At 47.1% G+C, this 57,671-nt stretch carries 56 protein-coding genes; 39 read left to right on the top strand and 17 right to left on the bottom strand.

The window, feature by feature from the left end; genetic code table 11:
- Positions 1-15 precede the first annotated feature (15 nt).
- The 4 genes from pilB to coaE all read left to right on the top strand — a co-directional run bounded on the left by pilB (position 16) and on the right by coaE (position 5,122).
- The gene (gene pilB / locus JFC05_RS05815; RefSeq protein WP_198336159.1) at positions 16-1,731 is read left to right on the top strand and encodes a type IV-A pilus assembly ATPase PilB; all 1,716 of its coding nucleotides are present in this window, start codon (positions 16-18) and stop codon (positions 1,729-1,731) included.
- Between the two features lie 368 nt (positions 1,732-2,099).
- Entirely contained in the window at positions 2,100-3,323 is a 1,224-nt protein-coding gene (locus tag JFC05_RS05810; RefSeq protein WP_198336158.1) for a type II secretion system F family protein, read from the top strand.
- A 25-nt stretch (positions 3,324-3,348) separates the two neighbouring features.
- Positions 3,349-4,251 (top strand): prepilin peptidase, encoded by a 903-nt coding sequence (locus JFC05_RS05805; protein ID WP_198336157.1) that lies wholly within the window; start codon positions 3,349-3,351, stop codon positions 4,249-4,251.
- A gap of 184 nt (positions 4,252-4,435) precedes the next feature.
- The gene (gene coaE / locus JFC05_RS05800; protein ID WP_198336156.1) at positions 4,436-5,122 is read left to right on the top strand and encodes a dephospho-CoA kinase; all 687 of its coding nucleotides are present in this window, start codon (positions 4,436-4,438) and stop codon (positions 5,120-5,122) included.
- Here the strand turns inward: coaE and rlmB are convergent.
- Together rlmB and ppnP are read right to left on the bottom strand one after the other, a co-directional pair.
- The gene (gene rlmB, locus JFC05_RS05795) at positions 5,085-5,855 is read right to left on the bottom strand and encodes a 23S rRNA (guanosine(2251)-2'-O)-methyltransferase RlmB (protein WP_198336155.1); all 771 of its coding nucleotides are present in this window, start codon (positions 5,853-5,855) and stop codon (positions 5,085-5,087) included. The two genes, coaE and rlmB, sit on opposite strands and share 38 nt — an antisense overlap.
- Positions 5,856-6,123: 268 nt before the next feature.
- A complete protein-coding gene (gene ppnP, locus JFC05_RS05790) occupies positions 6,124-6,459 on the bottom strand; it encodes a pyrimidine/purine nucleoside phosphorylase (RefSeq protein ID WP_075101358.1) in 336 nt (111 codons plus the stop codon).
- A gap of 619 nt (positions 6,460-7,078) precedes the next feature.
- Between ppnP and recN the strand changes: the two genes are divergently transcribed.
- The 8 genes from recN to JFC05_RS05750 all read left to right on the top strand — a co-directional run bounded on the left by recN (position 7,079) and on the right by JFC05_RS05750 (position 13,405).
- Positions 7,079-8,758 (top strand): DNA repair protein RecN, encoded by a 1,680-nt coding sequence (gene recN, locus JFC05_RS05785; RefSeq protein WP_198336154.1) that lies wholly within the window; start codon positions 7,079-7,081, stop codon positions 8,756-8,758.
- A 261-nt stretch (positions 8,759-9,019) separates the two neighbouring features.
- On the top strand, positions 9,020-9,583 hold the full coding sequence (locus JFC05_RS05780) for a YqgE/AlgH family protein (RefSeq protein ID WP_198336153.1): 564 nt from the start codon (positions 9,020-9,022) through the stop codon (positions 9,581-9,583).
- 50 nt (positions 9,584-9,633) lie between these two features.
- Entirely contained in the window at positions 9,634-10,215 is a 582-nt protein-coding gene (ruvX, locus tag JFC05_RS05775) for a Holliday junction resolvase RuvX (RefSeq protein WP_198336152.1), read from the top strand.
- 113 nt (positions 10,216-10,328) lie between these two features.
- Positions 10,329-10,832 (top strand): hypothetical protein, encoded by a 504-nt coding sequence (locus JFC05_RS05770; protein ID WP_198336151.1) that lies wholly within the window; start codon positions 10,329-10,331, stop codon positions 10,830-10,832.
- Positions 10,833-10,889: 57 nt separating this feature from the next.
- Positions 10,890-11,216, top strand: coding sequence for a sulfurtransferase TusA (gene tusA, locus JFC05_RS05765; protein ID WP_198336150.1), 327 nt, complete (start codon positions 10,890-10,892; stop codon positions 11,214-11,216).
- Between the two features lie 29 nt (positions 11,217-11,245).
- Positions 11,246-12,184 carry a site-specific tyrosine recombinase XerD gene (xerD, locus tag JFC05_RS05760; RefSeq protein ID WP_198336149.1) on the top strand — a complete coding sequence of 313 codons (939 nt, stop codon included), beginning with the start codon at positions 11,246-11,248 and terminating at the stop codon, positions 12,182-12,184.
- A 58-nt stretch (positions 12,185-12,242) separates the two neighbouring features.
- Positions 12,243-12,581 (top strand): DUF3817 domain-containing protein, encoded by a 339-nt coding sequence (locus tag JFC05_RS05755; protein WP_198336148.1) that lies wholly within the window; start codon positions 12,243-12,245, stop codon positions 12,579-12,581.
- A gap of 203 nt (positions 12,582-12,784) precedes the next feature.
- On the top strand, positions 12,785-13,405 hold the full coding sequence (locus tag JFC05_RS05750) for a class I SAM-dependent methyltransferase (RefSeq protein WP_198336147.1): 621 nt from the start codon (positions 12,785-12,787) through the stop codon (positions 13,403-13,405).
- Between the two features lie 124 nt (positions 13,406-13,529).
- Here the strand turns inward: JFC05_RS05750 and lptG are convergent, their stop codons facing one another.
- Both lptG and JFC05_RS05740 read right to left on the bottom strand, forming a co-directional pair.
- The gene (lptG, locus tag JFC05_RS05745) at positions 13,530-14,738 is read right to left on the bottom strand and encodes an LPS export ABC transporter permease LptG (protein WP_198336146.1); all 1,209 of its coding nucleotides are present in this window, start codon (positions 14,736-14,738) and stop codon (positions 13,530-13,532) included.
- Complete coding sequence (locus JFC05_RS05740; protein WP_198336145.1) at positions 14,738-16,060, bottom strand: LPS export ABC transporter permease LptF; 1,323 nt, start codon at positions 16,058-16,060, stop codon at positions 14,738-14,740. Before JFC05_RS05740 ends, lptG begins: the two co-directional genes overlap by 1 nt.
- Before the next feature lie 766 nt (positions 16,061-16,826).
- Here JFC05_RS05740 and JFC05_RS05735 point away from each other — a divergent pair.
- The 3 genes from JFC05_RS05735 to sstT all read left to right on the top strand — a co-directional run bounded on the left by JFC05_RS05735 (position 16,827) and on the right by sstT (position 20,580).
- Entirely contained in the window at positions 16,827-18,482 is a 1,656-nt protein-coding gene (locus JFC05_RS05735) for a leucyl aminopeptidase (protein ID WP_198336144.1), read from the top strand.
- Positions 18,483-18,503: 21 nt separating this feature from the next.
- Positions 18,504-19,013 (top strand): DNA polymerase III subunit chi, encoded by a 510-nt coding sequence (locus tag JFC05_RS05730; RefSeq protein ID WP_198336143.1) that lies wholly within the window; start codon positions 18,504-18,506, stop codon positions 19,011-19,013.
- Positions 19,014-19,377: 364 nt separating this feature from the next.
- On the top strand, positions 19,378-20,580 hold the full coding sequence (gene sstT / locus JFC05_RS05725; protein ID WP_198336142.1) for a serine/threonine transporter SstT: 1,203 nt from the start codon (positions 19,378-19,380) through the stop codon (positions 20,578-20,580).
- 101 nt (positions 20,581-20,681) lie between these two features.
- Here the strand turns inward: sstT and JFC05_RS05720 are convergent, their stop codons facing one another.
- The 4 genes from JFC05_RS05720 to JFC05_RS05705 all read right to left on the bottom strand — a co-directional run bounded on the left by JFC05_RS05720 (position 20,682) and on the right by JFC05_RS05705 (position 24,964).
- A complete protein-coding gene (locus JFC05_RS05720) occupies positions 20,682-21,005 on the bottom strand; it encodes a chaperone modulator CbpM (protein ID WP_198336141.1) in 324 nt (107 codons plus the stop codon).
- Between the two features lie 116 nt (positions 21,006-21,121).
- The gene (locus JFC05_RS05715; protein WP_198336140.1) at positions 21,122-22,159 is read right to left on the bottom strand and encodes a DnaJ C-terminal domain-containing protein; all 1,038 of its coding nucleotides are present in this window, start codon (positions 22,157-22,159) and stop codon (positions 21,122-21,124) included.
- Positions 22,160-22,273: 114 nt separating this feature from the next.
- Positions 22,274-24,262 (bottom strand): lipoprotein N-acyltransferase Lnb domain-containing protein, encoded by a 1,989-nt coding sequence (locus JFC05_RS05710; protein ID WP_198336139.1) that lies wholly within the window; start codon positions 24,260-24,262, stop codon positions 22,274-22,276.
- Between the two features lie 210 nt (positions 24,263-24,472).
- On the bottom strand, positions 24,473-24,964 hold the full coding sequence (locus JFC05_RS05705) for a DUF3015 family protein (RefSeq protein WP_075101339.1): 492 nt from the start codon (positions 24,962-24,964) through the stop codon (positions 24,473-24,475).
- 593 nt (positions 24,965-25,557) lie between these two features.
- Here JFC05_RS05705 and JFC05_RS05700 point away from each other — a divergent pair.
- Positions 25,558-25,920: a septal ring lytic transglycosylase RlpA family protein gene (locus JFC05_RS05700; protein WP_192994510.1), complete on the top strand. Its 363-nt coding sequence runs from the start codon at positions 25,558-25,560 to the stop codon at positions 25,918-25,920.
- Between the two features lie 215 nt (positions 25,921-26,135).
- Here the strand turns inward: JFC05_RS05700 and JFC05_RS05695 are convergent, their stop codons facing one another.
- Positions 26,136-28,157 (bottom strand): ATP-binding cassette domain-containing protein, encoded by a 2,022-nt coding sequence (locus tag JFC05_RS05695; protein WP_198336138.1) that lies wholly within the window; start codon positions 28,155-28,157, stop codon positions 26,136-26,138.
- Between the two features lie 507 nt (positions 28,158-28,664).
- On the opposite strand from JFC05_RS05695, the gene erpA reads away from it, so the two are divergent.
- From erpA to JFC05_RS05655, 8 genes are all read left to right on the top strand, one after another.
- Entirely contained in the window at positions 28,665-29,045 is a 381-nt protein-coding gene (gene erpA / locus JFC05_RS05690) for an iron-sulfur cluster insertion protein ErpA (protein WP_105244487.1), read from the top strand.
- Positions 29,046-29,377: 332 nt separating this feature from the next.
- Positions 29,378-30,952, top strand: coding sequence for a glutamate--cysteine ligase (gshA, locus tag JFC05_RS05685; protein ID WP_198336137.1), 1,575 nt, complete (start codon positions 29,378-29,380; stop codon positions 30,950-30,952).
- A 60-nt stretch (positions 30,953-31,012) separates the two neighbouring features.
- The gene (locus JFC05_RS05680) at positions 31,013-31,531 is read left to right on the top strand and encodes a disulfide bond formation protein B (RefSeq protein ID WP_198336136.1); all 519 of its coding nucleotides are present in this window, start codon (positions 31,013-31,015) and stop codon (positions 31,529-31,531) included.
- A 375-nt stretch (positions 31,532-31,906) separates the two neighbouring features.
- Positions 31,907-32,545 (top strand): copper resistance protein NlpE N-terminal domain-containing protein, encoded by a 639-nt coding sequence (locus JFC05_RS05675; RefSeq protein WP_198336135.1) that lies wholly within the window; start codon positions 31,907-31,909, stop codon positions 32,543-32,545.
- Positions 32,546-32,811: 266 nt separating this feature from the next.
- The gene (gene mpl / locus JFC05_RS05670) at positions 32,812-34,296 is read left to right on the top strand and encodes a UDP-N-acetylmuramate:L-alanyl-gamma-D-glutamyl-meso-diaminopimelate ligase (RefSeq protein WP_198336134.1); all 1,485 of its coding nucleotides are present in this window, start codon (positions 32,812-32,814) and stop codon (positions 34,294-34,296) included.
- Positions 34,297-34,693: 397 nt separating this feature from the next.
- Complete coding sequence (locus JFC05_RS05665) at positions 34,694-34,948, top strand: GlsB/YeaQ/YmgE family stress response membrane protein (RefSeq protein ID WP_198336133.1); 255 nt, start codon at positions 34,694-34,696, stop codon at positions 34,946-34,948.
- Between the two features lie 269 nt (positions 34,949-35,217).
- Entirely contained in the window at positions 35,218-35,772 is a 555-nt protein-coding gene (gene def / locus JFC05_RS05660) for a peptide deformylase (protein WP_198336132.1), read from the top strand.
- A 48-nt stretch (positions 35,773-35,820) separates the two neighbouring features.
- Positions 35,821-36,996: a type III PLP-dependent enzyme gene (locus JFC05_RS05655; protein WP_198336187.1), complete on the top strand. Its 1,176-nt coding sequence runs from the start codon at positions 35,821-35,823 to the stop codon at positions 36,994-36,996.
- A gap of 145 nt (positions 36,997-37,141) precedes the next feature.
- On the opposite strand, the gene JFC05_RS05650 is transcribed toward JFC05_RS05655, so the two are convergent.
- The 3 genes from JFC05_RS05650 to dnaJ all read right to left on the bottom strand — a co-directional run bounded on the left by JFC05_RS05650 (position 37,142) and on the right by dnaJ (position 40,245).
- Positions 37,142-38,089, bottom strand: a complete 948-nt coding sequence (locus JFC05_RS05650) for a hypothetical protein (protein WP_198336131.1) — start codon at positions 38,087-38,089, stop codon at positions 37,142-37,144.
- On the bottom strand, positions 38,082-38,924 hold the full coding sequence (gene dapB / locus JFC05_RS05645) for a 4-hydroxy-tetrahydrodipicolinate reductase (protein WP_198336130.1): 843 nt from the start codon (positions 38,922-38,924) through the stop codon (positions 38,082-38,084). The genes JFC05_RS05650 and dapB overlap by 8 nt, the downstream gene beginning before the upstream one ends.
- 193 nt (positions 38,925-39,117) lie before the next feature.
- Positions 39,118-40,245, bottom strand: a complete 1,128-nt coding sequence (gene dnaJ, locus JFC05_RS05640) for a molecular chaperone DnaJ (protein ID WP_198336129.1) — start codon at positions 40,243-40,245, stop codon at positions 39,118-39,120.
- 410 nt (positions 40,246-40,655) lie between these two features.
- Here dnaJ and JFC05_RS05635 point away from each other — a divergent pair, with 410 nt between their 5' ends.
- Positions 40,656-41,306, top strand: a complete 651-nt coding sequence (locus tag JFC05_RS05635) for a DUF2939 domain-containing protein (protein WP_198336128.1) — start codon at positions 40,656-40,658, stop codon at positions 41,304-41,306.
- Between the two features lie 142 nt (positions 41,307-41,448).
- Here the strand turns inward: JFC05_RS05635 and JFC05_RS05630 are convergent, their stop codons facing one another.
- Positions 41,449-42,510: a disulfide isomerase DsbC N-terminal domain-containing protein gene (locus JFC05_RS05630; protein WP_227697430.1), complete on the bottom strand. Its 1,062-nt coding sequence runs from the start codon at positions 42,508-42,510 to the stop codon at positions 41,449-41,451.
- 395 nt (positions 42,511-42,905) lie between these two features.
- The gene (locus tag JFC05_RS05625; protein ID WP_198336126.1) at positions 42,906-43,610 is read right to left on the bottom strand and encodes a pseudouridine synthase; all 705 of its coding nucleotides are present in this window, start codon (positions 43,608-43,610) and stop codon (positions 42,906-42,908) included.
- A 91-nt stretch (positions 43,611-43,701) separates the two neighbouring features.
- Between JFC05_RS05625 and JFC05_RS05620 the strand changes: the two genes are divergently transcribed.
- The 5 genes from JFC05_RS05620 to JFC05_RS05605 all read left to right on the top strand — a co-directional run bounded on the left by JFC05_RS05620 (position 43,702) and on the right by JFC05_RS05605 (position 47,969).
- Positions 43,702-44,301, top strand: coding sequence for a YigZ family protein (locus JFC05_RS05620; RefSeq protein WP_198336125.1), 600 nt, complete (start codon positions 43,702-43,704; stop codon positions 44,299-44,301).
- A 239-nt stretch (positions 44,302-44,540) separates the two neighbouring features.
- Positions 44,541-45,578, top strand: a complete 1,038-nt coding sequence (locus JFC05_RS05615) for a YheT family hydrolase (RefSeq protein WP_198336124.1) — start codon at positions 44,541-44,543, stop codon at positions 45,576-45,578.
- A 94-nt stretch (positions 45,579-45,672) separates the two neighbouring features.
- Positions 45,673-46,209 (top strand): acyl-CoA thioesterase, encoded by a 537-nt coding sequence (locus JFC05_RS05610; protein WP_198336123.1) that lies wholly within the window; start codon positions 45,673-45,675, stop codon positions 46,207-46,209.
- A 568-nt stretch (positions 46,210-46,777) separates the two neighbouring features.
- Positions 46,778-46,903 carry a hypothetical protein gene (locus JFC05_RS12850; RefSeq protein ID WP_265091144.1) on the top strand — a complete coding sequence of 42 codons (126 nt, stop codon included), beginning with the start codon at positions 46,778-46,780 and terminating at the stop codon, positions 46,901-46,903.
- A gap of 19 nt (positions 46,904-46,922) precedes the next feature.
- Positions 46,923-47,969 (top strand): NAD(P)H-dependent flavin oxidoreductase, encoded by a 1,047-nt coding sequence (locus tag JFC05_RS05605; protein ID WP_198336122.1) that lies wholly within the window; start codon positions 46,923-46,925, stop codon positions 47,967-47,969.
- 1 nt (position 47,970) lies between these two features.
- Here the strand turns inward: JFC05_RS05605 and JFC05_RS05600 are convergent, their stop codons facing one another.
- Entirely contained in the window at positions 47,971-48,921 is a 951-nt protein-coding gene (locus JFC05_RS05600; protein ID WP_198336121.1) for an alpha/beta hydrolase, read from the bottom strand.
- Between the two features lie 306 nt (positions 48,922-49,227).
- Between JFC05_RS05600 and JFC05_RS05595 the strand changes: the two genes are divergently transcribed.
- Positions 49,228-49,386: a hypothetical protein gene (locus JFC05_RS05595; protein ID WP_198336120.1), complete on the top strand. Its 159-nt coding sequence runs from the start codon at positions 49,228-49,230 to the stop codon at positions 49,384-49,386.
- A 57-nt stretch (positions 49,387-49,443) separates the two neighbouring features.
- Here JFC05_RS05595 and JFC05_RS05590 read toward each other — a convergent pair whose 3' ends face one another.
- Complete coding sequence (locus JFC05_RS05590) at positions 49,444-50,175, bottom strand: aspartate/glutamate racemase family protein (RefSeq protein ID WP_198336119.1); 732 nt, start codon at positions 50,173-50,175, stop codon at positions 49,444-49,446.
- A gap of 173 nt (positions 50,176-50,348) precedes the next feature.
- Here JFC05_RS05590 and JFC05_RS05585 point away from each other — a divergent pair, with 173 nt between their 5' ends.
- The 8 genes from JFC05_RS05585 (at position 50,349) to JFC05_RS05550 (ending at position 57,295) form a co-directional block, all read left to right on the top strand.
- Entirely contained in the window at positions 50,349-50,600 is a 252-nt protein-coding gene (locus tag JFC05_RS05585; protein ID WP_198336118.1) for a DUF2798 domain-containing protein, read from the top strand.
- A 130-nt stretch (positions 50,601-50,730) separates the two neighbouring features.
- Positions 50,731-51,588, top strand: a complete 858-nt coding sequence (locus JFC05_RS05580) for a DUF2157 domain-containing protein (RefSeq protein ID WP_198336117.1) — start codon at positions 50,731-50,733, stop codon at positions 51,586-51,588.
- A 24-nt stretch (positions 51,589-51,612) separates the two neighbouring features.
- Complete coding sequence (locus tag JFC05_RS05575) at positions 51,613-51,894, top strand: hypothetical protein (RefSeq protein ID WP_198336116.1); 282 nt, start codon at positions 51,613-51,615, stop codon at positions 51,892-51,894.
- Positions 51,887-53,035 (top strand): DUF4401 domain-containing protein, encoded by a 1,149-nt coding sequence (locus JFC05_RS05570; RefSeq protein ID WP_198336115.1) that lies wholly within the window; start codon positions 51,887-51,889, stop codon positions 53,033-53,035. The genes JFC05_RS05575 and JFC05_RS05570 overlap by 8 nt, the downstream gene beginning before the upstream one ends.
- Positions 53,032-53,661, top strand: a complete 630-nt coding sequence (locus JFC05_RS05565) for a GDYXXLXY domain-containing protein (RefSeq protein WP_198336114.1) — start codon at positions 53,032-53,034, stop codon at positions 53,659-53,661. The genes JFC05_RS05570 and JFC05_RS05565 overlap by 4 nt, the downstream gene beginning before the upstream one ends.
- Before the next feature lie 290 nt (positions 53,662-53,951).
- Positions 53,952-54,929, top strand: coding sequence for a zinc-binding dehydrogenase (locus JFC05_RS05560; protein ID WP_198336113.1), 978 nt, complete (start codon positions 53,952-53,954; stop codon positions 54,927-54,929).
- A gap of 323 nt (positions 54,930-55,252) precedes the next feature.
- A complete protein-coding gene (locus JFC05_RS05555) occupies positions 55,253-56,233 on the top strand; it encodes a zinc-binding dehydrogenase (RefSeq protein WP_198336112.1) in 981 nt (326 codons plus the stop codon).
- Between the two features lie 42 nt (positions 56,234-56,275).
- Positions 56,276-57,295, top strand: coding sequence for an oxidoreductase (locus JFC05_RS05550; RefSeq protein ID WP_198336111.1), 1,020 nt, complete (start codon positions 56,276-56,278; stop codon positions 57,293-57,295).
- A 91-nt stretch (positions 57,296-57,386) separates the two neighbouring features.
- Here the strand turns inward: JFC05_RS05550 and JFC05_RS12950 are convergent, their stop codons facing one another.
- Positions 57,387-57,647: an HNH endonuclease gene (locus JFC05_RS12950; protein WP_198336110.1), complete on the bottom strand. Its 261-nt coding sequence runs from the start codon at positions 57,645-57,647 to the stop codon at positions 57,387-57,389.
- Between the last annotated feature and the right edge of the window lie 24 nt (positions 57,648-57,671).

Here is a 57,671-nt window from a genome sequence, read left to right as displayed (position 1 = left end):
TGAGGAGAGGTCGTCATGTCTATCACAACCAGCAAATATGGTGGTTTAGCGCAGCAGCTGATTAGCGAAGGTATCGTTAGCGAAGCAAATATGAAAACCGCACAAACCGAGTCGCAGCAGCAGCAAATAGGACTGGTGTCATACTTGGTAGACAACAAGCTGGCCGACGCCTATCACTTGGCACAAATGCTCTCACAAGCTTTTGGCGATCCTTTGTTTGATTTAGACGCCCTGAGCCTCGATGTCATTCCTAAAGACTTGGTCGATGAAAAAATCGTCCGTAAGTTTAATGCCTTGCCTTTGTTTAAGCGCGGTCAGCGTTTGTTTGTCGCCTTAAGTGATCCAACACGTATCGATGCCATTGATGCCATTGCGTTTAACTCGCGGCTGTCTATCGAAACGGTGGTGGTCGAAGAAGATAAGCTCAAACAACGCATCGAAGCGGTCTATGCAGACAGTATGCAAAGCTTTGATAGCTTTTCTGATAGCGATTTTAACGTCGGTTTTGAAGAAGGGGATGACGCGGCTGATGAGGGTGAAACCAAGCTCAGTGATAGCGTCGATGAGGCCCCTGTCGTTAAGTTTGTCAATAAGATGCTGGTGGATGCCATTCGTATGGGAGCTTCAGATCTGCATTTTGAACCCTATGAAAAGACCTACCGCGTACGTTTTCGTGTCGATGGGGTCATGCAAAAAATTGCCAGCCCGCCTGTCCAGCTTGCCGGTAAGATCGCAGCGCGCCTAAAGGTCATGTCACAAATGGACATCTCTGAGCGCCGTATCCCGCAAGATGGCCGTATCAAACTAAAACTGTCAAAAAACAAAGCCATCGATTTTCGGGTAAACTCCTTGCCGACGCTGTTTGGCGAAAAAATCGTACTACGTATCTTGGACCCCTCATCGGCCATGCTCGGGATTGATGCCTTAGGTTATGAGCCAGATCAGCAAGAGATGTTTTTAGAGGCTCTTCATAAGCCGCAGGGCATGCTGTTGATCACAGGTCCGACAGGGTCTGGTAAAACCGTATCGCTATATACTGGTATCAACATCCTCAACACGGGAGCAACCAATATCTCCACTGCCGAGGATCCAGTGGAGATCAACCTTGAAGGCATCAATCAGGTCAACGTCAACCAAAAAGTTGGCCTAACCTTTGCCAATGCTTTGAAGTCGTTTTTGCGTCAGGATCCTGATATCGTCATGGTCGGTGAGATTCGAGATTTAGAGACTGCGGAGATTGCAATAAAAGCGGCGCAAACAGGCCACATGGTACTCTCAACCCTGCACACGAACTCTGCTCCTGAGACGTTGACTCGTCTACGCAATATGGGGGTGGCTTCTTTTAACATTGCCACCTCTGTCAACTTGGTCATTGCTCAGCGTTTGGCACGGCGCTTGTGTAAAAACTGCAAAAAAGCCATCAATGTACCGCGGCAAAGCTTGCTTGAGCTTGGCTTTACGGATGCCGATCTAGACGATCCAGACAACGTCATCTATGAGCCTGTCGGCTGTAATGAATGCCGTGAAGGCTATAAAGGCCGAGTGGGTGTTTATGAAGTCATGAAGGTCAGCCCAGACATCTCTCGCATCATTATGGAAGATGGCAATGCCATGGATATCAAAGACGCTGCGCTCAAAAACGGCTTTCGCGATCTGCGCCGCTCTGGCATTTTAAAGGTATTACAAGGGGTGACCAGTATTCAAGAGATGATGCGAGTAACCTCTGAATAGCACCAACTCTCATTGCGTCAAAGAGGAGCATACTGCGTCATTGCTAAATGGTGTTTTTATCAAAGACACCAGCAGTAACCTTGGTCATCATTTGCCAGTCATAAGTAGGTATGGCTTTTCTTTTATAAACTAGCAATAATATCTACCAGATATATTTCAAAATAAAACAGATGAGCACTGGTTTTTTAGGCTAAAATAAAGTAAGAAATGCAAAAGGTTGTGCTATCGCTACTACGCTGTGCCCAGCTGTATTTACAAGAGCAGTGCCATAAAACCACTGTTATAAAAGTGGCTAAAGTCAACGTTATTGGCGAACCATCGTTTATATATTTGCAATATCTAATAAGACAATTTTTGAGGGTAGAAACATGGCAAAAGCGAAGACCGACATGCTGTCAGACTTTGTCTACGATGGCGTAAACCGGCGCGGACAAAAGGTAAAAGGCGAGACCACCAGTCGCAGCTTAGAGCTGGCCAAAGCTACTTTGCGCAAACAGGGTATTACGGTTAAGGGCATCAAGAAAAAACCTAAGCCACTTTATACCTTTAAAAAAGCCATTAAACCTATCGATATCGCGATTTTTTCTCGTCAATTGGCCACCATGATGAAAGCTGGGGTGCCTTTGACGCAGTCTTTTGAGATTGTCGCTGACTCATTAGAAAATCCCAGTATGAAAGATTTGGTGTTGCAAATAAAATCTGATATTGAATCTGGTGGTACCTTTGCCTCTGCCCTACGCAAGCATCCACGCTACTTTGATGACCTATTTTGCTCGTTGGTGGATTCTGGTGAGCAATCAGGCTCGCTTGAGACCATGCTCGAGCGGGTGGCCACTTATAAAGAAAAAAGTGAGATGCTCAAAGCCAAAATCAAAAAAGCGGTCAAATACCCGATTGCCGTTATTATCGTCGCCGTCATCGTGACCATGATTTTGCTCATCAAAGTGGTACCCGTGTTCTCTGATCTTTTTGAGTCTTTTGGTGCTGAGCTGCCCGCCTTTACCCAAATGGTGGTGGGCATGTCTGAGTGGATGCAGTCATGGTGGTTTGTTTTGATTGTGCTCGTCGGCGGCGCCATTATCGGGTTTTCAGAAGCGAAAAAACGCTCAAAAAAATTCCGTGACTTTTTGGACCGCGCTGTTTTGAAGGTACCTGTGTTTGGTAATATCGCTTATCAAGCGATTATCGCCCGCTTTGCCCGCACCCTCTCAACGACTTTTGCCGCTGGGGTACCGCTCATCGATGCGCTGGACTCCACAGCAGGCGCGACCAACAACGTGGTGTTTTATAATGCCACTCAGCAGATCAAAAATGACGTCTCTACCGGTCAGCAGTTGCAGTTTTCGATACGTTCTACCAATTTATTTCCTAGTATGGCCATACAGATGGTCGGTATCGGTGAGGAGTCTGGTAGCTTAGAGGAGATGCTAGACAAGGTGGCGGTCTATTATGAGAGCGAAGTCGATAACGCGGTTGATGGCCTGACCAGTTTGATGGAGCCTATGATTATGGCGGTGCTTGGGGTATTGGTCGGTGGCCTCGTGATTGCGATGTATCTGCCGATCTTCCAAATGGGCTCAGTGGTCGGCTAATACCTCACTCAAGGACTGCGATTTCATGCAATTTATACAGTTATTACAAGACAATACGACCGTGGCTTTGGTCGTATTTGGGTTATTAGGGCTTTGTGTCGGTAGTTTTTTAAATGTGGTCATCCATCGGCTCCCGCTGATGATGTTTGCAAGCTGGCGGCAAGAATGTAGTCAGTTTCTGGCTGAGCAAGCAGACATGCCGCGCGAGCATACGCAGCCACTGACCCGTATCGTCGCAGGCGACAACGCCATTACCTTGAGTCGGCCGGCGTCGCGCTGCCCGCACTGCGCTCATAAAATCACCTGGTATCAAAACATCCCTTTGATCAGTTGGCTGATGCTGCGCGGGCGCTGCGCTGCTTGTAACGCCGCCATCGGTATCCGCTATCCGCTGGTGGAGCTGATCACCGCCCTACTCTCTGTGCTGATCATTTATCAATTTGGGGTGAGTGCAACAGGCTTGTCGGCATTGGTCTTAGTATGGACGCTAATCGCCTTAACCGGTATCGATTTTGATACTCAGCTCCTCCCTGATCGCTTAACCTTCCCTTTGGCGGGGCTAGGTCTAGCAGTCAACAGCCAAGGCTGGTTTGTCTCACCCAGCCAGTCTATTTGGGGGTTACTGTTGGGGTTTTTGTCATTATGGGTGGTGGTGAAGCTGTTTTATTTGATCACCAAAAAACACGGCATGGGTCAGGGCGACTTTAAGTTGTTGGCCGTATTGGGCGCTTGGCTGGGGCCTATGATGCTACCGCTTATCATCTTACTCTCCTCCCTGCTCGGCTCTATCGTCGGGCTGATCTTAATGAAAAAACAAGGCGAGAGCAGACCCTTTGCCTTCGGCCCTTACATTGCTATTGCCGGTATTGTCGCCTTATTATATGGCACAGATATCGTCAGTTGGTACTTAGGCATGTATACTTATTAAAACAGGCGTGAGTTTTACCATACGTTTTAAAAAACATACTGTAAAAGTAGCAGGGTAAGTGGCAATGGCGCTTACCTCTCTCATCTTTGTGCCAGCCTCAAATCATCAGCACAGATTGGGCAAAACAGCTGCTCACGTTTTCATCTCTATCATCTCTATCATATCGGTCAGATAAGTCATTATTATGTCAAACGCTAACGCTTCACCTTATTCTCACAAACCGCAAACCCACCAAAAGCAAAGCAAGACACTGGTGGTCGGATTGACAGGCGGTATCGGTAGTGGCAAATCTGCCGCTAGTGACTGGTTTGCGCAGCAAGGCATCAATATTATCGATGCTGATGTGATCGCCCATGAGGTGGTGGCAAAAGGCAGCGCGACATTGCGCAAAATTCAAAGAAAATTTGGCGATTGGGTGTTAAATGGCGACGGCTCGATGGACAGAGCGGCGGTGCGTACGCACGTTTTTACTCATCCTGAGGCGCTCATCGAGCTTGAAGCCATTACTCACCCAGCGATAAGAGAAGCGGCAAAAGCACAGCTAGCCGCCAGCACTTCGCCTTATGTGGTGCTGTCCGCGCCGCTACTCATAGAGGCGGCAGAAGCGGGGCTGGCAAACTTGTGCCAACGAGTACTGGTGATTGATGCCAGCGAAGACACCCAGCTTGAGCGCGCCAGCCAGCGTGATGAGCAAAGTGTCCAAAAGATCAAAGCCATCATGCTCAATCAATTAAGCCGCGAAGCGCGCAACCGTCACGCTGATGATGTCATCTTAAACGATCGCGACCTAGCGGCTCTGTATGCACAGCTGGAGCCGCTACACCAAAACTATCTTACGCTTGCCCAGCAGCTAAAGTACGCTGCCGATTGACCTCATACAGCGCCATACCGGTAGCCACGCTGACGTTTAGGCTTTGTAAGTTGCCATGCTCATTGCCCAACATCGGGATATAGACCAGCTCATCACAGCGCTCTGTGGTCAATCGGCGCATGCCCTCTCCTTCTGAACCCATGATAATGGCCGTTTTGCCGGTCAAGTCCGCTGCATGTATGGGCTTGGCCGCATCACTAAGCGCCGTACCAAACACAAATACACCAGCGTTTTTGATGTGGTCAAGCGTACGCGCCAAATTGGTCACACTGACAATCGGCATCAGCTCAGCGGCGCCTACAGAGACTTTTGCCACTGTTGGGGTGAGACTGGCGGCGTGATGTTTTGGACAAACCACCGCATCCACGCCCATCGCAACAGCTGTACGCAAACACGCACCGAAGTTATGCGCATCAGTGATTTGATCGAGTATCAGCAACAAACACTGCTCGCGCCCCGCGATGGTGTCTAGCAGCGCTTCGTCAGCAAAACCTAGAGGGCGGGCATTAAGCACCACGCCCTGGTGCTGCGGGCTGCCGCACAGCTGGGTCAGCTTGTCTTTTTGTGTGGGCTGAATACTGATGCCATTGGCCTCGGCTTCGGCCATGATTCCTTGCACGTGAGGGTCGCTGTCACGGCCTTGTTGGACAAACAAGCTAAGACCATCGAGCGGACGATGTTTGAGTAAGGCATCAATTGCATGAATGCCATAAAAATAAATGGGTTTTGCCATAATAGGCCTACTTAAGTATCAAATGGATATCGCTAAAGCGATAAGAAGTAACGATAAAAAACAACAATAAAAAAACAGTGCAGCCTCATCAAAAACAAATAAACCATACCGACTGATATGGTTTATCCGCGATCGATTGAGGTTTTTATTTGGGGTGACGCTTGATGAGTACCTAATTTGGTTGATTTTGCTAAGGAGACTATATGTAGATTATCTAGCAAAATGCAGGTAGGCGCGGACTTGCGCCAATGGCTTAGTGTATGCGTCTTTAGCCTTCTAAATGACAGATATACTGTACGATCTCTTCGGTTCTGAGGTTAAAGCCGCTGTTGCCTTCGACCACAAATGACTGGCCTGCACGGTAGTAGCTAAACGCTTCCTCACCATTTATTTTGACCTCGCACTCCCCGCTGGTGATCTCGATACGCTCAGAAGTATTGGTACTAAAATGATAATGCTCCACCAAATTATCACAAGGTAAGATGATGCCTAGCGTCTTATGACGTCCATCCTCAAACATAATGGTATGGCTTGAGCAACGACCATCATAAGAGACCGTCGCATGAGCATTGACTGTTACATTGGTAAATTGCGCCGCTGTCATAGTGGCTTCCTTATCAAATAATTATGGTAAAACTAAAAAATAAGTACAGATGAAATGACTTTATGAATCAGCATTGCAAGCGGCCTAGCCTACTATATAAATGTGCTGTATTCGATCGAGTGACAGTCTTTGCCCAATCGCGGACACAGACTCGCACACATACTGACATCAGCCTTAATATCTGGTTGACATCTGGTTGACAACTTAAGATGCCTACCCGCGTATGCCGACTATGGTATCGATGAGATATTACGATAAGATGACTTATCATTATCAGACGACAAGCATAAAACAAGCTAGCAAGCGTTTGTCATTATGTGAGATTATGCTACCACATTATATCTATAAAGTTTGTTACAGGGGCAAGGAAAATGTTGCGGCAGGCGCAAGAGGTGCCACCGGTGGGCCGCTGACTTTATCCAAAGCGGGCTGCAGAGATTTATGTTATTGCGCGGCTTTATGATTTGTATTTAGCGGCGTTTGCCACCATAATATTTGCCAATCACTATAGTCTATTGAGTACCATAAACGAGCCATTTTATCGTTGTATTTATTCTATTTTAGCGATGACTTCATCTAAAGAATCGGTGAAACTCATTGTCTGTCATGAGAGGCGTTGATGCTAGTATCACTCACTTTACATCAGTTTGCATTGATCGCTCAGCATGAGCTGAGTATGGCGGAAGGCTTTAACGTCATCACCGGTGAGACAGGTGCCGGTAAGTCGCTGCTGCTCGATGCGCTGTCGTTGTGTGCAGGTGAGCGAGCCGACAGCGCCATGATCAGACATGGGGCGGCACATGCCGATATCTATGCTCAGTTTGATGTGGTAAACAATGCACTTGTCGCAGAGTGGTTTGCTGAGCATGATCGCGCCTTAGATGAGCCAGATGTGTTGATTCGTCGCCAGCTTAGCCAAACAGGGCGCTCAAAGGCTTGGTTAAATGGTACGCCCGTCAGCTTAGCTGAGCTAAAGAGCCTCGGTACACTGTTGGTCAATATTCATAGCCAGCACGCCCAGCAAGCACTACTAAAGCCGCAGTTTGTGGTGCAGTGGTTGGATGCCATGGCACAAACCACCACACTGGCTGCGCAAACCGCGAGCAGCTATCAACACTATCAGCAGCTAAAACGCCGCGCTGATGAGATTGCCAGCCGCGAAGCGCTGCGCCATGACCGTATCCAGCTGTTACAAAGCCAGCTGGCAGACATCGAGCCGCTCCTCGCTGTTGATTATACCGACATCGAAGCGGAGCACGAAGAGCTGTCTAATATTGAAGCTTTGATGATGGAAGCCAGTCATGGCCTGCATTTGCTCGACAACGATACCGATGAGCCAGACGTCATGACCCTGCTTGGACAAGCGATCAAGCTGTGTGATAATCAACTGGGAGTCAGTCAGACGTTTGAGCAAGCCTCAGAGCAGCTACATCTGGCTCAGCAGCAAATCACCGAAGTCACAGGATTACTATCAGATTATGCCGAACAACAACTGCCCGACCCTGAGCGCTTGCAAACCTTAGACAATCTCATCAGCCTCGGTCATCGCCTCTCGCGCAAGCACGGCTTACCCGCCGTTGATTTGATTGAGGAAGCCAACCACTGGCAAGCGCAATTAGAACAATTAGAAAACGAACCAAGTAGTGATGCCATGGCCGCGCAAATCGAGCAAGCGTGGCAGCAATATCTGCTGCTGGCCACCAAACTCCAAAAAGCACGCGAAAAAGCCGCACCACATATCAGCAAACAACTGGTCCAGCAGCTGCAGCCACTAGCGCTACCCAATGCGCGCTGTAAGTTTGTCTTTACCAAAAAACCCGACCCAAGCCAATATAATGCGCAAGGTTGTCATGACATCGATTTGTTGTTTAGCGCCAATGTCGGTATGCCCATGCAGCCGCTGCATAAAATCGCTTCAGGCGGGGAGCTGTCGCGGATGGCACTGGTGATGCAAGTGCTACAAGCCACCAATGCGGACAATGATGCCGCTAAGCCTATGTTGGTCTTTGACGAGGTCGATGTCGGTATCAGTGGCGGCACCGCGCAGGTGGTCGGTGAGCTCCTGCGTAAACTGGGGCAGACTCAGCAGCTACTGGCCATCACGCACCAAGCACAGGTCGCCGCGCAAGCGCACCAACATATCTTGGTACAAAAACATCATGACGAGCAAACCGAAAGTGAGCTGGTCATCTTGACAGATAACGCGCAAGTCGATGAGCTGGCACGCATGTCGGGCGGCGTGACCATCACGGAGGTCACTCGTGATCACGCTCGTAGCTTACTAACGGATGTCAAATAAGGCGTTTGCTATCCTGCACAGTGCCCTCTCTGCTCTGCATAGGGGGATATCGTTAGCCTATTTTAAAACAGCGAGCGCAGGGCTAAAAAACCATTGAGAGCGAGATTACTAAAATCAAACCGCTGCTAAATATTTGCTTTGGTTGATTTTTTTGGTCATCATCGCCATATAATCTTCTCTTGCCGGTGTGGTTGTGTTTTTAATGTAGTAATGTCTTTATCTTTTTATTGTTGATTTTATTATTAGGTTGCAGTTGCTTCTATGTCTAAAGCCAATTTGACCCATCATTTCTTAATCGCGGCACCAGAGCTGCCAGACCCACGGTTTGAGCAGGCGCTGATTTATATCTGTCGTCATGATGCACATGGCGCGCTTGGTCTGATGGTCAATCGTCCCTTAGAGCAGTCGCGCGTGGGCAAGCTATTAGAGGATCTGAGCATCGAAGTGACCGACTCGCAAGTGATGGAAGACGTGGCCTTAGAAGGCGGGCCGATGTATCCTGAGGTCGGTTTTGTGCTGCATACTGGCCAGCCGGAGTGGGCATCGTCGTTTGCTATTTCAGAGAATGTCTGTATCACCACCAGCCAAGATATCCTCAAGCGTATCGCCGCAGGCCAAGGCGTTGGTCACTATCATCTGTGCTTGGGGCATGCCAGCTGGGGCAAAGACCAGTTAGAGCGTGAGCTTGCAAGTGGTGACTGGCTGGTGTGTCCAGCGGATCTCAACTTGTTGTTTGATACCCCGTTTGCGGAGCGCTGGCAGATCGCTGCTGACAAAATCGGCGTCAACTTTGACTATCTTAGCAGTGACATCGGTCATGCTTAATAGCATATGCTCTATGAATACAGATAAAAAAATAAAGGATAGCCGTCACTATGGTGGATAGTACTTTTATGGTAGATAGCAAAGAAGCTGCAGATCATGATTTTGATATAAATAGCATTAACAGTAATGAGTCTAACATCAACGGTCTTAGCGACTCTGAGCCAGAAATAAAGCCGCATCTTATTTTGGCGCTAGATTATGGTGTCAAAAAAATGGGCATGGCACTCGGTAATAGCTTGACCCAAACCGCACGCGCCTTTGATATCTTGGCGATGAACAATGGTCAACCTGACTGGGACAACTTACTGGGTATCATAAAAGTATGGGGCGTGGCAAAGGTGGTGGTCGGCTTACCACTAAATATGGACGGTAGCAGCTCCATGCTCTCTAAACGGGCGCACAAATTTGCGCGGCGGCTGGCGCATAGAGTCATGGAGCAGCGTCTACCAGTGACTGTGACGCTGTGTGATGAGCGTCTGACGTCGGTAGCAGCGCGTGAAATCGCGTGGGAGAATGGCTGGATCCAAAACGAGCGCGACCCGATTGATGATATCTCTGCGTGTATTTTGATGTCGACGTATTTTGCCGATCCAAATAGCAGCTTGGCTATCGATGCGATCAAGCCTGACTAGGGCGTGTCCTCAAGCAGTGACGCGCAGGTAGTCGCGCACAAGCGGACGGCTAGTATTTAACGCTTAGATATTGCCACGCCCATCCTCTAAACCAATATATACGACTGATGATTATGACCACCGCTTTAAACCAACCTGTATCTAATAAGTCGCGACATGGTTTTGCGCCGCTTGCTATTGCTCGTATTAGAGGCGCGCAGCGAGCCAACCAGCTGGCGATTTATCTGATTTATGCGGCCATTTTTGCTTTTGTGGTCTTTGGTACCATCGCTAGCATCAAGGCCTTTCATGACAGTCAGCTGCTTTATCAGTTATTTTATAACCTGCCTTATGCCTTGGTGGCGCTGACCATTCCTGTCAGCCTTTATGATGCCTTTATTATTTATCGTTATCGCCTAAACCAAGCATCAATGGTAATCATGACCATCGGCGTCTCAAGCATCGTGCTACTCGGCGGTTTGTTATTTGCTGATACGGCTTGGCTAGGACTGTCTTGCTGGGTGGGTGTGGCGTTTTTGTTTAAAGTCAGTTTCAAGCGCTTTTTTAACTTCTTAGACGTGGCAAACACTGACAAAGAGACAGCAGCCGTAGACGATCTAGACAGTACACCTCAGTAAGCGATTAAACAAACGATCCATTCTTTAACCTACCTACTTAGCTTTACGATAATAACTATGACCACTTCAATACCAAATACTGACATTGACCATCACCTAGATACGCAAGGGCTGATCTGTCCTGAGCCTGTGATGATGCTGCACCGAGTCATCCGAAAAGCAGATAGCGGTGAGGTGATTGAGATACTGGCCACTGACCCTGCTACCACCCGCGACATTCCAAATTTCTGTCGTCATCTGGGTCATGAGCTGATGACTCAAGAAACACTGGCAGAAAACATCAACCTAGACGCTGATCCCGATGAAATCACTATTGATGGCGATGACACCACGCCAGCAAGCGTGACGCTATATCGTTATGTGGTGAAGAAAAAAAGTGGTTAACTTATATCTGACCTATATCCGAGCATCCTATGAGCCGTGACCGTGCCGTACAACAGCGCCAACCCAAAGCATTGGCTGTCGATGACGAGCCTGCCTATATCACCGAGTTTCGCCAAGCCATGCTAGCACGTGGTTTGGCAACGCGTACCCGTAATGCTTATGTGCGCGACTTGCGTTCTTGTGAGTTGACCAACCCACTCGCCCTGACCCGCTGGCAGCCTGATGATGTGCTGCACTGCCTTTCGCTGCTTGCCCAAGATGGTAAAACCCCACGCACCCAAGCGCGTATGCTCTCAAGCCTGCGCCAGTTCTATCTATGGATGATAGCCAGCAATCTGCGCGAAGACAATCCCTGCGAGCGTATCAAAAGCCCAAAGCTTGGACGTCCGTTACCAAAGGATTTGGCCGAGGCTGATGTCGATAATCTCCTTGCCGCACCTGATACCAGCACCGCACTTGGCCTACGGGACAAGGCCATGTTAGAGGTGCTCTATGCCTGCGGCCTGCGCGTCAGTGAGCTGATTAATTTATCGCTTGAGCAAGTCAATCTAAACGCAGGCTGGCTACAAATCACAGGTAAAGGCAATAAAACCCGACTGGTGCCCCTTGGTGAATATGCAAGCGATGCGCTAGAGGACTATCTTTCTTACGGGCGTGGCGATCTGATTGCACATCTCAAGTCAGGCAATTGCCAAGCAGTGTTTTTGACGGCGCAAGGCGGCTATATGACGCGGCAAAACTTTTGGTATCTTATCAAGCGTTACGCCAAAGTAGCTAGTATTGATAAGGAACTATCACCGCATACCTTACGTCACGCCTTTGCCACCCACCTACTCAACCACGGTGCTGACTTGCGCAGCGTACAGCTATTGCTTGGACATAGTGATTTGTCTACCACACAGATTTATACGCATGTGGCGACAGCGAGACTGCAAAAATTGCATGCCGAACATCATCCACGCGGCTAATATTGAACGGTCAACATAAAAACTGACTATTTATTGAAGATTATAAGAGGAATATAACGTGTCGCAAGCTCAGCCATCTTTGCAGCCTACGCTCACCAAAGGGCAGCATGCTGCCCTCAAAAACTTGACCATAACGGGTTATTTAGAAGGCACGTCTTTTTTATTATTGCTTGGTATCGCTATGCCACTAAAATATATGCTCGGCATTTCTGAGGCGGTGACATATATCGGTATGACACATGGCGCACTATTTATCGCTTATATCCTGATGCTGCTGCTCACAGCCAGCAAAATAAAGCTGCCGCTATGGGCCATGCCGGCTGGCGTGCTCGGCTCATTTTTGCCATTTGGCCCGTTTGTGTTTGATTATTTACTGAAGAAGAGTTTGGGGAAGTAATATTAAAAAATTTCAATGACTCAAACCTATACTTATGTGGTGAAAGCGAGATTGTAGATTTGATATGCAGAGCACAATCTGAGATAGAGGCGGTAAAGTATAGAATCTGCTCTATCAATGCCTAGCTGCAAACTGACCCTTTTCTCGCTACAATACCTGCCATAGCTTATTAACCTTTTACCTATCTACTATCCGAGAATCCCATGAGCCACTCTACAAACCACCGTCCCCCTGCCGACCTGCTAAAAAATGCTGAACACTGGCGCGAAGACATTCATTTTCGCCAAGAGGTACTGGGTAAACCGTTTGATTTTTCGACCACTTGGGGTATTTTTTCACCACAAAAGCTCGATGACGGTAGCCTAATGCTGCTCGATTATGTGGATTTTCGGGCGGATGATGATTCGATCGATTTAGGCTGCGGCTATGGCGTGCTCGGCATGACGGCAGCGCGTGAGTGCCCGAACGGTCAGCATACACTTATTGATAAAGACTTTATGGCGGTAGAATATGCGCGCCGTAACTGCGTGCAAAACGGTCTAAAAAATGTCGATGTACATTTATCAAACGGCTTCAATCATGTGGCAGCGGACAAAGACTTTAGCCTTGTGATGTCAAACTTGCCAGCCAAAGTCGGCAAAGAGCAGCACTATCTATACTTCCTCGATGCCTATGCGCGCATGCGTCAAGGCGGGCGGTTTTATGTGGTGACCATCAATGGTTTGCGCCAGTTTATGAAGCGCTCGTTTACCGAAGTGTTTGGTAATAGCGAAAAGGTCAAACAGGGCAAAACCTATACCATTACTATGGCGACCAAAGAATAAGCTTCAGTAACTTAAAAGCTGCACAAACAAAAATCCCGCCAACACATCAGCATGTTAGCGGGATTTTTGTTTTTTATTCTCTTGCTTAGGGCATTAAAGATGGCATACCACCTACCACATGGTCTTACATCTGCCGTTTTATCAGATAAAAACCCAAGGCGGCGCTACCAAGTATCGGTAATAGCACCATCAATAATGGCGAAAATCCTGTCGCTAATGAGATAAAGCCGACCAAATCTTGCACATAGCTAAATAGCAAACCAAAGAGTAGCGCGACGACGATACGCAGACCCAAGCTGTGCGTACGCAGCGAGCCAAAGACAAATGAGCAAGCAACGATCACCAGCGATAAAATCGATAGCGGCGACAGCAGCTTTTGCCAAAATGCCAGCTCATGCTCTAAAGAGCGATTGCCCTGCCCTCGCATAAACTGACGATGCTCATATAGTTGCGTCAGAGACAAATCCTCTGCCTTACGCGTCAGTAGATACACCGACTCTGGGGCAAATGGCAAACTGAGCGTATCGGAGGCGAATACAGCTTGCCTACTCTCAAAGCCTTGGTTGATACTAAGCGTGGTCATGTCATTGAGTTGCCACTCGTAACGATACTGTCCGCTCGGCGTGCCGCTGCTGCTATCCAGAGCTTGCCGACCGACATATTGCCCATCTTTGGCATGAATAGCGGTTTGCAAGTTGCCATCATTGTCCAAATGCCAGCGCTTCACCTCACCGATGTTGCCTTGTACGTCGGCATAGTCGATATATAAAATATCGCTGCCAGCAGGCTTTGTACTGCCATCTTGTGCATTTTCAAAGCGTGGCTGCACCGTCCAGTAGCCGCGTACCGAGGTCACAAGCGAGCGGCTGTCTTCATCATTGATGTCTTTTGCCAACTGATTGGAATGTGGCAAGACAAACTGATTGATCGCTAAGGCAAGCAGCACAAAAATCAGAGCGGGTTGTAGCACCCAACCGACGATGCGATAGATACTGACGCCAGCGGCACGCATGACGACCAGCTCGCTTTTGTTGGCCAGCAGCCCCAAACCTACGACCGCCCCAAGTAGCGCCCCTGTCGGAATAAATTGCTCTAAAAAGTAAGGCGAGCGATAAAAGATATACTTAATCGCCTCACTCATCGTATAGCTATCATCGAGCGAATCAAGCTCGGATAAGTAAGAAAAAATAAGCTGCAAGGCCCATAGACCGACAACGGCCCCGATGATAGCAAGCAACGCATTGCGTCTGACATAGCGGCCGAGCACTTTTAGTTGACCGGGTTTTTGGGCCAGTGGCTCGGCGCTTGGGGTTTTGGCAAATAAGGAGCGCATTACGATTGCCCTCCTGACATGCTGTCATTTGGATTGGCGCGACTGTCGGCCACTGTTTGCGGCTGCTGAGGTTTGCGAAAGCGCAGGCGATGCTGCACGCGGCTGCCCCAGTTCATATACAGCGCCAACGCCATAAACCCTAAGATTAGCCACGCATACGCCCACACGCTGACGCTGCCTTTACTCACCGCATTTTTGAGCGAAATGATACCCAGTGCACAGCTGACAAACAATAAAATCGCGGGAAACAAACGCAACCAGCGACCTTGACGGGGACGCACTTGTGCCAGCGGTACCGCCAGCATCGGCGCGATAATCATCAGCCAAGGCAACGCAAAACGATAACCGAGCTCACCTTGCGCAGCGCGCTTGGCCTCGACCGTGCTCACTTGTGTACTGCCGCTACCGGTTGCCGCTTGCCACAACGGCCCGATGGCTTGGGTTTCGATATTGTCTTCGGTGATGACGTCTTTGGCAGACTCAGTCAAGCTGATACGGTAGCGATCAAAGCCTACTTGATTGTACTTTAGACTCCCTGCGCCGACTTCGTATCGTCGTCCTTGAAACAAATCCAATTGCGTCACGCCGCGGCTCCCTGTATCGACCTGCTCGGCACGTTTGGCTAAGGTGATGGTGTCTTTGCTGATATCATGATTGACGAGTGTCTTTGGCAGTTCTGGAATATCCAACTGCTCAGCGGTTTTGGGGTCGATGCGATTATCGACAGAGACCGCGGCGCTTTGATCACGCTCATTTTTTGCTGTATTGGCCGCCGCGTTTTTGGGCTGACTGCCTTTTTCTGGTTTTTCTGATTGAATCAATATCACATCTTGCAGCTGCTTTTTGTCCTCGCTCAGACTGCCGACATACAGATGATAATTACCATTACTGATAAACTCTTTTGGGCGAATCAAATCAAAGGCACTGGTCAAGGCTTGCTGTTGCCACACCGCCTCAGATGAGCGCACCCCCCACGGCTTACCAACGATAGACAAAGCCGCCTCGCCGACAAACAGCGCGAGGATAAATGGCGTCATCAAGCGTGCCAGCTTACCACGCGACACACCGCTGGCATTGATGACTGCCATTTCTTGATCGACATATAGACGGCCAAATACCAGCATCAGCGCAATAAAAAACGCCAATGGCAAGATAAGCTCTAAAAAGTACGGCAGATTGTAGCCGATAATGGTAAATAACAAACTGATGTCTAAGCGACCTTCAGCGGCTATCCCAAAGTAACGAATCAAGCGCCCACCGAGCATCATCACCACTAAAAACCCCAACACCAAAGCGGTGGTCGAGGCAACTTGTTGGGTCATGTAGCGGCGTAATATCACAATAGGGACTCTTAAACAGTTGGTATGCGCGTGCTGTATGATAGAGCGCTGGCTCAGGCGTGGCGCTTATATGACTATTATAATGGGCTTTTTTGGGCGGCAGGTTTGTACCGCTCGCCGATAGTTAACGGATAATAACAACTAACAGTAGTATCGTTAGCGATACTACACAAATATAAGCCTTGAATATAACCGTTAATGCTAGCATGTTTTGGCAAAAAATGGCTGTGAAAAATGTGCTAAAACATTACCTAACACTTGCTAAGATTGAGGCGGTGGTTTATGCAGCCTTTGCTCTTAAGATCGCGCAGCAAATATATACGAAAACATTACTTAACCGATGCCGACAGCACGCTGATTACCTGATATGCTACACTACAACAAACGCCCAACCTTCCAATGCTTTGACTGAAGCTTTGACTGAACCAATGGCTTAATCTTGGATTTTATCGTTGGTTTGAGCACAGAGATCAGATATCGGCTGGGCAAGATGACTCTATGTTTTTATCACCTCAAACCATACACATAATCTCAGGCAGCATCTGGCAGTCACTTGTCGTGCGGCTATTGCACTGAGTCTGTGAGACATTAAGCTTACGAAAAACTAAGCTGGTGATAAACGGCCGCTTGGCTCGGTGATAATTGATTTAACTGATTGAACAGCTTAGCTATTTAGTTTAATAATCTGATTGTTTCGTACCCCGATTAAAAGGCGGCATCTATTGACCATTCAAATAAGGATAACTATATGAATATCAAATTAACTCAGCAGCTCCCCAAAACCCATACCCAAAAAATCCTCAAAAAAGAAGCGAAGAGTAAAGACGCGGCTTGTTTGGTGGTGTTGGTGGATGACAAAAAAAATCTCTTCGCTGAGTCTGCGCTAGCTGACTATAGCGCTCGTATTGAGCAATTGATGGAAGTGTCACACTTTAGTGGTAAGGCCTGCGAAACCGTTGCTGATTTGGCATTGGCCGGTGACAAAAAAACCACCAAACAAAACCCAGTTCAGTTATTGTTGGTCGGTGTCGGTAATATCGATAAGATCAACCACACTGCCCTACAAAAAATCGCCAAAACCATCTATAACAATACGCAAAAACGCGTCGCCTCTATCACGGTCGCGCTCGGCGATGATCTAGAAGAAAACCACTTTGGCCAATTTGCGCTAAATCTACTAGCGGCCAGCTATCGTTTTGATAAATACAAGTCTGAGCAAACCACACCGGTACTTACAGATGTGTATTTGTTGGCCGATGCAGCATTGCAGCCAGCGCTAGACTTCGCGCAAGCGGTGTTCGCCGGTCAAAGCTTGACTCGTGACGTCGCCAATGAGCCAGGCAATATCTGCTTTCCAGCGTATATGGCAGAACAAGCCCAAGCGCTTGCAAAGACCTATCCTGACCTCCTAAAAGTGACGGTGCTGGGCGAAGATGAGATGTCGGCGCTTGGCATGAACTGCTTTTTAGCGGTGGCTAGAGGCTCTAGCAAAGAAGGCAAATTGGTACTACTCGAGTATCGCGGCAAGTCTAACTTTAGTGCCAAAGCAGGCGCGACTGATACTTACACAGCCGGCAATAGCAGTGCAAAAGTCACCGGTGGTCTAAAAGCGTTGGCTGACAAGCTCCCCACCAAACTGCCTAGCAAAAAATCAGACAAAAACACTGATAGCAGCCATGACGATGCGCCTATCGTGTTGGTCGGTAAAGGCGTGACCTTTGACTCAGGCGGTATCTCTATCAAGCCAGGCGCGGCCATGGATGAGATGAAGTTCGATATGGGCGGCTCAGCGTCTGTATTGGGTACCATCAAAGCGCTGTGCGAAGCGCGTCTACCAATTAATGTCGTGGGGGCACTTGCTTGTGCAGAAAACATGCCATCAGGTGAGGCCACGCGTCCTGGTGATATCGTCAAAGCCATGAACGGCAAATCGGTTGAAATCTTAAACACCGATGCTGAAGGTCGTTTGGTGTTGGCCGATACCTTATGCTACGTCCAGCGCTATCAGCCAAAAGCCATCATCGATGTGGCGACGTTGACGGGCGCTTGCGTGGTGGCCTTAGGGCATGTACGCTCAGCGGTCTTTAGTAATGATGAAGATGTGTTGTTTGAATTAGAAAACGCCAGCTACTCATCAGGTGACCTCATCTGGCACATGCCATTAGATGACGACTATCAGGCACAGCTTGACTCACCCATCGCTGATATGCAAAACATCGGTGGTAAAGGCGCAGGTGCTGTAACCGCAGCTTGCTTCTTATCACGCTTCGTCGAAGAAGGTCAGCCATGGGCGCACCTAGACATCGCAGGCACCGCATGGAACTCAGGCAAAGATAAAGCGGCAACCGGTCGCCCTGTGCCTTTATTTATGCAGTACTTAAAAAACAGCGCAAACAACGCTTAATGCAGTGATGATGACCAATTTATGAACGTAAGTTTTTATGTATTAAGCGAGCGTAAAGCCCAAGAAATCTTGGGCTTTATTTGTCAGCTGACCCAAACGGCGCTCAATAAAAGCAGCCAATCGCTACTGATTTTGTCTCAAGATGAGGCATTACTCAGCTTGCTTGATGAAGCGCTATGGACGCACGACGCGACCAGCTTTATCCCGCACCAGCGCCTTTTGGGCCGCGATCCTCACTCCATAGAACCTGATACGATGGAGTCTGATGCCGCAAAGCCTGTTACCTCCGATATCGATGAGGCAGTATCAGCGCCCGTCATGCTCGGCAGTTATATGCCAGCGGACTTCTCAGGTATCGTTCTCAATACCACATTGCAGCCTGTCAGCGATTTTATAGCCGCGACCAGTCCTGCCAAACCCACTCGAATACTTGAGCTGATAAAACCTGATGCCAAAAGTATGCAAGAAGGCCGTCATAAATATAAGCATTATAAACAGCTTGGCTACGAGCTGACGCACTATACGGTGTAGCTTATACAGTTGATTTGTTCTAAAGACGACACAACGCTACTGCTATACATGTTCCTTGCGGGCTGTCTGCTGGTTTGTTTTCCAGCTTTGCTATCTTAACTTTGTCTCATTAGCTTTATTTTATCAGTCGCCTTGCTCAGTTTTCCCCGCGCGCCTGCCTGCCTTTCCTTTCCTTTCCTTTCCTTTCCTTTATTTTACCTACCCTTTTTATGGTTTTTACAGCGTGGTTGGGTTGGTTGCCGTCTGATTTGCCGCGTCCAGTCTGACTGGTAGGCGAGTATCCGAAAAAATGCTACTATCCTCCGATTGTTTTTCTATTTTTATGATTCATTTACTTCTGACTGACTAACTCGAGGGTGTACAAATGCGTTCATTGATTGCGATGTACCAGCGTATAGGGCTGGTACCGCTCATTATTATCGGTTTAATATTAGGGGTGCTAATAGGCTGGCTAGCACCAAGCGTTGGTATCGCCTTAGGATTGTTGGGGACGCTATTTGTCGGTGCGCTAAAAGCAGTCGCGCCGATATTGGTCTTTGTGCTGGTGATGGCGGCGATTAGTCAGCATCGTAGTGGCAACGAAGTGTATGTCAAACCAGTGCTCATCATGTATATGTTTGGCACATTTTTGGCAGCATTGACCGCTGTCGGCGCCAGTTTTTTATTCCCAACTGAGCTGGTACTCGTCAACGCAACTGTCGAGCAAGTACCACCGGCCAACCTCAAAGAAGTATTGACCAACTTGCTGATGAATCTGGTGGCAAACCCTGTCAATGCCATCGCTGAGGCCAACTATATTGGTATCTTGGCTTGGGCGATTATCATCGGCTTTGCACTGCGTCAAGCCAGCGATACCGCGCGTACTGTCGTCGGCGACTTTGCCAATGCCATCTCACAAGTGGTGAAATGGGTCATCGCTCTCGCGCCTTTTGGTATCTTAGGTTTGGTTGCCAATACAGTCGCTGAGACAGGCTTTGCATCATTGGCAGGTTATGCTCGTATCTTGATGGTATTGGTCGGCTGTATGATATTTATTGCCCTCGTTGCCAACCCTATTATCGTCTTACTCAAAACCGGCAAAAACCCTTACCCTCTGATATTTACTTGCCTGCGTGAGTCAGGGATTACAGCATTCTTTACGCGTAGTTCGGCGGCCAACATCCCTGTAAACATGAACCTTGCACGCAAACTGGGCCTACACGAAGACACTTACTCTGTCACCATTCCACTTGGTGCAACTATCAATATGGCAGGGGCGGCGATTACCATCAACGTCTTGACGCTGGCGGCAGCGCATACGCTCGGTATCGAGGTGAGCTTTGCCTCTGCGCTCTTATTGAGTTTGGTCGCGACCATTAGTGCTTGCGGTGCCTCTGGGGTCGCTGGTGGGTCGTTATTGCTGATTCCTCTGGCTGCAAGCCTCTTTAGTATCCCCAATGACATTGCCATGCAAGTGGTTGCCATCGGCTTTATCATCGGCGTGATTCAAGACTCGGCCGAGACCGCGCTCAACTCGTCAACTGACGTCTTGTTTACTGCGGCAGCCGATCCTAAATACGCGCGTTAAGCCGGCGCAATCCGTATCTGTACATCACACACTGTAAAATAAAAGGCCTCAATGATCGCAATGAGGCCTTTTTTATGAGCGGTGCTTTATCAATGGTTTTGTTACTTTAGATACTCAGTATCCACTTCAATGATTGGCGTCTGTCCTTCTAGCTGACGTTTGAGCTGACGCAGCTGCTCGACTTCTTCTAATAGCTCCAGTATCAGGCCGATCGCGGGCACACTGGCATCAAAGTCACGGCTCAGACGAGAGGCGCGGCGCACCGTGGTGAGCTGATAGCCGGTAAACTGCTCACGCTCTGGCACGTCGTACTCGATGATGTTTTCTTCCATCAGCTCGATGACCCATTGACGCTCTTGACCACAGGCAGATACCAGCTCATCCAAGCTCATGATAATATCGGTAAATTCAGACGAGTGTTTCATTATTATTATCCTCTTTTGGTTGCTATCCTTATTTGTGCTTTATGTCATCGTGATCGTTTTCATCTCTCCCCGTTATCGCTTTTCGCTGATCTCTGTCGATAGCAGCGCGGCAGCTATCAGCGATTAATACTGGTATCAGCAAAGGCTTGCTTTAGCTGCTCATAGGCTTTTGTCACAGCCTCTCTATTGCTATCAGTGATATCAGGGTTGACGATATTGAGAGTTAAGTATAAGTCGCCCGCTTGTTTGGCAGGGATGCCCTTACCTTTTAGACGTAAATTGCTACCAGATTTACTATTTTTGGGGATGGTCACGCCAAGGGTGCCAGCGGGCGTACTGACATTGATTTTGCCACCCAATGCCGCTTCCCATGGCGCGATATTTACTGTCTGATAGACATCAGCGCCCTCGATACGGATATTGGGGTCGTGGCGAATTTTCACCTTTAAAAACAAATCACCGTTTTTGCCGCCACCCATGCCAGCTGAGCCTTGACCTGCTAGGCGGATTTGCTTGCCATCAGTGATGCCTTTTGGGATTTTAATCTTAAGGGTTTTATTTTCATAATCCACGCTGCCATCGGGCTGGCGTACCGGCACGTTTAGTTTGATGCTATAGTCGTCACCGCTATAGACTGAGGCCAAGTCCACCGCAATCTCGGCGTGCTGATCTTGGCCTTTATTATCCTGCGCGCCAAAGCCACCCCCAAACTGCTCGAAGCCGCTACCTTGCGTGCGGCCTCCTGCCTGTCCACCAGCTGAGCCACGCGCGCCGCGACCAAATGCCGAAAATATATCATCAAAGCGAAAGCCGCCATCGCCAAAGGCTTGTCCATCACCAAACTGATCTTTGATATCCTCCCAGCGAAAACCACCTTGTCCGCCTGCCGACTGACCACCAAACCCGCCAAAGCCACCAGCGCCGCCTTGACCGGCAAAGGGGTTGTCTAGCATAGCATCATATTGCGCACGCTTGTCTTTATCTCTAAGCGTTTCATAAGCGTTGTTGATTTCAGCAATTTTATTATCCGCGTTTGGGTCGTCGCTCACATCGGGGTGATACTGACGAACCAGTTTACGGTATTTTTTTTTGATATCAGCGTCTGAGGCGTCTTTTTTGACCCCCAAAATGTCGTAGTAGTTTTTTTCTGCCATATTATTTTTTCCTTATCGCATTTATTATTAACGATTTACTTAATACATAATATAGGGATGATGCGGCAATATTTCATTTCTTTACCTATAAACATAACTTTGATCTTTAAGATATTACCAATAATGATGCCAAGCGATACTAGCATTTGTATTATCTAAACCGCTTAAAGCATTATAATCAGCTTGTGTCTCTATATTAGCGTGTGTCACTATGATTCTGGCATCATTGTTCTTTGATAACTGTTGCCGTAATGTCAATTTAGTGAGGGCAATGGAGGCACGTCCCTCTCGTTTAGAGGCACTATAAGACAACTCAGCACTTTGAGTATCACGTTTAGCGCGCAAACCAAACTCAACCCCTATATCTGCATGCCGGTCTTGATCGTGGACTGTTGCATTTACCATACCATAACCAAGCATGTGCTTACCAAATTTTGCACCGGCTCCCATGCCAGCTTGCGCATAAGGACTGTGGTTGCTACCAGTAAACAAGTCTGTGCGCACGCCTGTTTTTAATTGCCAAGACAATTTGGGTTCGCCTGATAACGGTTGTCTCAAGTTTTCGATCTGCTGCATGTCTAAAAAGACAAAGTCTGTCAGCGTCCATTTGCTATCATCAAAATCATAACCTAAAGAGGCTTGTACTGCTTCAAACCGTTTAGCAATATCAGTGTAAGCGTTGAGAGGATCTTTCACAAATAGTGATAATCCCACCTGCGCACGCTCATCAGATAAAATTACTTTGGTTTGCGTGGTTTTGTTACTGAGTGCGGGTGACGCTTTATTAGGTACAACCAGCTTAGCTAAACCATCACTGGCTGGTAGCGCAAAACGTTGGCTCAACAATTCATTTTTAAATGCTAGCTGCTCTGGGGTATTGTCTTGTGATATTTTATAGGTGCGATGTAAGATTAGAAAATCAAGCGCAAGTGCTCTGTCATCGGTATTCAGCGTGGCAAGCGGTGCGGTATTTTCTGTACGAATGACTTCATTAACAATATTTTGTATTGGCTTTGATAGTTGTACAAACTTCTCTCGCAACTGTGTTTGCTCAGAAGGTAGGTAACGTACCGAGGAAACTAACGATCCTGTGCCACTATCATGCTCTAACAACTGATCAAATATATAATCTGGCGCGTACCAAGGGCCTATGCGCTCAGTCGTTTTTACATCGCTTATCAGCTCTAATATCTCTCCTGAACGATAACCACAGTTTTGTTTGATGAAGTAATAATCAAATCGAGCGGATTTTGCTTCGTATAAATGGTAGTTGAGTAATTGCGTTTCAAATGCTTCAAGATTTAGCACATATTCCCACATATCTCGTTGCTCGTTTTTGGAGTACACGGCATCTTGCTTAAAAAATTCCGTCTCCGAAAAACCCGCATCGTAGAGTCCAAAGAGCCCCTTAATAGCGTACATTGCTCCGTTCTCATTGGCTGGAATGCGCGCGCCAAAGTTGTATGAATTATTAAGTAAATCCTCGCTTGAAAGCACTTTGACTTCTTTGTTCATACTGTCTTCAGCCTCTGCAGCCATACTGGACTTTACCAATACATGACCGAACGAAGAGGCTGGATTTTTTAAGTAATTACTGACTAAGATTAGGCTTATCTCTTGATTGGGATCTGGCAGCAGCGGGCAATCTTTTAGATTACTATTTAGTTCGGGTAAATGGTGATTAAGCCATAAATATCTGGCTGGATACTTACAAACAACGCTCTCATTACTTGCCTGCTCTATCGTTGCCATCAGTTCTGCATAAGGATCAAAATTGCGTTTTGAGCGTGGTTTTGGATTGGTTAAATAAAAATCTGGTGAAATAACTTCAGCTTTGCCATTTTTGTAAAATAGTAAATGTTGCCATTGAGAGTGCTTAGATAATGCTTTTAGCTTGGCAAAAGTGGTAGCTGTGTTTTTACTGAGTTGTCGTTTTTCTTCAATAATGGTTTTATCACTAGGCATCTGCATGCCCTGCTCTTTCGCTAATGAAATATCCTGTCCGTTAGCAAGCATGCGTGGTTCAGAAGTCTCATTATTATCAGCATTCCCATCGTGAGTAAAAATACTATTGTCTTTTTCTTCAACTACTATCGAATCCATTACCGAATTCATTAGGTAGGGTTCAGCGGCATAGACAGTAGGTACAGCAAGACAAGCTACGCACAAAAATATTTTTTGCATTTTTTATTAGCACCATAAACACATAAGCAATAAAAAACACGTAAGCACTAGGTTTACGTGTTTTTATCATTAAACAGTCAAAAGCTTAATCATTAAACCAATGACTTAATACGTTAAAACTGACAAGCTTTAGATAGCACAGCTTGTTTTAACGATGCTGAATAGCGCTTCTGCATTTTGATCTTGGGTAGCAGTGCGATATGCAGAAGTCTGTGCATATTGACCATACTGTGCACGTACACTAGCGGCCGAATCACAGTTAGCAACGCTTTGTAATGCTGATAAATGAGCACCTTGGCCTGAAGCTAGATCTTTTTCAACACTTGGGAAGGCTTCTTTAATCAAAACCGCAGCTCTGACGTTACCACCTTGGCAAGTTTCAGGAGACATAGAGTCAGAAGTAGCAGCCGTAGTACCTAAATCCCAAGTCACGTTAGAGATAATAGCTAAGATAGGGCTAGAATTACCAAACAAAGCACCACCAATACCACACTGCTTATAAATCTGCTCGATAGTGCGACCAGTTTCTGCAGTTTTAAATTTAGAACCAAGATCGGCATTAGCTGCGCTAAATGGAATCATGGCAGCAACAACTGAAGCAATTGCAATTTTTTTCAACATACAACTTCCTTAAAGAGTGATAAAAAACGAATTATCAAACCTTTACTCAAAATATCTTTAGTGACTACTCAATATTATGAAATAATGTTCAATCCTACATATTTTACAAAATTGTAAGAATATAGCAAGATTTTTTACATTAAATTAAAAGCTATTTTAGGTTGCTTTTACTGATATTCCAGCTATTAAACATATGGAACCACCCCTTGTAGCTCAAGGGTTCCCTATGATTTCCCTGAAGATAAAGGCCCAAATTCTATATAAACTCAATCATTATCATTATTCATTTTGATGCGATAACGCTGTTATATTTATGAGGAAACACATTTGTTCACTTAACGTCATGATAGTTTTCCACAGTGTGATGCCATATAAATCAACGTTTAGAAAACTGAATATACAAAACTGCCTGAATTATAAAAATGATTTTCTCGTATTCTAACCCTTATTTGAACTGGGGCGTTTTTTAACAGAGCCGTAAGGATACGACAATCTATGTGCTATAAAATGAATATAACTTTGATACTCACAGGGAGTATCGATGATATAGGCAAAGTTATCTGTCTATTTTATAAACTATATAAAGGTATTGAATGTCGTATTTAATCAAGTCTTTGGTTATCACCTTGTCACTGCTACTAAGCACCAGCGTTTTTGCAGGTAACACCAGTTATTATGGTAGCAAGTTTCACGGAAAGCGTACTGCCAGTGGCAGTATTTTTGATATGAATGCCTTGACCGCTGCGCATCGTACGCTGCCCTTCGGTACTAAGGTACAAGTGACCAATCAAAAGACAAAGCAAAGCGTGATCGTCAAAATCACGGATAGAGGGCCTTTTATACGAGGCCGTATTTTAGATTTGTCGAAAGCCGCTGCTGGTCAAATCAACTGCCAATTGTGCACCACTACCATGGAGATACTGTCTTATGGTGATGGTAAATACCGTAAAGAATAATGTGAAACAAAAGGGAGAGCCTATGCTCTCCCTTTTTTTATGTGTGGCGCTTTCTCTATAGTCGATACACTCTAAAAATGTAATAGCGCCACTAGGATGCTGTTTTTAAATGTAGGTTGCGCAGCCTCTGGGAACGCAGCACGCAAGTAAAATTTATACCAGTAGCGCATTTCAATCCATAACAGTTTTACATTCAGCTGACTATAGGTACGGCTCTATTCAAAACCCGCTTCCATTTCTTCCAGCGTTGTCATGGCCAGCAGTAATTTTTCTTCATTAGCGCTTTGCTGCTGCTGTAGGGTGCTTTGCTCATCCAGCAGTTTTAGCAAGTCCGCTTTTCGGCTTTCTTCATACAGACTGGTATCGGCAAGCTTTTCTTCTATGGCTGTCAGCGCCGTTTCAGTCTTAGCCAATACTTTTTCGGTATCTTCAATCTCGCGGCGAACCGGTGCAGTCAGTTTACGCTGTTCGGCGGCCATTTTGCGCTGCTCTTCTTTGCTCAAAGCAGGCGATGTAGGGTCGTCTTTGGCTGCTACAGTAGGCGCTGCTGTATTTGCTAGGCTATCGCGTGTTTCACGTGAAACAAAGTTTTTACTCTCTTTTTTGCTTTTTTTCTTACCTGCTGCTTTGTCTGAGCTATTTTCTTGTTTGCGCTTCTCGCTCAGCCATTTTCCGTAGTCGCTAATATCACCATCGAACGCATCGATTTGCCCGTCATGCACCAAATATAGCTCATCACAGACATTGGCAATCAGCTCACGATCATGCGAGACCAGCACTACCGCTCCCTTAAAGCCTTGTAAGGCCAGGGTCAGCGCCTGACGCATTTGTAAGTCCAAATGGTTGGTCGGCTCATCGAGGACCAGCACGTTTGGACGCTGCCAGACAATCAAAGCCAGCGTCAGACGAGCGCGCTCGCCACCAGAGAACAGCTCACTTGGCGTATCGATACGATCACCACGAAAATCAAAGCTACCGAGAAACGAACGCAAATCGGCGTCTGATGTCTTACCAGCTAGGCGGCGCATCATCTGTAGCGGGGTGGCCGCCGCATCTAAAGCGTCCATTTGATGCTGGTTAAAGTAGCCAAGTTTTAAGGTATCGGACACGCGGTAAGTACCTGACAAAATTTTCAGCTCGCCGACCAAGGCTTTAATCAAGGTCGACTTACCGGCGCCATTCATACCCAGTAGCCCAAGACGCGTATCAGGCGTAACCTGCACATTAGCGTTACGAAGCAAAGGCGTATCGCTATAGCCAATATCGGCGTGTGTCATCTCAATCAGCGGCGAGCTCATATTGGCTGGCTCATAAAAGCGAAAAGAGAATGGGTTGTCCGCTATCATCGGCGACAGCTCTGCCATACGCTCAAGCTGCTTGATACGGCTTTGTGCCTGTTTGGCTTTACTGGCTTTAGCACGGAAACGACGAATAAAGTCGTCCAAGTGGGCGCGGGTCGCTTGCTGTTTTTCAAACGCTTGCTGCTGCTGCGCCATACGCTCGTGACGGGTACGAATAAACTGCTGATAATTACCGGTATAAAGGGTGATTTTTTGTTGTTCGACGTGCAAGATATGACCGACGGTAGCATCCAAAAACGCTTGGTCATGCGAGATGACGATGACCAGTCCGGTATAAGCATTGATCCAAGTCTCAAGCCAGAGAATGGCGTCTAAGTCTAAATGGTTGGTCGGCTCATCGAGCAACATCAAATCAGCGCGGCTCATCAAGGTTTTGGCGAGGTTTAAGCGCATGCGCCAGCCACCCGAAAACCCTGAGACAGGCAGCTCGTGCTGACTAGTGTTAAACCCAAGGCCTGCCATGATTTGTGCCGCTTTGGTCGGTGTACGGTAGCCATCGATTTCATCGAACTGCTGATGCAACACCCCAATTTGCTCATCACTGACAGCGCTTAAATCATTGAGCGCAGCATTAATCTCGTACCACTGCTCATCACCGCTCAACACATAATCAATCGCCGTCTGATCACTGGCTCCGACCTCCTGCGCCATGTGCGCCACCTGCCAACTATCAGGGATACTCACCTCGCCTTTGTCCAGCGTGACCTCGGTGTCCCCCGTACCCATCTGCGTAAGCAGTAGCGCAAACAAGGTAGATTTGCCGGTGCCATTATTGCCCGTTAGGCCGACTTTATGACCCGGATGGAGCTGAAAGCTTGCCCCTGCAAACAACTCTCGACCATCACGGCGTACGCTTACGTCTTTAAATTCGATCATATACTCTCTTCATCTCAACAATAATATAAAACTCAAGGCAATAAAAAACACACGTCTGGCATGTTTACTGGCGGCTATTATTTCAAACGCCTCACCGATAGGCAAACGATTAAATCACTATTTTAAAAGCAAATCTTGATTGCTATGATGGCTATCATCGCTAAACGTGGTCGGTAAACATAGTCGCCTCGGTGAGGCCGTACGGCAGCATCGCGAAGGCAGTTTTGTTTATTAATAGCGCATAACCAAGCGTCACTCTTGACAAACGAATCAACACCCCCATTATGATATACTGCGATACCATAAGTGCCCGTGGCCGAGCATGTATTTAGCGCGTGAGTGATGACACTTGTATTATATTGATAACGAGGATTGATAACGCGCGCATCGCTTTGCCATAATGACAGCATTCCATTGAATCAAACGCCGTGCGTATCTTTTTTTGCATGACTGTGCTTGCAAACCCAAACAGGACGACAGCCTTTGATCCTAGTAACTGAGGTAGATATGAACGAATCAGCCAATCAATTTAACCCAAGCGCCGCCCAGCCTGTAGACCCAACGGTTTTAAACCTAACGGACAGCGCCGCTCAAAAAGTGCGCCGCCTGCGCGAAGAAGAAGGCGATGACACCTTGATGCTGCGCGTCTATGTCACCGGTGGCGGCTGCTCAGGATTTTCTTATGGCTTTAATTTTGCCAATGACCTAAACGAAGACGACGCCAATTTTGATAATGGCGATGTGACCTTGGTCGTCGACTCGATGAGCTATCAATACCTGCAAGGCTCTACCGTTGACTACACCGAGGGCTTAGAGGGAGCGCGTTTTATCGTGACCAACCCCAACGCCACTACGACGTGTGGCTGCGGCTCGTCATTCTCTATCTAAATGACGCTTTTTTGCGGTTTGAAAACGACGGTTCAAGCACCTATGGATAAGTCTTCTATCTTATCTATAGGTGCTTTTTCGTCTCGTGCCTGCTCATTCGCTACATGGGCAGTAAACCAGACTGCTTTTTTCTGTGATTTGTGTGTCAATTTTTTTAATAAAACCAGCCAAAACCGCCTTGGATAAAGCTTATCGTATTTGTAATTGTCCGTGGTTTTCAGGACTGCTTTGAGCTAAACTGACCAAATTCTTCATCCTTATATTTACCTTTTTTATGGTCAAACACCCGTCGTGTTTTGGTCTGCCATAATCAATAACAATAGATGCCTATTATGAGTAATTTTGTGAGTAGCTTTGTGAACTTTGAAATCCCCAATTGGTTTGACCATCAGCATCTGACTGGGATGCTCCGCGGTATCGAAAAAGAAGGCTTGCGTGTTAAACCTGATGGTTTTTTGGCACAAACCCCGCATCCGGCCAAACTGGGCTCCAAACTTACTCATCCGTTCATTACCACAGATTACTCAGAAAGTCTGCTTGAGCTGATCACTGACCCAAAAACCTCTCCCAAAGAAACCTTAAACATGCTGCGCCAGCTGCATTTGCTGGTCTATCAAGGTATGCCTGAGGGTGAGCTGATGTGGCCGTTATCCATGCCGTGCATGCTGTCATCGAACGATGAAGATATTCCGCTGGCCGACTATGGCAGCTCTAATACGGGCAAGTTAAAAACACTGTATCGCAGCGGGCTTGGTATCCGCTATGGTCGCCGTATGCAGACCATCGCAGGCTTGCATTATAATTTGTCGTTTGGTGATGATTTGTTTGCGGCTTGGCAAGCAAAGACGCCAGCGGCGCAAAATCTGACGCTGACGGAGTTTAAAAACGATAAGTATCTTGGACTGATCCGTAATTTTAAGCGCCTAACCAGCTTGGTGCTGTATCTATTGGGAGCCAGCCCCAGCGTTTGTCCGTGTTTTTTGGCGGGGCGCGAGCATGACCTAGAGCGCCTCAATGACTCGACCTACTACAGACCTACCGCCACCAGCCTACGGATGGGCAAACTTGGCTACACCAACAGCGTACAAGAGCAGCTCGACATCCGCTACAACAACTTGCCTGAGTATATCAAAGGACTGCGCCGCGCGATTCAGACGCCGCATGAGAGCTTTAAAAAACTGGGTTTGGATGATGCAGACGGCAATCCTATTCAGATTAACAATCATATTTTACAAATAGAAAACGAGTACTATAGTCCTATCCGCCCCAAACAAATCGCCATGAGCGGTGAGACGCCAACCGAGGCACTAGAGCGCCGTGGTATCGCCTATGTCGAGTTTCGCGCCATCGATCTCGACCCGTATAGCGATGTCGGTATCCGTCTCTCTAGCGCTTGTTTTTTAGAAGTCATGGCGCTGTACTGTCTGCTAAATGACTCGCCTGACTTGCTCCCTGAGGAAGAAGAAGCACTGGCAATCAACCTTGAGCGCGTGGTAAACGAAGGTCGCCGCGAGGGCTTGCACATCATCAATAACAGCGAAGAGCAATCGCTTGAGAGCTGGATGCTTATGCATTTAGACCGTATGCAACCACTTGCCGAGCTATTTGACGCGCACTACGGTGGCAATGACTACCGAGCAGCCGTAGCCTTGATGCAAGGCAAAGCCAGTCATCCAGAATCGACGATTTCGGCGCAAGTCAATGCCGATAGCAAACGCTTGGGCAGCTTATGGCAACTTGGCTTTACCTTGGCAGAGCAGCATCGTGACGCGTTGTTGCAGCAGACCTTGAGCCCCAACACCCAAGCCAAATATGAGGTATTGGCAGAAAAGTCTATTTTGCAACAAGCAGAGATTGAGTCTGCCGAAACTGAAGACTTTATGGACTTTTTACAACAATACCGCTAGCAACCAACTTAACCACTGGTTTGATACCTTAGACAACGACCTAATAAGAGTGACTGTCCCATGCTACCGCTGACCACTTACCGCAATCTACAAGTATTTTTGGTCGTTATGGCCGTGATAGGTATGAGCTTTGCGCTGTTCTTTTTGCAGCGCTATATGGGGTTTACCCCTTGCCCGCTTTGTGTTTTTCAGCGTATCGGGCTGATTGTGATGGGCGTGTTTGCTCTGATGGCGGCTTTATTTCACCCCAAATCTATGGCGGTGCGTCTGGTATTATGGCTAGGTAGCTTGGTGGGTATTGGCTGGTCGACTGTAGTGGCAGGCCGTCACGTCTGGCTACAGCACCTACCTGCCGATCAAGTGCCTTCTTGTGGTCCGGGGCTAGACTACTGGCTAGATACCTTACCTATTTTGCAAGTGTTTAAAGAAGTTTTTGCAGGCTCTGGTGAGTGCGCCGCTATCGACTGGACGTTTATGGGACTGAGCATCCCTGAGCAGTCTTTGATTTTGTTTAGCCTATTGCTGGTCGTCCACGGTTTGGTGTTGTGGCGTATCGTACATCCTATCGCCTCTAAATAGTCCTCTTTATCCCCATATTATCCCCATGCCATACCGATACGCCTATCGGTATGGCATGGATTTATAAAAATAACCAATAACAAAAACGCTACAAAGATGTTCTAAACCTTTGATATCTTGTCACAGCTTATTCTATTTGCTGATAAGCAGACCTGCGTGACATACGCCGCTTTATAGAATTGCCAAGCGATTGAACGCTGTTTATCTACCTCAAAACCAACGATGAGTCACATGATAATCGCCTCATAAAAATCATGGTTTTTGATGGTTTGTCTGGTTTTTTCATTACTTCTCGATTTTGACAATACCCTGAACTGGCCGATATGATAGGCAGTCTTTTCAGATGTTGTTTAAAAAACTGTTTTTGGTGTGACCATGATATACCGTGCGCCTAGTTGCTCTTTTAATGTATCGACGATCAGACGCTTTCATCGTCTGCTCTTAGGTATACCGCTTTGCGTGTTGGTGATTGGCTGCGATAGCGCCTCTTCTAATACCAACAAAGAAGTGAGTACTAAAGTTGCGCCGGTCAATAACGCTGCAGACAGCAGCCCATCTACCGTCGATCTGGCAGACAGCCTATCTAAACCTAAGGCTGATGCCGACGAGCTCGACGCCGTAGAAGGTCGCTCACTGATCATGGCAGCGCAATCAACTGCCGATAGCAGCATTGACACTGTAGATAGGGATGGAGACACCGCCAATTATAGCTCGCTACAAGCCACGCTAATAGGCGACTACGGCGGTATGGTGCCCTGCTCTTTTTGTGAAAGTATCGATATCACCCTAAACCTATTTGCCGATGGCTCCGTCCTAAAAACCAGTCTGTATAACAACCCTTCCCAGCCCAAAGTCCCGACGATTGAGTCTGGCATTTATCGTCAAGATAACGACCTCATTACCATCGTTTATGAGCAAGAAAACATAGAGACCTACCGTATTCAAGACAATCATCTGATATTGATGGACAATGACAAACAGCTCGATGACGATTATGTTTTATCGCGTAAATAGCGTATCCGTTTGTTGCTGACTCATGCCTGTTATGATAAAGCCTCAATACTGCGCCTACCCACCATTAGGTGTTTTTTTATTGGTCATCGAACGACGTTTACTTTACAATGAATCCCACTTTTGGGCACCAAACGTTTGCACATCCAACCTTGCAAACGAACTCTAATCAGCAAGTCTAGCCAGCAAGTTTGCCCCGATAGATCTTATGTCTTTGGGTCTACCAGCTTGAGAGTCCACCTTTTTACTTCAGCACGTACGGAACGTCTATGCATATTCATATCCTTGGCATTTGTGGTACTTTTATGGGGTCGCTGGCATTGCTGGCGCGCGCGCTTGGGCACAAGGTTACCGGCTCAGATGCCAATGTCTATCCGCCGATGTCGACCCAACTACAAAATGCCGGCGTCGTCATCGAAGAAGGATACCTGATCGAGCATTTACAGCCGGCGCCAGACTTAGTGGTGGTAGGCAATGCCATGAAACGCGGTATGGATGTCATCGAGTACCTGCTAAACGAAGGACTGCGCTACACCTCAGGTCCGCAGTTTTTGTCTGAGCAAGTATTGCAGTCGCGTCACGTCATCGCAGTAGCCGGTACGCACGGCAAGACCACGACCACGACGATGCTCGCTTGGATACTGCACTATGCTGGTATCGATGCAGGGTTTTTGATCGGCGGGGTGCCACTGGTCGATACGCCTGACACGCACTTGCAGCAAGTGTTTGCCCACAGCAGCTATCTTGGTGCAGACAAACTTGCAGCGAATAAAGACAGTGAGGATAAAAACGGCGGCTATTTTGTCATCGAAGCCGATGAGTATGACTCTGCATTCTTTGATAAGCGCTCTAAGTTTGTCCATTATCGTCCGCGTACGGCTATCTTAAACAACCTTGAGTTTGATCATGCCGATATCTTTGCCGATCTCAATGCGATTCAAACGCAGTTCCATCATATGGTGCGCATGATTCCTAGTACGGGTAAAATCATCATACCTGCCGCCACAGCCAGCCTAGAGGACACCTTGGCAAAAGGCGTCTGGACGCCCGTCTGGCGCACCGCGATTGATGATACAAATATCACTGCCTCAGACAGCGCCACGGATGGTAGTGACTGGCATGCTAAGCTATTAACCGCTGACGGTAGTCGTTTTCAGCTCAGCTATCCTGCCGATAACGCAGCAGCGATTGTAGAGTGGTCGATGAGCGGTATGCATAATGTCAACAATGCCCTCGTCGCAGTCGCCGCCGCCTACGATGTGGGCGTGAGTGTAGAGACCGCGTGTGCTGCTCTATCAGACTTTGCAGGTATCAAGCGCCGTATGGAACTGATTGGTAATGTCGATGATATCTTGGTTTTCGATGACTTTGCCCATCATCCAACTGCGATCACCACTACCTTAGACGGTGCCAAAAAGAAGCTGGCGGACCGACGCATTTGGGCCATCATCGAGCCGCGTAGCAACACCATGAAGATGGGCATTCATCAAGACAGCCTTGCACAGTCAGCGGCGCTAGCCGACGATACGCTCTGGTATGAGCCGTCTGGGCTGGAGTGGGGGCTTAAAGAAGTTATTGATACCGCGATGGCCGAGGATAGTACCATCGGTCATCAGCAAGTACTTTGTAGTATTGAGGGTATTATTGAGCATCTCTGTGCGTATGCGCAGTCAGGTGATGCCATCGTCATTATGTCTAATGGCGGCTTTGAAGGAATTCATCAGCGACTACTCACCGCCCTGCGCGAGCGATAGGCGCAGCACACAAGTCAAATTGATACCAGTAGCGCGTTTGAACGTATATCACCGTTTTATTGTCAATTGGCTATATCTGATTTATTGTATTTAACACTGTTAGAAGCCGCCTATCACCTACCCAAAGCGCCGTTTATGGATGATAAACGGCGCTTTTTTTTCTGATGTTTATCGTTTTTTACTTCAGCACATATCTTTGCCACCCGTTAGCGACTTTACTACCTTTGTAACCTTCCGTTTACCTATTTCCTCTGCTTGATAGCAAACAGCGGTTTTTCCTCACATAGCCCATACACAGATAACATTTTGTGCTTACTCTTCAATCCTTAGAATGACTACAATAAATTCATCAAAGCACATCACACAATTATAAATGATAAAAAATTAGGAGAATAATATGAGCTTTATTTGGATGATTATCGTCGGTTTGGTTGCAGGGTTATTAGCACGTGCTATCAAGCCAGGTAGCGATCCCATGGGCTGGATTATGACGATTGTATTAGGTATCGTCGGGGCGATGCTCGGTGGCTTTATTGCAGGGCTTATCGGTATCGATGCCGACGGCGGCTTTATAGGTCTTATCTTCTCTGTCATTGGTGCCATCATCTTACTGTTCTTGTATGAGATGATCGTCACTAAGCGCCGCGTATAAGAAACGCATCTTAGCTAATTTGGTACAGATAACTTGATAAAACTGCATTGATAAAAAAGATAGTTTTGAACAAAATCAATCAAGCAAAACTCATCAAGCAAATATATCTATCTTACCCAAAAGCCTTGCGACTAGCAGGGCTTTTGTATGTACCGGCATAAATTCTAACGCCCGCGAACATAAAGGGAAAGTATTGATAAGCATTACTTTTGTCCCCATTTACCTTATAATATATACCCTATTTTATCCTTAGCATTGAGGTAAGCATTATGGCATTACTCCCTATTTTAAACTATCCAGATCCGCGTTTGCGTACGATCGCTGAGCCTGTCAAGGAAGTGACTGCTGAAATCAAAACCTTGATCGCCGATATGATTGAGACCATGTATGATGCCCAGGGTATCGGTTTGGCAGCCAGTCAAGTGGATCGCCATATTCAGCTAATCGTCATGGATTTATCTGAAGATAAAAGCCAGCCGCGCGTGTTTATCAACCCAAAAGTGACGCCACTGGTCGAAGAAAAACAACCGTACGAAGAAGGCTGTCTGTCAGTGCCGGATGTCTATGACAAAGTCGAGCGTCCGACTAAGGTTCGCATCGAAGCCCTAGACGAAAACGGCGACAAGATAGACGAAGAGGTCGAAGGCCTGCTCGCAGTATGTATCCAGCACGAAATGGACCACTTAAATGGGGTCATTTTTGTCGATTACTTGTCTCGTCTCAAGCAAACACGAGCACGCGATAAAGTACGTAAAGTAATCAAAATCCGCGAAAAACAAGGCGCAAATGCTGCTGAACAACAGCCGCAAACCACTAACGCATAAGCCAAGCATATTTGCTATTCGCTTTTACCAAAGGTTTTTTATATGACGATGATCAAAATTGACCAATATTTTGACTCTGCCGCTTGGCAGAAATTTACCAAAGCCGCTGAAGGTCGCCAAACCCCATTTTTGGTGGTGGATCTTAGTCGTATCAAAGCCAAGTATCATGAGATGGTCAGTCTGTTTCCAAAAGCAAAAATCCACTATGCCATGAAGGCCAGCCCAGCGGTTGAAGTCATCGAGCTATTGGCAGAGCTGGGGTCAAACTTTGACTGTGCTTCCATCTATGAGCTGGACCGCGTGCTTGATTGCGGCGTTGAGCCATCACGCATCTCGTATGGCAACACCATCAAAAAAGCCGAGCACGTCAAATACGCCTTTGATAAAGGCATCGAGCTATATGCTACTGACTCAGAAGCGGATCTAAAAAACATCGCCAAACACGCCCCTGGTTCTAAAGTGTTTGTACGTATCTTAGTACAGGGATCAGAGACGGCAGAATGGCCATTATCTCGTAAGTTTGGCTGTCATCCAAATATGGCCATTGATTTGCTCATTCAAGCACGTGAGCTGGGTTTGGTGCCTTATGGTATCTCGTTCCATGTGGGTAGCCAGCAAAAAGACGTTGCTGCATGGGATGATGCATTAGCCAAAGTTAAATATATGTTTGACTGGATGAAGAACGAAGAAGGCATCAAGCTACAAATGATCAATCTAGGTGGCGGCTTCCCAACCAACTACATCAGCGAAGTCAATCCTATCAAAGTCTATGCAGAAGAGATTACCAGCTATTTGACTGATGATTATAATGATGACGAGATGCCTGAGATTATTTTAGAACCAGGCCGCTCGTTGGTCGGCGGCTCAGGCGTGTTGGTCAGTGATGTGGTACTAATCTCTCGTAAGTCAGACACTGATTTGGCTCGCTGGGTATATACGGATGTTGGTTTATTCCAAGGCTTAATCGAGACGCTCGGCGAAGCCATCAAATATCCTGTTTATACTCCCAAGATGGAAACGTCTACCAGTGAAGGGACGGTCGTACTGGCAGGACCAACCTGTGACTCAACCGATATCATGTACGAAGAAGCAGGTTATCAGCTGCCAGAAGAGCTGGAGATTGGTGACAAAATCTATTGGCTGACCACGGGCGCTTATACCAACTCGTATTCTTCGGTCGAGTTTAACGGCTTTCCGCCGTTAGACGTGGTTTATATTGATTAACTTTTCAACTTTTAGACCGTTGATATCCATCATAAAGCGCGGCACTGCGATAAGCAGTGCCGCGCTTTTTTGTGCAGATTTGCTCATGGTTAAAAGACCAGAAACACGACCGAGCGTTAGCACTACCGAATATATTGACGACCACTCACTGTATTAATAATGAAATAGGCGTGTTGTTGCTGCTATCTCGCGTACTATGACTGCCATAACCTGAGCTTTGGGTTTGATTGTTTTGTGAGATTTGCCCGATAGTGACCCACTGCCCACGCGGGACGATCATCGTGCTAGCAAGCCTTTGGCCTTGCATGCGATGGGCGAGGTGACTGTAATCGTTGTCTCGATTATCAGCAGAATGGTCGCGCTCGAGCTGTTCTGCGACTTGGACTAATCTCACTTCGATTTGCCCGCTTGGTAATACTCTTGGCGTCACTTCAATGCCTTGCGTCGTTGGTAGTAGTACCTGCTGCTGAATCACAATCTGCCCTATAGGACGGTGATAATTCGGATAGCCATTGGCAATATGGGTTTGGTTTAATGAATACAGAGTAGCTGTGCTAATACTGGCCGCACTGCCTGACAGCGTTTGGATTTGATATAAGTTACTACCTTGCTGTTGACTGCTCTGCTGGTGTGTAATACCTGCACCTTGAATAACGCGATGATTAATAACAATCTGACCTTGCTGGATGCTACGTTGTGACTGGCGGTCATTACCAACGCGTACCGTCACCGTGAGCGCTTGCGGCTGACGATCAATCAAAGACAGTAGCTGCTGCAGCTTTGGGTAATTGGCAGGCGTGGTGCGGATGACCAGCTTGTCTTGATAACTGGTCACCGTACCACCGTCACGGCTACTCTCTAACTGCTGGCGTACCGCTGGTATAAGTGCCTGACCACCATAGGTATCAATGACATAAGTTTCATAAGTCGCCGCTTGGACAGCCACCAGCGGCACCGTCATACCAACAGCCGTGGCTAGTAGGCTTTTATAAACAGCATGGCTATAAAGGACACGGCGACTATGTTTGACTGCCATCACAGTCGCTACCGCATAACTGAGCACTTTAAGATAAGCACGGGCAGAGCTACTCATTTAAACCCAGTACATCTTGCATATTATATTGCCCAGCGCCCTGCTCAATTACCCAAGTTGCGGCGCGTACTGCACCAGCGGCAAAGGTCATACGTGCACGGGCGCGGTGGGTAATCTCGACCACTTCACCATCAGCGATAAACATTACTGTATGATCACCGATGATCTCACCGCCGCGTATCGCATGAATGCCAATGCTACCCGCTTCGCGCTCGCCGGTCTGCCCTTCACGGCCATAGACAGCGACGTCTTTTAATCTCTGTCCGCGCGCGTCGGCCACTGCTTCTGCCATCATGTAGGCGGTGCCCGATGGTGCATCGATTTTGTGCTTATGATGGGCTTCGATGACCTCAACATCGGCGTCATCACCAAAGGCTTTGGCTGCCATACCGAGCAGCTTTAGCGATAAATTAACGCCCGTTGAATAGTTGCCTGCGTAGACGATAGCGATTTGCTCGCTGGCAGTTTTTAGCACTTGCTCTTGCTGCTCATTAAAACCTGTGGTGCCGATCACCATCGCAACGTCATTTGCCGCACAGACTTGCATATTTTGCTCAGTGGCATCGGGCAAGCTAAAATCAATCAGCACATCGATGTCATGAATCACTGCCTTTAAATCATCGACGATTTGCACCTTTAAATGCCCAATCGCCGCGACCTCGCCCGCATCTGCACCGACAAGGCTTGAGCCTTGACGTTCAATTGCGGCGCTCAGTGTCGTTTGTGGGTTGTCTTGTACCGCTTCGATGAGCATGCGTCCCATACGGCCACCAGCACCGATGACGCCGACTTTGATGGTTTGTTCTTGTGTTTGTTTTTTGGTTTGTTGAGTCATGTTTTGTCCTAGATATTTATGTTTTTAGCACGGTGGTGCTTATAGGTCATTTATCCTAAGTTTAGCAAATATCCCTGCATGGGTGGTTTTTTATACACCCATTAAAAACCCCTAGCGTTTCACGTGAAACACTAGGGGTCTGTTATTGAATCATTAAGCCACATGCGTGATCAACGCGATGAAAACCCTTTGATCAATCAAATAGATCGCCGATCTTTTTAAAGAAAGATTTTTTGTGCGGCGACTGCTGATGCTTGCTATCACCATCTAGTGTGTCTTGGAATTGACGCAATAGGTCTTTTTGCTCACGCGTTAGGTTCACGGGCGTCTCGATGACCACACGGCAGATCAGATCACCTTTCATGGTGGTGCGTACTGGCGTCACGCCTTTACCGCGCACGCGTAACAGCTTGCCACTTTGCGTACCTTCAGCGACCTTGATTTTGACTTTACCATCCAAGGTTGGGATTTCCACTTCTTTACCCAAAGCGGCATCAGTGATGCTGACGGGCACATCCATATACAGATCCGCGCCTTGGCGAGTAAAGACGTCATGAGGTTTGACGCGTACCTCGACATACAGGTCGCCATTTTGTACGCCAGCGCCACCCGCTTCGCCTTCACCTGCGAGACGAACTCGGTCGCCATCATCGACGCCGGCTGGGATAGAGACTTCAAGCGTGCGTGACTTATCCTTGACGCCATTACCATGACAGTCAGGGCATGGGTTTTTGATTTGCTTACCTGAGCCGCCACACTGCGGGCAAGACTGCTGTACAGCAAAAAAGCCTTGCTGCATACGTACTTGGCCTTGACCATGACACATCTGGCACGTCACCACGTCAGAGGCGTCTTTTGCGCCTTTACCGTCACAAGTGTCGCAAGGTGCAGGCGCGGTAAAGCTGATTTCTTTTTTAGTACCGCGTACCGCTTCTTCGAGGGTGAGCTCGATCACATAACGCAAGTCCGAGCCGCGACGTGAGCGACCACCGCCGCCGCGCGACTGACCAAAGATATCGCCAAAATTGCCAAAGATATCACCGAAGATGTCTTGGAAGTTGCCGCCGCCACCAAAACCGCCGCCGCCCATGCCGTTTTCAAACGCCGCATGACCCATACGATCATAGGCTGAGCGCTTTTCTTCATCGCTCAACACCTCATACGCCATCGATGCTTCTTTGAATTTTTCTTCGGCATCAGGGTCATCAGAGTTGCGATCTGGATGGTATTTCATGGCCAGCTTGCGGTAGGCTCGCTTAATTTCTTTGCTGTCAGCGGTTTTACTGATACCTAATACTTCATAAAAATCGCGCTTACTCATGGGCTCTCCTATCGTCTTCGCAGCGCCGCCGATCGATCGATTCATCAACCCATAGCAATTATCGTCTGTTGCTATTCAGACTCGCAATGCTGTTTCACATGAAACATGGCGAGACAATAAAAAGCAAAGAAGAGAATCGTCTGAATCGTACAAGCGAATGCGGCGGGGTGCTGCTTAGCCAAATCAATTATTAAAAGTTTGCGCTATTTATGGAGATGGCAAGGTGATTTATCAAGCGCATTAGAGGCGAAATTGTCGGACAGAAGATGATGGGCGCCCAAAACAGAGTTCGTTAAGAATAGCACAAAGGTTTTTATACCTTTTTGGCAGGCCTTCATGCTAGTATTTATCGCCATATTCGTACGCATTTAAATTTAGGCTTTTAGATTGGCGATAAGGTAGTATTTTTTATGAAAAAGCTTTTGGTTTTATTGATCGTCATTGCGGTGACAGTTTATGCAGGCTCGCCTTACTACAGTACCTATCAGCTCAAAAACGCCTATGATGCCAACGACGGTGCGGCGATTGCAGCCGCCATCGACTACGAGCAAGTCAGGCCAAGCGTACAAACCCAGCTCACCAATCAATTTGCGACCACCATACGCAGCTACCCGTTGGTAGCCGAGCTCGGCGGCGAGCCATTAATACAAGCGGCCAACACCTTTATCATAAAGGCCGTCAATGGTGCCATCACCGCACAAAACATCGAAACCGTCATCAACACCCAAGGTCAAGCCAATACCGCGACCAAAGAGCTGGCGGCGGCGTGGGCCATCGCCAGCAATCAGGTCAATCTAAAAAACTTGATTCAAAACCTCATCATTCATCGCGGTGATATCGATGCGGTGGTCAAAGATCAAATGCAACAGGTCATGCAAAAACAAGCGGCTGAGCTAGAAAAACAAGCCATGCAAGGCAATGATAGTGACAAGCCAGCGCTGAGCTATTGTGGCATTAACTGCTTTACTATCAGCGGACAGATCAAAGGCTATCCGCTGACCATCGAGATGCAGCGACAAGGCCTGATTGAATGGAAAATCGTCGATATTGTGTTGCCATAAGTCTCTGTTTATCAGTATGTTGCGATAAGCGCCGTGTCATTATTGGTTGAGAGCACTAGCGCTACGACACGTTTGCGCTAAATCCAGCATATACAATAAACACCGCACAGCATTTATGTATGCCGTGCGACCGCTCATCTATTTACTCCACGCCCAAAAACTCTAAAAACTCCGGGCTCTCAAAACTAGCTTGATACAGCACGCCGTCTTCGCGGTAGATAGCTGGCGTCGCCATCACGGCCAGCCCTGCTGCTTTTTCGCGATTGGGGGTCAGATGGTCGGCCTGGCAGCTTGCTGGGGCAGGCGTCATCTCTCCTTGCAGCATGGCTTTGTCAAACGCTTGACGGCGGCTATCTTCACTGCCTTGACACCAGATAGCACGCATCTGCTCAGGCGATGCTTCATATATCGGATAACCAATAATATGCACCGTGACGCCTTTGTCATTGAGCATCGGTAGCTGCTGATGGAAGCGGCGGCAATAAGGACAGTTGACATCGTCCGCCACATAAATCACCGCTTTTTCGGTAGTGGTGGCAGGATAAGTGATGAGCTGCTGACGGTCTAACCCCTGAAAGACTGACTGGTTTTTGCGCTGCTCAAAGGTTTCATCTAACCCCATAAATCGACCGTTTTCCATGACAGATATCTCGCCGTCAGTGATGTACTGCGCATCATCGGACAACAAAAACGGCACGCCCTCTAGCGTCGCGCCCCAGATCACCCCTGGCACCGCGGTATAAAAAAACGGGGTCTTGGCACTCATGTGTTTGAGCGCACTCATATTGGCGAGGATGGCCGACTTGGTCTCGGCACTCACCGGCTGCCCTGCTTGCTCACTACGGCTGCGGGCAGGGGTTTTGGTCACCACCTGCTTACTGGGGTTTTTTTGTAGCTCGCCTTGGATGACGTACTTGCCATCTTCGGTGATATGTAGTGGCGGCTGGCCGGCGAGACTGACCTGATACATATTGGGCAGCTGCGATGGCACAATCGCCGTAATCTGAGCTTTGATACCCGCTTGGGTCAAGCGCTCACGCAACTGACTATCGAGCGTTTGGCTCACACTGCCTGCTGATTGCATTTGATTGGGCGTTTTTTTGCTGACGTCGGTGGCGCTCGGCTGCGCACAGGCGGTAGCAGTAAGTAACATGGCCGCCATCAAGCTGGTAAATTTTAATACAGGGAGTTTCACAAAGACCATCCTATTTGGTGGATTGATAGCAAGTGTTTATCAAACAAACGGCGATAGGCATTACTATCAAATCGCTGCTAATAAGGCATCGGCACGTACTACTTATGTGTGCTGCCACAGGCGCTATCAAAACAGTTTTATCAAAAATGGCTATCAATAAAGACAACGATATTATGTAAAAAAACGAAGTAAAAATAATAACAAGACTTTAGCACAAGCAGGGTATTTGCAAAGCGCTCAGGGCGCAAGTTTGCAAAATTGCTACCCAGCTTTAAGAGATAGGCAACGCACAAGCTGCCATAGATGATTTTTTCATAAAAAAAGCAGCACACATAACGTGGCTGCTGATGAGGTGTCTTTAGTGACGTGTTATCGCTTTGACCAGTCGGCACTCAAACTCAATGTTAGAATTTGCCCACTTCTTCTGCGCTCAAAAAGCGGCTGTCGCCTTTTTCTAATCCATCAAGCGTGATATGGCCGATACTGGCACGGTGCAGCTCAACGACTTTATTGCCAAAATACCCCATCATACGTTTGACCTGATGATATTTGCCTTGCTCAAGCGTCAGACGCGCATGAGTTTCATCGATAAACTCAAGGGTAGCCGGTTTGGTCGGCTCGTAATCGCCCTCCAACAAAATACCTTCGCCCACCTTTTTGATTGCGTGGGCTTGCTCCTCCTCATTCATAGGATCAGCAAGCGTTAGCTCATAGACTTTAGCGTGCTCATGCTTGGGACTGGTCACGCGGTGTAGCCAGCTGCCATCATCACTCAGTAGAAGTGCGCCTGTGGTATCGACATCGAGGCGGCCTGCAATACGCAAGCTGGCAAGCTCAGGCACAGCGATCAGCTCGGTGACAATCGGATGCTCTTTGGCTTTTAGCGTACACTCAAAGCCTTCAGGCTTATGCAGCAAGATATAACGATTACCCGTCGCCACCGAGAGCGGCTCGCCTGCCCACAGCACTTCATCATTGATAATATCGACATGTAGGCCAGGGTCTTTGACCACCTCATCATTGACGGTGATCTCAGAGGCGTGGAGGATTTTTTTGGACTCTTTGCGTGACAGCTCAGTGGCTTTACTGATAAATTTATCGAGACGCATACTTTTTACTACCTTTAGTCATATAGGGTTTTGTTATAGTGGTGTCAGTTTAACATATCCCATCTAACCCTAAGTGTACCATCGATGCAATATGAGCTATCAAACCTTAAAAAACCCCGTGACCGCGCGGCTTGAGATCAAAAAATCTGAGTTTATCGCTCATGCCTATCCTGTCAGCTCACGTGAGCAAGCGATGTTTCATGTGGAACAACTACGAGAAAAGTACCCTGATGCTCGGCATTGGTGCTGGGCCTATATCATTGGCGACCCTGATAATACTACGAGCGCAGGTTTCGATGATGATGGCGAGCCGAATGGTACCGCAGGGCGACCAATATTAGGCGTGCTGCAGCATAAATCTATCGGCAATATTATCATTATCGTGGTGCGCTACTTTGGCGGTATTAAGCTTGGCGCAGGCGGTCTCACGCGTGCCTATGCAGGCTCTGCACAAGCAGCAGTCGATCAGATGATATTGCAACCTCACGTGCCGATGACGCAAGTGCAAATACTAGCGGACTTTGCGACTGAAGCTCAGTGTCGTTATGTGGTTGAGAGCTTAGAGGGCACTATCGAAGATGTCGCCTATAGCAAACAAGTCACCTTAACTGTCACTATTGCTGAGGTTGATATTGAGACCTTAAAAACTGAACTGGCGATGGCAGGTAGAGTGATAGAACCCACAGACTAGTATGTTTTAAAGAAGCAAGCTGAGCTTAATTAAATAATACAGTAATCATCTGTTCACTGAGCCGTTCACCGAAAGCTGTTGGAAGCTTGCTGCGAGCTTAGTATGATGACAAATTCGTTAAATTAACGATTTATAGACTTAGTCTTATAAAACTGCTTTGTTTCACGTGAAACTAGCTATTTAAATCATACTCATATTTTCTATTTATACTTTTATTTTACAACTGTAGAAACCCTACTATGACGACCTTTACTTATACCCCCTTTAAGCCGCCCTTTTGGCTAACCAATCCACACTTGCAAAGCATTCTGCCAAAGTTTTTTGCGCCCAAAGCACCCGAGTACAGACGAGTGGTGCGCAAAGATTCCTTGGACGAGAGTGATATTGCCTATGACTTTTATGATGCGCATCCTATAGAACATTCAGAAAACTCAGAAAATGGTGAACTTGAACAAACGCCATTAATCGTTTTGTTCCACGGTATGGAAGGCAGTAGCGATAGCCATTATGCGCGCGCTTTGGCGTATCAGGTACACGCGCAGGGCTGGCATTTCGTCGTCGCCCATTTTCGTAGCTGCGGCGGCATTCCAGCAAAAGGCCGCGTGTTTTATAACGCTGGTGACACAGACGAGGTGCATCATATGCTACAAACGCTGCGCGAGCAGTATACCAATATCTATGCCGTCGGCGTTTCACTTGGCGGTAATGCCTTGGCAAAATACCTAGGCGAATATGGCGATCAAGCGCTATGTAAAGGCGCTGCTGTGATCTCAGCACCAGTCGATATGTCGTCAGCGGCGCTGAGTATGCACAGTTTTTTGAGCCATCGCATTTATACGCCCTACTTGCTTAATCCAATTATCAAAAAAGCCCTCGCCAACGACATCAGCCCAGAGGAGATGGCATCGATCAAAGCGGTCAATCGTATCAGCGATTTTGATGATATCTTCACCGCACCGCGCCACGGCTACCGCTCAAACAATCACTATTACTATAGTGCCTCTGCTCTGCCGCACCTTATCAATGTCACCCGCCCACTATTACTCATCAGCGCCAAAGACGATCCTTTCTTGGGCTTTACCGCCACAGAAAATGACGTATCAGACACTGTCACTATCTTGGACACCGAGCACGGCGGGCACGTGGGCTTTATTCGTTATCGCACGAGCAAAGACAAATCGACGCCTCTGTACACACAGTCCCGATTTGATATCAATTGGTTACCCGAAACCGTCTGCACGTACTTTAAACACATTGGCGTGCCCTCTGCGGCGTGATAATCGAGCGGGCGGCGTTTTATCGTATCCCGCCAGCGTTACCTTTTACCTGACTCCCTGTCTTTTGAGACTACTAACCCTTTGAGACTGTCCTATGTATCCATTTATTCGTTATGCCAGCACCATCGCGCATGCTGCGCTACAAGCAAAAAGAGGCCGTACCTTAACGTTTAAAGATACCAGCGAAATCCATTTTCGCTGTCGTCTGTCAGATATCGACAATTTCCTTGAGATGAATAATGGCCGCGTCCTCACTCTGTATGACTTGGGTCGTACGGACTTTGCAGTACGAAGCGGGCTGGGTCGTCAGCTGCTCAAGCAGCGTTGGGGCTTGGTGGTCGCTGGCAGTACCATCCAATACCGCAAGCGTATTCGCGCCTTTGATAAAGTCACGCTCAAGACCAGAGTGGTGGGGTTTGATGAGCGCTGGATCTATATCGAGCAGTCAATGTGGGTCAAGGGCAAACCCTGCTCCTCCGCCCTACTGCGTACTGGCGTCACCGAAGGCGGCAAAGTAATAAAAACCGCGCGCATCCTAGAGGTGATGGGGCAATCAGACTGGCAGCTACCGCCGACAGGCTACGTGGCAGAGTGGATCATCAGTGATGCCGATCGTCCATGGCCACCGTAAGCATAGCGCCCAGATAGACAATCCTCAATAAAATAAAACGGGCATGCAAGATACTCTGTATGACATGGTGTTACGTGGTGCCACCTGCTACTGGTGTTTATGTTGCGTAGCATCTGTCGGCGTCAGCACAGCACGCAAGACAAAGAAATACCAATCGCGCGGTACCTGTTTGTGAATATTCAACACCTTCTTAACTATATCTAAGCGGTAGCGTAAGTCACCATAGAGTAACCTTATGATTACTATTTGCCAACACGACATTATATAAACAAGCATAGTAAGTGCTATAGTGATATTTAATCATAGGTTACTACTCAACATTGTCCATAAGGAGAATAACATAGTAAATAATACGGACTATCGCACGGACTACGTGGGCATGTTATTTGATAACGCAGAGTCCAACCGAGGTTTAAAATCTGACCTTTTTTTGCATTAAGCTTTATGTTTTATATCGTTTTTTCTTGAGCTTGTTTGACGACGATTTACGGTGCCTCTGCTATCCTTATTTAGCAACTAAATAAGCACTATCTCACCCACCGAGCACCCAGCTTTGCTACAGTAAGTCATGCTATTTCATAACCACACCACCAAAAAAGCCGAAGTGGCCGAGCAAACGAGCGCAGGTGCCTTATTAGGTGGCTGGCTAGGTAGCTGGGCAATTTGCCACCCGTGCTTTTTTGGTTTGGTATAAAATCAACAGGAGACCCGTCATGTCCTTACTAGATACTCTGCAGTTGACCCATCCAATCGTCCAAGCGCCAATGGCAGGCGGTGCCACCACCCCTGAGCTGATTGCAAGTGTCAGTAACTTTGGTGGACTAGGATCGTTGGGCGCTGGCATGACCGCGCCAGATGTTTTGAATAGCCAAATCAATACAATTAAGACGCTGACCGACCGTCCTTTTATGGTCAATCTGATGGTGTTATCTGAGCAGGAGTCGAGCAGCTTTGACACCGCCATGCCGAATTGGCTGAGTAATTATTACCAAGAGCAGAATATAGAATTTACGCTACCCGCGCGTCCAGCTCAGAGCTTTGCTGAGCAGTTACAAGTCCTCTATGACAATCCTGTACCTGTCGCAAGTTTTACTTTTGGTATTATCAGTGCTGAGCAAGTTCAGCGTCTGCAAAGTGTTGGCACACACGTCATCGGTACGGCAAACCATCCATTGGAAGCCAAAGCATGGAGCGATATTGGTGCAGATGCAGTTTGCTTGCAAGGAGCAGAAGCTGGCGGTCATCGCGGTGGTTGGTTGCCACAAAGCGAAACCGATCCATTAGGATTATTGACGCTGATTAGCCAAACGCACGCTTGCACAGATATTCCGTTGATTGCCGCAGGTGGCATTATGACGGGACAGGATATCAAGGCAGTACAAGCGGCAGGAGCCGAACTTGCGCAAATGGGAACGGCATTTTTGACCACAGATCAATGCGGTATTAATGATACCTATAAGCAAGCGCTCATTGATGCCAGTCAAGGTAAACGTAGTAGCGAGACGCGCTTAACCAGATTGTTCTCAGGTAAGCTTGCACGTGGATTATTAAACAACTATTTGCGTGATTTTGCTCAGTTTGAGTGTGCAGATGCGCTACCGCCCTACCCGCAACTCAATGCCATGACCAAGTTTATGCGAGCGGATGCGGCCAAGCGTTTGGACGCCGAGCATCTGTCGTTATGGGCAGGGCAAGGCGTCACGTTAGTCAGAGACGAAAGTACAGACGCCTTACTGACACGATTAACAAAAGACTTGTGAATTACTGACCCTTCAGCGTTGCACGAAACCCTTTATAATCCTCAGCCGTTTGCTCTACTGCCTCTATCATCGGTACGTGACCGATATCTTCCATCATAATGACTTGCGCTTGCGGGATGATGTCTTTGATCACATTGACCGTTTCAGGTTTGATGACTTGATCTTTATCACCCCAAACCACGAGCGTTGGAATATGATAGTCCGCGATGATTTGAGCACGCTCCTCGACATTATCAGTGACGATTTGCTCAAGGATTTTGGCGTCCAACTCCTTATTATTGATACGCTCTTGTGCGAATACCGCTTTGACTGACTTGGGCAAATAAGGCGGCTTATACATGACAAAATCGTACATCTTGTAGAAGTCTTCTTTGCTATTGATCAGCAATGGGTTGTTCTCAAAGGTTGCGCCCTCAAGCGATTTTGGCACGCCTGCTGACCAAAACCCTGCGGTATCGACGAGCCATAGACTCTTGACGTCTTTTGGGTACTTTGCGGCATACGCGACACTGATCGCGCCGCCCATCGAGTTACCGCCGATGTGAATATTGCTTGCCAATCCCTTAGCTTGCAACAGCTCATGTAAGCGCGTGGCCTGTGCCTGTGAGCGATAGTCTGCGCTCATAGGTTTGCTCGACTCGCCAAAACCCAGCAGATCAGGAATGATCAGATGATAGTCCTCTAACTCGTCAGCGATACGGGTGAAGTTGTCCTTATTACCACCAAAACCGTGAATAAGGAGTAAGGGCTCGCCTGTTAGGTTGGCGTTTTCGGCATAAACTAACTTGTCGCCAGAAGCTAGCGTAAATGATTTGACGTCTAGATCAGACTTATTGCGCTCATATTGAATGATTTTTTGGGTAGTGTTAACGGCAAGCGTATTGGGCGCTGTGGTACAGCCTACGATAGAGAGACTAAATAGTGCGGCAAGGCCTAAGCGTTTAAATAGCATGGAGGCATCCTTGTTTAGAATTAAGGTGGAAACAAAATCTGACTTTGATTTTAGCGCTAAACTTGTGCCTAGATTTTTTAATTTATAACTTTCTAGTCAAAACCTTATCTTCTATGTTCATATACAAGACTATCGTTAGCTTTTGTTTACCTTTCTAGCCCAGATAGCTTAGGCATTGTTATTTATAATAGGAGCGTTTTATAGCAGTAGTGGTTATAACTACAACCCTAAGCTCACCATCTATTCTCAATTAAACCCAACTGACACTCATCAAAGCCCAATCAAAGTGGCATAAAAGGATGCACCTTGAGCGACACGAGTACGCCCTCCAGTAAATCGCGTGACCTTACCAAAGGGTCTATCGCCAAAACCATGCTGCTATTTGCCCTACCAACGACGTCATGGAAGCGCTTACCGCTGCGCCGTATCATCAAAGTGTATGAAAAGGTTCATGGTAGCCATTAACCAACTTACGATAAAGGCTAAACGGTCGCAGCAGGTTTTATGCTATCTTTGCAGTATTTAGCCGACTGCCTTATCCACTAAAAACCTTACCGCCGCTCGCGCATGGATAGCAGTGGTATCAAACACAGGGATGGGGCTGTCCGCTTGCTTAATCAGCATGCCAATTTCAGTACAGCCCAAAATCACCCCCTCGCAGCCTGCATCAGCTAATTGCTCAATGACCCTTTGATAATATTCTCTTGAGCTGTCCAATAACTGCCCTTGGCACAGCTCCTCATAGATAATTCGGTGCACCTCTGCTCTCGCCGCATCTTTAGGTATCACCACTTGCAAACCGCTATCTGTCAGGCGCTGCTTATAAAAACCCTGCGTCATGGTAAACTGCGTACCGAGCAAACCTATCTTAGTCAGACCCTGCGCTTGAATCGCACTAGCGGTTGTATTGGCAATATGAATAATCGGTAAGCCTGTGGCCTCCTGTACCTCATCAGCTACCTTGTGCATGGTATTAGTCGCAATAAGCAAGCCTTGCGCGCCAGCCGCTTGCAGACGTTTGCCGCTACTCACTAATATCGCGCCCATCTGTGCCCACTCGCCTTTTGCTTGCAGCTCACCAATCGGCGCAAAGTCTAAGCTATGAATAAGCAGGTCCGCTGAATGCAGGCCACCTAATTCAGCCTTGACCCCTTCATTGATCAGTCGATAATAGCTCTCGGTACTCTCCCAACTCATGCCACCGATGATGCCTAACGTTTTTTGGTGCGGCATTTTTTGTTTCTCAGTTCTCATCGTCCCTTCCTTTTATCATTTATTATGCAGTCACAAATATTAGTCAATCACAATATTAGCGATAGCTTTATGATAATTCAGCTATTACAAACATAGTGATTAACAATAACCAATTTACCCAGCAAAGTAGAGACTATATGATAGCCATTATCAAAATTTTGGGATAAAAATCTATGGCACTTCCTACCCTGAGAATACGTATGAGTCGTAAGCTTTATCGTCTCGTATTTACCGGACTAATGGCCATGATGATGTCGCTTATTATTTCAGCGGCGTTGATACTGGTAAAGGCTGGCTATAGCGATCATTTTTTCTCTGATTTATTGGGTTCGTGGAGTTTAGCCTTTGTGTTTGCTTGGCCGAGCGCTTATATCTGCGCATATTTTATCCAAGAGCACGTGCTGAGCCGCATTGAGTTTTATTAGTTTACTCTTAAAACCCTCAAACCCTCAAACCCTCTAGCTGCACCCGCCTACCTCTGTTTACTCAACTCTATAAATGCCGCCTAAAAAAACCGCTAAGATAAGCTAAATATTCTGTTAAACAGAGGGCGCTATGAGTCAAACGCGGCGTGCTATCGAACAACTCATTGAACAACACAAACTTCCTCTCAAGCATGCAGAGGCTGCTGCCAAACACCTAAAAGTCTATCCCAGCAAAAGAACATGGCTTAGCTTCTTTGATAAAGCCTTGCTGATTATCGGTGCGCTGGCATTGGTATTATCACTGGTGTTTTTTATTGCTTATAACTGGCAAAATTTGGGTAAGCTAGGCAAATTCGCTTTGGTCGAGGGCGCTCTGGTTATCACTATTGCGCTCTACGTGGCTCTCTCTTTTCGGCGCAGGTTTCATTTTATTCGCCAGCTATTATTGCTGGTCGCTAGTATCATTACGGGTAGTTTGCTGGCGCTATTTGGGCAGGTATATCAGACTGGCGCGGATACTTGGCAGCTGTTTTTTGCTTGGGCAGTATTGATTACCCCTTGGGTCATTATTGCCCGCTTTCCGGCACTGTGGCTATTGTGGCTTGGGCTGCTTAATACTTTTCTATTGCTTTATTTGGAGGTGGTAGATCTATCGTTCGTTGATAGTAGCTATCAAGATGTTATAAGAGTGGCGATAGTGGCACTGATCAATTTGGTTGCCCTAAATCTTTGGCTTATCTTTTTGGGTCAAAAACGTGCGATGTCTAGCCAAGTTAATAGCGAGATTGTTGGTTCAGATACTTCTATTGCTAGTCCTAACCTTTCAAGCTCCAAAACGACTTACGACGATATACTATTGCAAGCTCAAGCAGGTTTGCACTGGAGTACTTATCTTGTTGGTTTAATCAGCACTATCGCTATCACTTTCCTCGCTATTATTACTGTTTTTGCTGTGGATAGTGTGTTGGCGACGCTCCTGTCTTTATAGCTTTGGGCGGGCTGGTGCGCCTTTATGTATTGGCGTTTTTATCGACAGCGCAGTGATCTACTGATGCTGACCTACCTTTGCTTTTCTCTCATTATTGTAGTGATGTCTTGGGCAGTTAACATACTACCTAATGACTTTGATGCAGGCAGCCTACTCGTCTTAACCCTTCTACTGATTGGCATGGTTACTTATGCTATCAAGTGGTTATTTGAAGTTATAAAATCAGATAACTCTCCTTCTGAAGACCTTAAAATCTTACAAGCGGTGAATACTCCTTTGAATAAAAAAGGAACCGATCATGAATAATAACGACCAACAAGCGCTGGCATCGCTGCAAAATATCGGTCTAATCGCTAAAGATTTTAGCGTATATAACGACCATTTAGATGACGACTCACAGAAACATACCCCTTGGTATCTGCAACTTTTTATTGGTTTCGGTGGCTTGTTAGCCAGTTTGTTTTTTACAGGTTTTTTGACTTTATTTTTGGCTGAAAGTAATGTGTTAAAAAGCGCTATAGGCCTTATTATAGTAGGTCTAGCTTTAAGCGCTCTTGCCTTTTGGCTCTTTAATACCGCAAGCAAACATCGCAATCTATTCTTTGAATATTCAGCCTTTGCTATCAGTATCACAGGACAGTTGTATGTCGCTGCTGGATTGTTCTTTTATGCCGTAGAGCGCCCCTTATCAGTCTGGCTATTTTTGATTATTCAAAGCTATTTGACTTTTATCATGCCCAATGTGGTGTATCGACTGCTAGGTGCTAGCCTCGTGCTTGGGCTTATGGTCTATTTGTTCAATTATTATCAGTTCCCTGAGCTAAGTTTAGGCGTATTAGCGCTCTTGACTATCGTGACGCAATTGCAACGCTATCCGCTATTACGGCGCGTTCCTCGTCCACATCAAGTCTATGCACAATCTATTATTAGCGCGTTTGGCTATGCAAGCGCCCTTGTGTTGCTTGGCGTTTCGGTCTATTTTATCGTTGCTGAATATGATGGCAGCTTCGATAATGACGGTAACCCTTTTCGTTATAACTACTATTTAGCGCAAGGATTATTGGCCCTTGCTAGCTTATGTGCCGCTTACTTAATCTTGAAGCGCTACCGTATCCAACTGCTCTCAGCAACGGGACTGATTATAGTCGGCGCTACCGCCGTGCTTGGGGTGGTATCGATTTACGTTTCAGGGTTGCTCGCCACTAGCCTTATTATTGTCATAGCGTTTGCCAATAGTCAGCGAGTGCTATTAGCGCTTGGTATTATCGCCTTAGTCAGCTATATCTTTTGGTATTACTATCAGCTCGATACGTCATTATTACTCAAAGCCGCTTCTATGCTTATTATCGGAGTTGGCTTATTGCTGATGCGCTGGCTACTGATCAAACGTTACTTTGCCAGTAATGTGGCATTAGCAACGAGTACTGATAAGGAGCGCTTGTCATGAATAATAAGACTATGGCTCAAAATTCATCCGTGCTTAGCTCGATTGGCTGGCTTGAAAAACGAGCAGTTAGAATTACTATTGCGCTGTTTGGCTTAATCGTTATCTTAGTAGTAATGACTCTCAATGTCGCCAAATACGAGACCCATTTAGCCACTGGTGATACCGTACTGCTTGAGCTTGCGCCCGTTGATCCACGCGGCTTTATGCAGGGCGACTATATGACGCTACGTTATGCGCTAGAGAATGAGGTATTTGCCGCCTTAAATACAGCTCCGGGCAGCTATCCTACTCATGAGGAAGGCTATGTCATCGTCGCTTTGGATAATAATAATGTCGGACAGTTTGAGCACTTGGCAGAGAGTAAGCCTGACAACTTAAGCACAAATGAGAGGGCGATTTATTATCGTCTCCGTAATGGCGTACTCAAACTGGCGACCAACGCTTTTTTCTTTCAAGAAGGTCATGCCGAGGCTTTTGAGGCGGCTGAATATGGCTTATTCCGGGTTAATGATGACGGTGAGCCTTTACTGACTAATATGGTCGATGAGAAGTTTAAGGTAATCGATCCTAAGATGAGTAACCCTGAAACTAATAGCCTTGACCATGAAGCGAGTATTGATAATTAATCCTTGTAATTTTTTAAAAAATTCATAGCTAAAACCACTCACAACATCAGGTAACCAAAGTTGCCTTGTCAGTGATCCAAACCCCTTGTTAAGGTAGTTCTAAATTGTTTTCTTAATAAATACTAGGGCGTGTCTTCATTTCAAAAATGGCGATAAAAATGAGATAAATTGTCGTCAAACAAGAAAATTAGCCATTTTTAGCCCATTTAGATGACTATCGAGTGAATTGAAGACACGCCCCACTCTAACAATACTTATAAACCCTTATAAATGATAAAAAGGAATATATTATGCGTAGCGCAACTTATAACGAATTTGGCAAACCCACCGAAGTCCTCAGCCTCGGCGATCGCCCTATCCCTGAGCCACAGGCCAATGAAGTCCGTGTCAAAACGGTACTCGCCTCTATCCACAACCATGACTTGCTCACCGTGCGCGGTCAGTATGGCTTTAAACCCGAGCTGCCGGCGATCGGCGGTAGTGAAGCGCTGGGCATTATTGACGCCGTTGGTAGTGACGTTAAAGGGTTAAAAGTCGGGCAACGCGTGGCGGCGGCCAGTGTGCAAGCGACTTGGGCGGAGTACTTCGTCGCTGACGAGGACATGGTGTTTGCCATCCCTGAAAGCCTGGATGATGAGATGGCCGCGCAATTAATCGCCATGCCGCTTAGTGCCTTGATGCTGCTGGAGTTCTTGGAAGTAAAAAGCGGTCAATGGCTTATTCACAATGCCGCCAATGGCGCAGTCGGTAAGTCACTTGCCATGCTGGCGTCGGCGCGCGGCGTCCATACCATCAACGTCGTACGTAGTGGCGAGGCCGTCAAAGAGTTAGCAGCCCTCAACATCAAACACAATATCAACACCGAAGATGACGACTGGAAAGACCAAGTCCGACAAATCATCGGCGATGACAGCATCAGCGCAGCAGTCGACTCTGTCGGCGGCGACGCCAGTGGCGACTTATTATCACTGCTCGGTCATGGTGGCACCTTGGCGTCCTTTGGCATCATGTCAGGTAAGCCCATGACGCTCAATCCGACGCATCTTATCTTTAAACAAGCCATCGTAAAAGGATTTTGGGGCAGTAAAATCAGCCAAGAGATGAGCGTGGATAATAAACAGCGTCTTATCAACGAGCTTATTGAGCGCGCCGTCGAAGGCAAGTTGAAATTGCCCGTTGAAGCGACATTTGATCTAGCAGATATCACAAAGGCCGTTGATGGCAAACTACAATCAGGTAAAAACGGTAAGGTGCTGTTAAAGCCATAAGAATTTGCTACGCGTAAATTACCTGATCTAAAGTCCTTTAACAGCTCACTCAAAACAGTGCTTCTTATGATAGAAGCGCTGTTTTTTTATGCAGAATGTTAATTCTGGTGCAAAAGTAGCACTCGTTAAGAAAGCCTTATGCTTAATCTCGACTCCCTTACAATTCTAAGTCAGCCACAACGTTAAGTAACCAAAACCAAGTTGAGAACGCTTAGTCTGAGTTGTTATCTTTTATAAAAAGCAAATTGTTAAACTTAATTTCTTTGAGTACTCAATAATCTCTTTAAGTGCTCAAACGGATAAATAATAAAAAGGATACTTCTATGCGCACTGCAACTTATAACGAATTTGGCAAACCATCTGACGTGCTTAGCGTGAGTGACAGCCCGACTCCAGAGCCCAAAGACAACGAAGTCCGTATCAAGACTGTCTTATCTTCCATTCATAATCACGACCTTGTTACCATCAAAGGCGAGTACGGTAATAAACCTAAACTGCCTGCGACAGGCGGTAGTGAGGCGGTAGGGACTATTGATGCTTTAGGCAGTGAGGTCACAGGCTTTGAAAAAGGTCAGCGCGTCGTAGTCTCAGGCGTACAAGGCACGTGGGCGGAGTATTTTATCTCCCCAGTTCAAAGCATCATCCCTATACCAGACGCTATCGATGATGAGATGGCCGCTCAATTAATCGCTATGCCGATGAGCGCGCTGTTGCTCATTGAGTTTTTAAACATCAAGCCGGGTCAATGGATCATCCAAAACGCTGCTAACGGTGCGGTTGGTGAATCGATGGCGATGCTCGCTCCTACTCGTAAAATCAACACCATTAATCTAGTACGAAGCAAAAAATCTGAGCAAGAGCTTATCGATTTAGGTATCACTGACAACAACGTCGTGACTGATAATGACGACTGGAAAGAGCAAGTCAAAAAAATCGTTGGCGATGCTCAAATCAGCGGCGCAGTCGATGCCGTTGGTGGTCAGCCAGGCGGCGAGCTAGTATCAATGCTGGGTAAACATGGCGTCATGGCGTCACTCGGCGCAATGTCAGGTAAACCGCTGATGCTGAATCCTAGCAATCTGATCTTTAATCTGGCGCAAGTCAAAGGCTTTTGGGCGAGCGATATGATGCAAACCATCAGTAAAGACGATATGCAGCGCTTAACTGGTGAGCTAATCGAAAATGCTGCTAATGGCACCCTAAAACTACCGACTGGCGGTGTTTACGATTTAAACGACATCCAAAAAGCGGTCTCTGATGAGGTACAATCAGACAAAAAAGGTAAGATACTCATCAAGCCTTAATGTATCGCCGTAAAGTTTATTTACCAAAAGAGGAATAATATTATGTCCAATCAAACAAACTCTGATAATAAAACCTTTAAAGCCTTAGTGGTCGAAGAAACCAGCGAAGGCACGTTCGCAAAAAACATTCAAGAACGCTACGTCAGCGACCTGCCTGACAATGATCTATTGATCGAAGTACATTACTCCTCGCTCAACTATAAAGATGCCATGTCGGCCTCAGGCAATAAGAGCATCACCAAAAACTATCCGCACACCCCTGGTATTGACGCGGCAGGCGTGGTGGTCAGCGACAAGTCTGGCACTTTTAACGAAGGTCAAGAGGTCGTGGTATTCGGCTATGATTTAGGTATGAACACCGCAGGCGGACTCGGGCAAATGATTGCCATCCCTGCCGACTGGGCATTGCCTTGTCCTGAAGCGCTGAGCCTAAAAGAAGCGATGATCTATGGTACAGGCGGCCTAACGGCGGCGCTAAGCATCCAAAAGCTGGAGAAAATGGGCGCAAAACCAAGCGATGGCCCCGTTGCCGTATCAGGCGCGACAGGCGGTGTGGGCACTATCAGTATCGCTATCCTCTCGCAGCTGGGCTACGAGTCTATCGCCTTCTCTGGTAAGCCTGAGCAAAGCGAACACTTGAAAGAGTTAGGCGCCACCGAAGTGCGCCATCGTGACACCATCAATGAAGTCGGCAATCGCCCTGTTGGCCGTCCGCTATGGGCCAATGCCATCGATACCGTCGGCGGTGACTATCTTGCCAACCTACTCAAGCAAACCAAACCAGGTGGCGCAGTGACGACCTGTGGCCTTGCAGCATCAGCGTCATTTTCGATGACCGTATTGCCGTTTATCACGCGTGCGGTATCGCTACTGGGTATCGACTCGGTATTTATCCCGCTTGAGGACAAAAAAGCGATTTGGCAGCGCGTGGCAACGGACATGAAACTACCCAATCTGGAGCAATACGCGGAAGAAATCACCCTTGAGCAAACCCCAGAATACCTAGACCGCTTTATTGATGGTCAGGCGGTGGGGCGTTATGTGGTGAATGTGCGGGGTTAGGTTTTAGGCTTGCTATAAAAAAAGCAGCGCTCGTTTTGGAGGGCTGCTTTTTTTAATTAGATTCATTGATATTTAAAAATATTTTAAGAAATTAATTCTTATATGTGGTGTTGCAGTATGGATGCGTTAACTGACCATTCTCAAAGTTTCCTATGCCACCATCCTGCTTCCTAACTATATGATCTATAGACATAGAATTTCTATGAATTCTCGCATTACATATCTTACAACGTACTGCATTCTGTAAGGCATCAGTAATGAAAATAGCAGATTTAGTAGTATCAGAGAAACTCTCGTTAGTTATTAAGTTATCGTCAAAATTGTAACTATCCCCTAAAATAGCACAGCTCAAACGTAGAATCTCTTATAAAATACC

The organism is Psychrobacter celer (assembly GCF_016107555.1).
Classification (GTDB): Bacteria; Pseudomonadota; Gammaproteobacteria; order Pseudomonadales; family Moraxellaceae; genus Psychrobacter; species Psychrobacter celer.
Note: the sequence above shows the minus strand (reverse complement) of the source record. Positions and strands in the feature narration are given on the sequence as shown.

Bases quoted from the DNA above. Each gene is read 5' to 3' on its own strand.
- pilB (WP_198336159.1), top strand. From the start codon at position 16: ATGTCTATCACAACCAGCAAATATGGTGGTTTAGCGCAGCAGCTGATT.
- JFC05_RS05810 (WP_198336158.1), top strand. From the start codon at position 2,100: ATGGCAAAAGCGAAGACCGACATGCTGTCAGACTTTGTCTACGATGGC.
- JFC05_RS05805 (WP_198336157.1), top strand. From the start codon at position 3,349: ATGCAATTTATACAGTTATTACAAGACAATACGACCGTGGCTTTGGTC.
- coaE (WP_198336156.1), top strand. From the start codon at position 4,436: ATGTCAAACGCTAACGCTTCACCTTATTCTCACAAACCGCAAACCCAC.
- rlmB (WP_198336155.1), bottom strand. From the start codon at position 5,855: ATGGCAAAACCCATTTATTTTTATGGCATTCATGCAATTGATGCCTTA.
- ppnP (WP_075101358.1), bottom strand. From the start codon at position 6,459: ATGACAGCGGCGCAATTTACCAATGTAACAGTCAATGCTCATGCGACG.
- recN (WP_198336154.1), top strand. From the start codon at position 7,079: ATGCTAGTATCACTCACTTTACATCAGTTTGCATTGATCGCTCAGCAT.
- JFC05_RS05780 (WP_198336153.1), top strand. From the start codon at position 9,020: ATGTCTAAAGCCAATTTGACCCATCATTTCTTAATCGCGGCACCAGAG.
- ruvX (WP_198336152.1), top strand. From the start codon at position 9,634: ATGGTGGATAGTACTTTTATGGTAGATAGCAAAGAAGCTGCAGATCAT.
- JFC05_RS05770 (WP_198336151.1), top strand. From the start codon at position 10,329: ATGACCACCGCTTTAAACCAACCTGTATCTAATAAGTCGCGACATGGT.
- tusA (WP_198336150.1), top strand. From the start codon at position 10,890: ATGACCACTTCAATACCAAATACTGACATTGACCATCACCTAGATACG.
- xerD (WP_198336149.1), top strand. From the start codon at position 11,246: ATGAGCCGTGACCGTGCCGTACAACAGCGCCAACCCAAAGCATTGGCT.
- JFC05_RS05750 (WP_198336147.1), top strand. From the start codon at position 12,785: ATGAGCCACTCTACAAACCACCGTCCCCCTGCCGACCTGCTAAAAAAT.
- lptG (WP_198336146.1), bottom strand. From the start codon at position 14,738: ATGCGCTCCTTATTTGCCAAAACCCCAAGCGCCGAGCCACTGGCCCAA.
- JFC05_RS05740 (WP_198336145.1), bottom strand. From the start codon at position 16,060: ATGACCCAACAAGTTGCCTCGACCACCGCTTTGGTGTTGGGGTTTTTA.
- JFC05_RS05735 (WP_198336144.1), top strand. From the start codon at position 16,827: ATGAATATCAAATTAACTCAGCAGCTCCCCAAAACCCATACCCAAAAA.
- JFC05_RS05730 (WP_198336143.1), top strand. From the start codon at position 18,504: ATGAACGTAAGTTTTTATGTATTAAGCGAGCGTAAAGCCCAAGAAATC.
- sstT (WP_198336142.1), top strand. From the start codon at position 19,378: ATGCGTTCATTGATTGCGATGTACCAGCGTATAGGGCTGGTACCGCTC.
- JFC05_RS05720 (WP_198336141.1), bottom strand. From the start codon at position 21,005: ATGAAACACTCGTCTGAATTTACCGATATTATCATGAGCTTGGATGAG.
- JFC05_RS05715 (WP_198336140.1), bottom strand. From the start codon at position 22,159: ATGGCAGAAAAAAACTACTACGACATTTTGGGGGTCAAAAAAGACGCC.
- JFC05_RS05710 (WP_198336139.1), bottom strand. From the start codon at position 24,262: ATGGATTCGATAGTAGTTGAAGAAAAAGACAATAGTATTTTTACTCAC.
- JFC05_RS05705 (WP_075101339.1), bottom strand. From the start codon at position 24,964: ATGTTGAAAAAAATTGCAATTGCTTCAGTTGTTGCTGCCATGATTCCA.
- JFC05_RS05700 (WP_192994510.1), top strand. From the start codon at position 25,558: ATGTCGTATTTAATCAAGTCTTTGGTTATCACCTTGTCACTGCTACTA.
- JFC05_RS05695 (WP_198336138.1), bottom strand. From the start codon at position 28,157: ATGATCGAATTTAAAGACGTAAGCGTACGCCGTGATGGTCGAGAGTTG.
- erpA (WP_105244487.1), top strand. From the start codon at position 28,665: ATGAACGAATCAGCCAATCAATTTAACCCAAGCGCCGCCCAGCCTGTA.
- gshA (WP_198336137.1), top strand. From the start codon at position 29,378: ATGAGTAATTTTGTGAGTAGCTTTGTGAACTTTGAAATCCCCAATTGG.
- JFC05_RS05680 (WP_198336136.1), top strand. From the start codon at position 31,013: ATGCTACCGCTGACCACTTACCGCAATCTACAAGTATTTTTGGTCGTT.
- JFC05_RS05675 (WP_198336135.1), top strand. From the start codon at position 31,907: ATGATATACCGTGCGCCTAGTTGCTCTTTTAATGTATCGACGATCAGA.
- mpl (WP_198336134.1), top strand. From the start codon at position 32,812: ATGCATATTCATATCCTTGGCATTTGTGGTACTTTTATGGGGTCGCTG.
- JFC05_RS05665 (WP_198336133.1), top strand. From the start codon at position 34,694: ATGAGCTTTATTTGGATGATTATCGTCGGTTTGGTTGCAGGGTTATTA.
- def (WP_198336132.1), top strand. From the start codon at position 35,218: ATGGCATTACTCCCTATTTTAAACTATCCAGATCCGCGTTTGCGTACG.
- JFC05_RS05655 (WP_198336187.1), top strand. From the start codon at position 35,821: ATGATCAAAATTGACCAATATTTTGACTCTGCCGCTTGGCAGAAATTT.
- JFC05_RS05650 (WP_198336131.1), bottom strand. From the start codon at position 38,089: ATGAGTAGCTCTGCCCGTGCTTATCTTAAAGTGCTCAGTTATGCGGTA.
- dapB (WP_198336130.1), bottom strand. From the start codon at position 38,924: ATGACTCAACAAACCAAAAAACAAACACAAGAACAAACCATCAAAGTC.
- dnaJ (WP_198336129.1), bottom strand. From the start codon at position 40,245: ATGAGTAAGCGCGATTTTTATGAAGTATTAGGTATCAGTAAAACCGCT.
- JFC05_RS05635 (WP_198336128.1), top strand. From the start codon at position 40,656: ATGAAAAAGCTTTTGGTTTTATTGATCGTCATTGCGGTGACAGTTTAT.
- JFC05_RS05630 (WP_227697430.1), bottom strand. From the start codon at position 42,510: ATGGTCTTTGTGAAACTCCCTGTATTAAAATTTACCAGCTTGATGGCG.
- JFC05_RS05625 (WP_198336126.1), bottom strand. From the start codon at position 43,610: ATGCGTCTCGATAAATTTATCAGTAAAGCCACTGAGCTGTCACGCAAA.
- JFC05_RS05620 (WP_198336125.1), top strand. From the start codon at position 43,702: ATGAGCTATCAAACCTTAAAAAACCCCGTGACCGCGCGGCTTGAGATC.
- JFC05_RS05615 (WP_198336124.1), top strand. From the start codon at position 44,541: ATGACGACCTTTACTTATACCCCCTTTAAGCCGCCCTTTTGGCTAACC.
- JFC05_RS05610 (WP_198336123.1), top strand. From the start codon at position 45,673: ATGTATCCATTTATTCGTTATGCCAGCACCATCGCGCATGCTGCGCTA.
- JFC05_RS12850 (WP_265091144.1), top strand. From the start codon at position 46,778: ATGCTATTTCATAACCACACCACCAAAAAAGCCGAAGTGGCCGAGCAA.
- JFC05_RS05605 (WP_198336122.1), top strand. From the start codon at position 46,923: ATGTCCTTACTAGATACTCTGCAGTTGACCCATCCAATCGTCCAAGCG.
- JFC05_RS05600 (WP_198336121.1), bottom strand. From the start codon at position 48,921: ATGCTATTTAAACGCTTAGGCCTTGCCGCACTATTTAGTCTCTCTATC.
- JFC05_RS05590 (WP_198336119.1), bottom strand. From the start codon at position 50,175: ATGAGAACTGAGAAACAAAAAATGCCGCACCAAAAAACGTTAGGCATC.
- JFC05_RS05585 (WP_198336118.1), top strand. From the start codon at position 50,349: ATGGCACTTCCTACCCTGAGAATACGTATGAGTCGTAAGCTTTATCGT.
- JFC05_RS05580 (WP_198336117.1), top strand. From the start codon at position 50,731: ATGAGTCAAACGCGGCGTGCTATCGAACAACTCATTGAACAACACAAA.
- JFC05_RS05575 (WP_198336116.1), top strand. From the start codon at position 51,613: ATGTATTGGCGTTTTTATCGACAGCGCAGTGATCTACTGATGCTGACC.
- JFC05_RS05570 (WP_198336115.1), top strand. From the start codon at position 51,887: ATGAATAATAACGACCAACAAGCGCTGGCATCGCTGCAAAATATCGGT.
- JFC05_RS05565 (WP_198336114.1), top strand. From the start codon at position 53,032: ATGAATAATAAGACTATGGCTCAAAATTCATCCGTGCTTAGCTCGATT.
- JFC05_RS05560 (WP_198336113.1), top strand. From the start codon at position 53,952: ATGCGTAGCGCAACTTATAACGAATTTGGCAAACCCACCGAAGTCCTC.
- JFC05_RS05555 (WP_198336112.1), top strand. From the start codon at position 55,253: ATGCGCACTGCAACTTATAACGAATTTGGCAAACCATCTGACGTGCTT.
- JFC05_RS05550 (WP_198336111.1), top strand. From the start codon at position 56,276: ATGTCCAATCAAACAAACTCTGATAATAAAACCTTTAAAGCCTTAGTG.